At 43.8% G+C, this 57,671-nt stretch carries 42 protein-coding genes (1 of these 42 running past the window's edge); 26 read left to right on the forward strand and 16 right to left on the reverse strand.

Annotated elements, in window-relative coordinates; translation table 11 throughout:
- The 3 genes from JF50_RS20770 to JF50_RS20780 form a co-directional block, all read right to left on the reverse strand.
- Positions 1-820: IS110 family transposase (locus tag JF50_RS20770; protein WP_039611299.1), on the reverse strand; the 820-nt coding region annotated here is incomplete at its 3' end.
- Between the two features lie 1,150 nt (positions 821-1,970).
- Positions 1,971-3,500, reverse strand: coding sequence for a carotenoid oxygenase family protein (locus tag JF50_RS20775; RefSeq protein ID WP_039611300.1), 1,530 nt, complete (start codon positions 3,498-3,500; stop codon positions 1,971-1,973).
- A gap of 11 nt (positions 3,501-3,511) precedes the next feature.
- On the reverse strand, positions 3,512-3,922 hold the full coding sequence (locus JF50_RS20780) for a DUF2141 domain-containing protein (protein WP_039611301.1): 411 nt from the start codon (positions 3,920-3,922) through the stop codon (positions 3,512-3,514).
- 160 nt (positions 3,923-4,082) lie between these two features.
- Between JF50_RS20780 and JF50_RS26430 the strand changes: the two genes are divergently transcribed.
- The 6 genes from JF50_RS26430 to JF50_RS26435 all read left to right on the forward strand — a co-directional run bounded on the left by JF50_RS26430 (position 4,083) and on the right by JF50_RS26435 (position 11,474).
- A complete protein-coding gene (locus JF50_RS26430; protein ID WP_052262610.1) occupies positions 4,083-4,925 on the forward strand; it encodes a LytTR family DNA-binding domain-containing protein in 843 nt (280 codons plus the stop codon).
- An 87-nt stretch (positions 4,926-5,012) separates the two neighbouring features.
- Positions 5,013-5,390, forward strand: a complete 378-nt coding sequence (locus tag JF50_RS20790) for a BlaI/MecI/CopY family transcriptional regulator (protein ID WP_327077607.1) — start codon at positions 5,013-5,015, stop codon at positions 5,388-5,390.
- Positions 5,391-5,399: 9 nt separating this feature from the next.
- The gene (locus tag JF50_RS20795) at positions 5,400-6,743 is read left to right on the forward strand and encodes a M23/M56 family metallopeptidase (RefSeq protein WP_039611302.1); all 1,344 of its coding nucleotides are present in this window, start codon (positions 5,400-5,402) and stop codon (positions 6,741-6,743) included.
- 2 nt (positions 6,744-6,745) lie between these two features.
- Positions 6,746-8,068, forward strand: a complete 1,323-nt coding sequence (locus tag JF50_RS20800) for a M23 family metallopeptidase (protein WP_052262612.1) — start codon at positions 6,746-6,748, stop codon at positions 8,066-8,068.
- A gap of 5 nt (positions 8,069-8,073) precedes the next feature.
- Entirely contained in the window at positions 8,074-8,916 is an 843-nt protein-coding gene (locus JF50_RS20805) for an alpha/beta hydrolase (RefSeq protein WP_039611303.1), read from the forward strand.
- Positions 8,917-9,359: 443 nt separating this feature from the next.
- Positions 9,360-11,474 (forward strand): winged helix-turn-helix domain-containing protein, encoded by a 2,115-nt coding sequence (locus JF50_RS26435; RefSeq protein ID WP_052262615.1) that lies wholly within the window; start codon positions 9,360-9,362, stop codon positions 11,472-11,474.
- 1,318 nt (positions 11,475-12,792) lie between these two features.
- Here the strand turns inward: JF50_RS26435 and JF50_RS20815 are convergent.
- On the reverse strand, positions 12,793-14,196 hold the full coding sequence (locus tag JF50_RS20815; RefSeq protein WP_039611304.1) for a DEAD/DEAH box helicase: 1,404 nt from the start codon (positions 14,194-14,196) through the stop codon (positions 12,793-12,795).
- 224 nt (positions 14,197-14,420) lie between these two features.
- Here JF50_RS20815 and JF50_RS26440 point away from each other — a divergent pair, with 224 nt between their 5' ends.
- Entirely contained in the window at positions 14,421-16,034 is a 1,614-nt protein-coding gene (locus tag JF50_RS26440; RefSeq protein ID WP_052262616.1) for a CHASE domain-containing protein, read from the forward strand.
- Here the strand turns inward: JF50_RS26440 and JF50_RS20825 are convergent.
- The 3 genes from JF50_RS20825 to JF50_RS20835 form a co-directional block, all read right to left on the reverse strand.
- Entirely contained in the window at positions 15,997-16,863 is an 867-nt protein-coding gene (locus JF50_RS20825) for a DUF417 family protein (RefSeq protein WP_039611305.1), read from the reverse strand. The two genes, JF50_RS26440 and JF50_RS20825, sit on opposite strands and share 38 nt — an antisense overlap.
- Before the next feature lie 229 nt (positions 16,864-17,092).
- Positions 17,093-17,773, reverse strand: coding sequence for a substrate-binding periplasmic protein (locus JF50_RS20830; protein WP_160290505.1), 681 nt, complete (start codon positions 17,771-17,773; stop codon positions 17,093-17,095).
- 97 nt (positions 17,774-17,870) lie between these two features.
- Positions 17,871-19,406: a PAS domain-containing hybrid sensor histidine kinase/response regulator gene (locus JF50_RS20835; RefSeq protein WP_039611307.1), complete on the reverse strand. Its 1,536-nt coding sequence runs from the start codon at positions 19,404-19,406 to the stop codon at positions 17,871-17,873.
- A gap of 453 nt (positions 19,407-19,859) precedes the next feature.
- Between JF50_RS20835 and JF50_RS27280 the strand changes: the two genes are divergently transcribed.
- Positions 19,860-20,030 (forward strand): hypothetical protein, encoded by a 171-nt coding sequence (locus JF50_RS27280; protein ID WP_155401336.1) that lies wholly within the window; start codon positions 19,860-19,862, stop codon positions 20,028-20,030.
- Here JF50_RS27280 and JF50_RS26445 read toward each other — a convergent pair.
- Together JF50_RS26445 and JF50_RS20845 are read right to left on the reverse strand one after the other, a co-directional pair.
- The gene (locus JF50_RS26445) at positions 20,027-20,533 is read right to left on the reverse strand and encodes a TlpA family protein disulfide reductase (RefSeq protein WP_052262619.1); all 507 of its coding nucleotides are present in this window, start codon (positions 20,531-20,533) and stop codon (positions 20,027-20,029) included. The genes JF50_RS27280 and JF50_RS26445 overlap by 4 nt on opposite strands.
- The gene (locus tag JF50_RS20845) at positions 20,523-22,643 is read right to left on the reverse strand and encodes a TonB-dependent receptor plug domain-containing protein (RefSeq protein WP_235423490.1); all 2,121 of its coding nucleotides are present in this window, start codon (positions 22,641-22,643) and stop codon (positions 20,523-20,525) included. The genes JF50_RS26445 and JF50_RS20845 overlap by 11 nt, the downstream gene beginning before the upstream one ends.
- 220 nt (positions 22,644-22,863) lie before the next feature.
- Here JF50_RS20845 and JF50_RS20850 point away from each other — a divergent pair, with 220 nt between their 5' ends.
- The 5 genes from JF50_RS20850 to JF50_RS26450 all read left to right on the forward strand — a co-directional run bounded on the left by JF50_RS20850 (position 22,864) and on the right by JF50_RS26450 (position 27,833).
- A complete protein-coding gene (locus tag JF50_RS20850; protein WP_039611308.1) occupies positions 22,864-24,507 on the forward strand; it encodes a methyl-accepting chemotaxis protein in 1,644 nt (547 codons plus the stop codon).
- Positions 24,508-24,589: 82 nt separating this feature from the next.
- On the forward strand, positions 24,590-25,006 hold the full coding sequence (locus JF50_RS20855; protein WP_039611427.1) for a BLUF domain-containing protein: 417 nt from the start codon (positions 24,590-24,592) through the stop codon (positions 25,004-25,006).
- Between the two features lie 40 nt (positions 25,007-25,046).
- A complete protein-coding gene (locus JF50_RS20860) occupies positions 25,047-26,738 on the forward strand; it encodes a methyl-accepting chemotaxis protein (RefSeq protein WP_052262623.1) in 1,692 nt (563 codons plus the stop codon).
- Between the two features lie 84 nt (positions 26,739-26,822).
- Complete coding sequence (gene lspA, locus JF50_RS20865; RefSeq protein WP_039611309.1) at positions 26,823-27,314, forward strand: signal peptidase II; 492 nt, start codon at positions 26,823-26,825, stop codon at positions 27,312-27,314.
- 99 nt (positions 27,315-27,413) lie between these two features.
- Positions 27,414-27,833: a carboxymuconolactone decarboxylase family protein gene (locus tag JF50_RS26450; protein WP_052262625.1), complete on the forward strand. Its 420-nt coding sequence runs from the start codon at positions 27,414-27,416 to the stop codon at positions 27,831-27,833.
- Here JF50_RS26450 and JF50_RS20875 read toward each other — a convergent pair.
- From JF50_RS20875 to JF50_RS20885, 3 genes are all read right to left on the reverse strand, one after another.
- On the reverse strand, positions 27,823-28,284 hold the full coding sequence (locus tag JF50_RS20875) for a DUF1842 domain-containing protein (protein ID WP_039611310.1): 462 nt from the start codon (positions 28,282-28,284) through the stop codon (positions 27,823-27,825). The two genes, JF50_RS26450 and JF50_RS20875, sit on opposite strands and share 11 nt — an antisense overlap.
- Before the next feature lie 134 nt (positions 28,285-28,418).
- Positions 28,419-28,976 (reverse strand): PepSY-associated TM helix domain-containing protein, encoded by a 558-nt coding sequence (locus tag JF50_RS20880; protein WP_039611311.1) that lies wholly within the window; start codon positions 28,974-28,976, stop codon positions 28,419-28,421.
- Positions 28,977-28,984: 8 nt separating this feature from the next.
- A complete protein-coding gene (locus JF50_RS20885; protein WP_039611312.1) occupies positions 28,985-29,425 on the reverse strand; it encodes a DUF4920 domain-containing protein in 441 nt (146 codons plus the stop codon).
- 216 nt (positions 29,426-29,641) lie between these two features.
- Here JF50_RS20885 and JF50_RS20890 point away from each other — a divergent pair, with 216 nt between their 5' ends.
- Entirely contained in the window at positions 29,642-31,882 is a 2,241-nt protein-coding gene (locus JF50_RS20890) for a TonB-dependent receptor domain-containing protein (RefSeq protein ID WP_039611313.1), read from the forward strand.
- A gap of 46 nt (positions 31,883-31,928) precedes the next feature.
- Here the strand turns inward: JF50_RS20890 and JF50_RS20895 are convergent, their stop codons facing one another.
- From JF50_RS20895 to JF50_RS20905, 3 genes are all read right to left on the reverse strand, one after another.
- A complete protein-coding gene (locus JF50_RS20895) occupies positions 31,929-32,318 on the reverse strand; it encodes a YbaN family protein (protein ID WP_039611314.1) in 390 nt (129 codons plus the stop codon).
- Between the two features lie 210 nt (positions 32,319-32,528).
- On the reverse strand, positions 32,529-33,770 hold the full coding sequence (locus tag JF50_RS20900; RefSeq protein WP_039611315.1) for a hypothetical protein: 1,242 nt from the start codon (positions 33,768-33,770) through the stop codon (positions 32,529-32,531).
- Positions 33,771-34,119: 349 nt separating this feature from the next.
- Entirely contained in the window at positions 34,120-35,358 is a 1,239-nt protein-coding gene (locus JF50_RS20905; RefSeq protein ID WP_039611316.1) for a porin, read from the reverse strand.
- Positions 35,359-35,519: 161 nt separating this feature from the next.
- On the opposite strand from JF50_RS20905, the gene JF50_RS20910 reads away from it, so the two are divergent.
- The 6 genes from JF50_RS20910 to JF50_RS20935 all read left to right on the forward strand — a co-directional run bounded on the left by JF50_RS20910 (position 35,520) and on the right by JF50_RS20935 (position 44,412).
- The gene (locus JF50_RS20910) at positions 35,520-37,478 is read left to right on the forward strand and encodes a methyl-accepting chemotaxis protein (RefSeq protein ID WP_039611317.1); all 1,959 of its coding nucleotides are present in this window, start codon (positions 35,520-35,522) and stop codon (positions 37,476-37,478) included.
- A gap of 132 nt (positions 37,479-37,610) precedes the next feature.
- Positions 37,611-38,462 (forward strand): D-hexose-6-phosphate mutarotase, encoded by an 852-nt coding sequence (locus JF50_RS20915; RefSeq protein ID WP_039611318.1) that lies wholly within the window; start codon positions 37,611-37,613, stop codon positions 38,460-38,462.
- A gap of 59 nt (positions 38,463-38,521) precedes the next feature.
- Entirely contained in the window at positions 38,522-39,904 is a 1,383-nt protein-coding gene (locus tag JF50_RS20920) for a sigma-54-dependent transcriptional regulator (RefSeq protein ID WP_039611319.1), read from the forward strand.
- Positions 39,894-41,177 carry a sensor histidine kinase gene (locus tag JF50_RS20925; protein WP_052262627.1) on the forward strand — a complete coding sequence of 428 codons (1,284 nt, stop codon included), beginning with the start codon at positions 39,894-39,896 and terminating at the stop codon, positions 41,175-41,177. The genes JF50_RS20920 and JF50_RS20925 overlap by 11 nt, the downstream gene beginning before the upstream one ends.
- 94 nt (positions 41,178-41,271) lie before the next feature.
- Positions 41,272-41,514 carry a hypothetical protein gene (locus tag JF50_RS20930; protein ID WP_039611320.1) on the forward strand — a complete coding sequence of 81 codons (243 nt, stop codon included), beginning with the start codon at positions 41,272-41,274 and terminating at the stop codon, positions 41,512-41,514.
- Positions 41,515-41,580: 66 nt separating this feature from the next.
- Positions 41,581-44,412, forward strand: a complete 2,832-nt coding sequence (locus JF50_RS20935) for a TolB family protein (protein ID WP_052262629.1) — start codon at positions 41,581-41,583, stop codon at positions 44,410-44,412.
- A 70-nt stretch (positions 44,413-44,482) separates the two neighbouring features.
- Here the strand turns inward: JF50_RS20935 and JF50_RS20940 are convergent, their stop codons facing one another.
- The gene (locus JF50_RS20940; RefSeq protein ID WP_039611321.1) at positions 44,483-46,294 is read right to left on the reverse strand and encodes a PKD domain-containing protein; all 1,812 of its coding nucleotides are present in this window, start codon (positions 46,292-46,294) and stop codon (positions 44,483-44,485) included.
- 636 nt (positions 46,295-46,930) lie between these two features.
- Here JF50_RS20940 and JF50_RS20945 point away from each other — a divergent pair.
- The 6 genes from JF50_RS20945 to JF50_RS20970 form a co-directional block, all read left to right on the forward strand.
- Positions 46,931-48,184 (forward strand): efflux RND transporter periplasmic adaptor subunit, encoded by a 1,254-nt coding sequence (locus JF50_RS20945; RefSeq protein ID WP_039611322.1) that lies wholly within the window; start codon positions 46,931-46,933, stop codon positions 48,182-48,184.
- 8 nt (positions 48,185-48,192) lie between these two features.
- A complete protein-coding gene (locus JF50_RS20950) occupies positions 48,193-48,918 on the forward strand; it encodes an ABC transporter ATP-binding protein (protein WP_200890433.1) in 726 nt (241 codons plus the stop codon).
- Between the two features lie 40 nt (positions 48,919-48,958).
- Positions 48,959-51,358 (forward strand): ABC transporter permease, encoded by a 2,400-nt coding sequence (locus JF50_RS20955; protein ID WP_080760318.1) that lies wholly within the window; start codon positions 48,959-48,961, stop codon positions 51,356-51,358.
- Between the two features lie 89 nt (positions 51,359-51,447).
- A complete protein-coding gene (locus tag JF50_RS20960) occupies positions 51,448-52,614 on the forward strand; it encodes an efflux RND transporter periplasmic adaptor subunit (RefSeq protein ID WP_039611324.1) in 1,167 nt (388 codons plus the stop codon).
- A 16-nt stretch (positions 52,615-52,630) separates the two neighbouring features.
- On the forward strand, positions 52,631-55,783 hold the full coding sequence (locus tag JF50_RS20965; RefSeq protein WP_039611325.1) for an efflux RND transporter permease subunit: 3,153 nt from the start codon (positions 52,631-52,633) through the stop codon (positions 55,781-55,783).
- A gap of 266 nt (positions 55,784-56,049) precedes the next feature.
- On the forward strand, positions 56,050-57,671 hold the 5' portion of the coding sequence (locus JF50_RS20970; RefSeq protein WP_039611326.1) for a S9 family peptidase. It continues 445 nt past the right edge of the window; only the first 1,622 of its 2,067 coding nucleotides appear in the window; the start codon lies at positions 56,050-56,052; its stop codon lies off the right edge, out of view.

Here is a 57,671-nt window from a genome sequence, read left to right on the forward strand (position 1 = left end):
AGGACTTTAGCTGTTTATCTCCAGCACATTTATCAATTCCCAGCATCACGGTTTTTCCGCCACTGCTAAATTGTTTTGGGGTAACGCCTAAATATACTGAAGCACATCGCCCATTTTTAAAATGCTCCGTTTGACTCAAGCTGGCAATTAGCCCCGCTGCGCCTAAAACTCCCACACCTTCAAGCGCAATAACACGTTGGCATTGTTCATTTTGAGAAACAAGCAGTTCTAGGTTTTTAGTGACTTTATTCAGAGATTGCTCTATTTGATGGTATTGAGCTTTTAAGACACTGAGTAATGGCAATAATACCTCTGGTAAACTATTGCACTCTGTTAAAACCTCTTTCAATGCTTTCTTGGAGCGAGGAATAGTGATGCCATATTCATAAAATAAGGCCCTAATATGATTACTGAGTTGTGTAAGTTGTTTATCCAGAAACTTACGACTCACAGTGAGCGTTTGGAGAATTTGCTGTTCTATGTTTTTTACTGGAGAAAAGGGCATATTTGGTTGAATAGCAGCAATCGCAATCCCGATAGCATCATTGGCATCTGTTTTTTGTTTGCTTATATAAGGCTTAACATGTTTCGGAGACATCCCTCTCACTTCATGACCATAGGATTGAGCAACCCGCCCCCAATAATGAAAACTGCCACATCCCTCCATTGCCACAATGCTAGGAGGAGAGTTAGCGAGTATCTGGCGAACTTTAGATGGAGACTGTGCTTTATTAAAAATAATTTCGCCATGTTTAGAGACTTTTGCGACTTGGATAATATTTTTTGCAAGATCGAGCGCAATCACGTTACGATTATTCATATATGGACTCCTTTGTTTTGGTCGACACCACATTACACTGTATGTGAAGTGTGGTGGAGTCCATATATCGCTTCAGGATCCATTTCTTTTTTGCATAATATTTGGTTTCCGGAGCAAGTCCGGAATGACATAGAGAGAACATGATAGAGATTGATGGCAGTGTATTGACTTTGTTTAGTTAAAATGGCTTGTTTCACCTTGCGCAAATTGAACGTACTCGCTTCGCTCGTTATCGTTACATTTTGCACGTTAATCACCTTGCGCAAAAAGAGCGTACTCACTGCGTTCGTTGTCGCTAGCCTTTGGTACGATAGCGCCGATGATAGTGTGTGGGGCGGCCAGCGGTGGCTTTCCCGACATTACCAAGTGCCAAATAAAACAAAGCCCGATTCGAAAGAGTCGGGCTTTTTTGCGTTTAAGTCCCTCGGCAACGGTTAAACTAGCTTATTTCACCTTGCGCAAAAAGAGCGTACTCACTGCGCTCGCTGTCGCTAGCCTTTTGCACGATAAGCGCAAGGTGAAGGGAGCAACCTTCACCGCTTTAACCCTTTACTCCTTTTGAATACAGTCCCTTAGCAACGGTTAAAATGGCCTATTTCACCGTTGTATGTTTTATTGCATTACGTTATTTCTTTGTAGATAGTGCTGCGTTGTCTATTCATCCCTGAAGCTGGGTCCCATCGCGCATCCATGCGCTCATCTCAATGAACTGCGAAGCTTCGCTTCGGTCTCATTTCGCCCATGTGAAAGTAGGACATTGCCAAGCGCCAAATAAAAGAGAGCCCGATTCGAAAGAGTCGGGCTTTTTTGCGTTTAAGCCCCCTCAGCAACAGCTAAACTAGCTTATTTCACCTTGCGCAAATTGAACGTACTCGCTTCGCTCGTTATCGTTACACTTTGCACGATACTCACCTTGCGCAAATTGAACGTACTCACTTCGCTCGTTATCGTTACATTTTGCACGTTAATCACTTTGCGCGAAAAGAATGGCAGCGCTCCGCGCTGTGTCATAAACCTTTCGCACAATACTCACCTTGCGCAAATTGAACGTACTCGCTTCGCTCGCTATCGTTACATTTTGCACGTTAATCACCTTGCGTAAAAAGAGCGGACTCACTGCGTTCGCTGTCGCTAGCCTTTTGCACATTAATCAACTTGCTAAGAAGTTACCATGAAACCCTAAAGGAATAGCATAGGGCAACCAGGCTCTACAAATTGGTCCTGCTGATATGTTGTGTGCATTAAATATATTGAGGCAAGTACGCTTTGTTGGAATGTGTAACGCAGTACCAATTAAGTAATCATTTCTAGCGTTTTCGTTAGAGGCTGTTAATACATGCTCTTCAACTAAATAGTCCTTACCATAAGTGAAAGTATCCACGCTATCATTGTCTAAGTTAATACGTCTAACGCTATCGCTCCAAACATCGCTTTCTATAGATGACAGAGTGAATAAATCACGATTCTTCTTACCAGTTAATGCACTATATATACGCGGAAATTCGCTGATTCCATCGATAGTGTATGATCTCACTTTACCATTTCGCAATAAGCTAAATACGACAGTTTTCGCGGGTGATACAGGTATATCGCTTTTTCCTTGCATCATCGCAGTCATTTGGTTTAGTACATTCCCGTTTGGGTATAAACTCGCATCAAAAGATATGTTGTCATTTTTATCCTCCCAAGCATTGCCAAAATGAAAAACAAAACCAGGATCTAAACTATATTTTCTTACGACCTTGAGCGTACCTTTACTGATAATGAGTACTTCCATGGCCTGCTCTGGCGCAAATTGAATAGATGAAAATTGCCCTTCTATGGTTCTATCCCGTTTCAACGAAGGTAATAAAAGAAGAATATGTTTTTCGGTGATTAAGAAGTCATGCACCATTCCCCCTGTAAACCCGCTATTAACCATACCTACATTTTGTAATTTACCATGGCTATTTAACTGGTATAAAACTATATGGCCACTAAGCGCGTAGCCAAAATTCCATATCGTCCCATCCGCTTCTACTTTCGGGTGTGCAGAGAAGGGTAAGCCTTTTAAACTATTTTTATGCTGCGTACCTTCACCGAGATTAATCAGCGATTTAGTTTTGAGTGTACCTCCATCAATTGCGGTTGCAGAGCCAGCTTCCCACAGTGCCCATAACTCCCCGTTAACTGGCAATACATTCGTATTGGCTGTATTAATTGAATCAGGGTTGTTGATTGCAAGGCTGTTTGGCAGTTTACTATCTGGGCCAGAAAACAAAAATCTGCCAGCTTTTTCTTCAGCGATAAATTTACTTGTTTGTGTAAATTTACCTTGGTGATGTACAGCTCCTTCTGCAAACTGAAACTGATGGATCATGCCATCCCCTTCAAATAAGTGCGTATACCTCTGCTCAGCTCTTTGGTGCCGAGCTGGACCGTTGCGATAAAAGAAACCTTGCAGATCTTTTGGCAATTGGCCTTCTACTTTCAATTGACGAGGTGAAAAGTCAGAGTCAGTGCCAAGCACACCTATCAAGTCTGGGTTTGTGTCCAATGCAGCTAAAAAGCGTTGTTGATTGACCTTTAACGGATCAACGTGAGGTAAGCTGCCTTGCATAGCGGCGAGACAAGGCGCTGAGATAGTTGCATGTGTAATGGGCGCTGCTAGCATGCCTTTAAGTAATTGCCGACGGTCCATAATGAGATCCTTTAGTAGCTTATATTGGTACTTTCTGTGTTGTTACCATTCTTGATGGTGATCGCCATATCTTGATATTTCGGCGGTCCAAATTGCATGGTCGCATTATTTGAAAAGCCAACTCCCTCTACTGGGATACCGAATAAGTTTGTATCTAGTTGTGCATTATTATTAACATCATGAAAGAAGCGAATGACATACTCTCCGCTTTCTATGTCTGAGAAGTTTGCCTGTACTGTGCCTTTTTTTGCAGGGATGATACTTTGGATATAGCTTTTACCTGCTTTAAAGTCCTGCGCTCCTTTAAATAATTCGATATACACTTTTCCCTGTTCGTTACTGACGTTAGTGATTTGTAATTCAAGGTGATTGGCCATGACTGGTGCGCAGCATAGAGCCAGTGTTGAAATTAAAGCCTTCATATATTCTTCCTTACTTATCTGTTTTTTTTGGTGCTTATTTGCGGTGATTGATAAAAAAGATAAAATGGATTTTATCCATGAACAATATGAGTTTCGTGAGTTAGGCAGGTACTTCGTGGGTTAGGCTAATTTAGCAGATGTCTTTTTGGCGAATCGTGAAATGAAAAAAAATAACTATAAAAATCATAATGAAAGCTCAAGATGGACAATTCGTAATCTTGCTTCTGATGGCACTATTGTTTTGTTATGTGCATGCTTTTTGGCCTTTTTAAAACCTTTTGGTATGGACAGCGTTAGTTTTGTGTACGCATTGAGCTTCTGGGTAACCATTTGTCTGTGTGGTTACTTGGTTTATGCACCCGCGTTGACTTTGGGTAGAACGGCGCTTTCAAGTTTAGCGCCTAATTTGAAGACAAAAAATGTCCTGTCTTTGGTGGTCTCTATTTTATGTGCCAGCATCATTATGGGGCTCATCACGCCATTTATCATTACCCGTTTTTTTTCTTTGTCATCAAGTTATTGGGAGAGCGTGCCTTTCGCTATCATGGCTTGCTTATTTATTGGGGGAGTTATCACCTTAATCAGTGTAACAAAGACTTTTGTGCAGCAACAACATGCGATGATCACCTATCAGCAACAGCGCTTAGAGTTAGAGCAACCAGAAGAGACGATATTGCAGCAGAAAATGTTGATGGACTTTATGCGTAAATTGCCTATCGAAAAACGTGGAGAGCTCATTTGTTTGCAAATGGATGATCATTATCTGCAAGTACACACAGACAAAGGAAGCCATATGCTTTTAATGCGCTTTAAAGATGCACTAAAGCAATTGGATGGTTATCCTGGTTTTCAGACTCACCGCTCTTGGTGGGTATCCACCAACGCAGTGACTGCAACAAAGCGTGAAGGGCGTCGGCTTATTTTACGACTGAATAACAATATGGAAGTGCCTGTCTCTCAAACATTTCTCAGCCAAACAAAACACACGCTCAATATGCCATAGCAGGCTGAGATAGTTATATGCAATCAAGTGCGACTTGTGTCGCACCTGATTGCATGTTAAGGTGCGACATATGTCACAGGAGGGTATATGTTGAAACCAAATAATACGGAACTAGTCATATTAAAATTGCTTTGGCAAAAAGAACCAAGAACGGCTAGAGAAATTCATGATGCAATTGAAGCTGACTTTGCATGGAGCTACTCATCAACTCGCAAAACACTTGAGCGTATGGCTGACAAAGGCTTGTTAAATGTAGGGGAGCTAGGTAATAAAAAAATATTCACCGCAGAAGTCGACAAAGTGCCTACTTTAGCAGCGTGTGCGCAAGAGTTTGCGAAATCCGTTTTTGAATTAGATGGGCCGTTACCGGTTGCTATGTTTGCTGATAGCCGCTTAATTCAAGAAGAAGAGTTAGATGAACTTGAGTCATTACTTGAAGAATTGAATGAAAAGGGCAAAGAGTAAGGTATATACATGGATGGGTCATTAATTAGTCCGCTGCTGATCTTAACCTTATGGCTCTTAACGAGCTTTGTATTATTTAACATTGGTAAATATATAACCAAAAAATACCCAGCAACACCGGCGATATGGTGGGCGACTCTCATTTTATCGGCTTTGCCCATTTTACCGATTGGGGCGAATACTGAAGTAGGCGCCATTCCAAAAGTCCTACTTGAGTTTGGTGGATATGTTGAGCAAAAGCAGCAGCAAGCAGCGCAAATATCAGCTCAAAATATGCAATTTTCCTTTGATGTGTTGTTCTATATTGCGGTTGTTCTTTACTTTGTTGTAGTAATACACAAGCTCAGTCGTTTTTATAGTAGCTGGCGTAATATGCACAGGTTACTCATGACCTCTAAGCCTTTTGAGCAATCAACAACACCGACGCTTTGCGTTGCAGTTCCAATTACCTGCTCACCTTTTGTATTCGGGTTATTGGACAGTAAAATTATATTACCCAATTACTTTTCGCAGTTGAGTCCTGAGCAGCAGCATACTCTGCTATGCCATGAAGCCACCCACATACACCATAAAGACCATATTGCATTGCTTATTTGGAGCATATTGAGGTGTCTTTTTTGGTTCAACCCGTTTATAAAAAAAATGGAAAAGGGATTTATTCATGCGATGGAACTGAGGTGTGACTTAAAAACAGTGAGAGACTGTGACATCAATAAAAAGGATTACGCGATAACATTAATGGCAGTGTTGAAGCGCTCAGTTGCGACCCGCTCTATGCCAAATACAGCGAATTTCTCTTCAGATGCATTGAGTTTAGAAGATTACAAGTTGAGATTTCAGCAGATCATCCAACCACAGTCTAGTAAACCTGTCTATCTATTCGCATTGTTGTTATTGATAACCTGCTCTCTCGGGGTTGCTAATATTAAAGCAAGACCTGTCTTATACGCAGATTTAGATAGGTGGCACAACCCTCTTAGCGATTTTGTGATCAGCTCATACTATGGCCATATTTCAGAGTTTCGGCATCTTAAGCCACATGGCGGTATTGACTTAGTTGCACCTGTTGGAACACCTGTGATGGCAGTACTGGGTGGGGTCGTTATTGTGGCAGATGCCAGCACGCTGTCGCCTAACCTCGGTAATGTGGTACTTCTGCAACATGAAAATGGGTATCAAAGTTTATATGCTCACTTAGATACAATTAACGTGACACAGGGGATGCGGATCAAAGGCGGTAATGAGATTGGTACGTTAGGTGCGAGTGGTCGAGTAACAGGCGCACATCTTCACTTTGAGCTGTTATATCAAGAACAGCGAGTCAATCCATTGGGTATTCTAGAACTAAAATAACGATGATTAAAAATAGAATTTTGCTTACTGCAGCTCTAGTTGTAGGGATCGCTTGCACCTCGGAAAAAGTTGATCAGACGCTGGTAGAGCAAACCACATCTTTGCAGTCTGACGTGATTCGTGAAATGCCAATTGAGTTGAATACTGTCCACTCTCAAGAAGAGAGTATGCGTACTACAGTAGAGACGATCACGCTTGCGGCTGGGGAAAATTTACTTAGTGTGCTACGCCGCTATGGGATAAGTACGCAACAAGTCATCGCGTTAATTGGTGAGCTGAAACCTTGGTTAGATTTGAATAAGCTACCTACAGGCAAGGTTATACAGGTGACACTTGATGAACAAGGTTCACTACTGACTCTCGCAATAGGGGTGCGCTTTGCAACCATAGTGACTGCGACATTAGCAGAGGGAGGTTGGCAAGTCACAGAGTCCACTTTAGAAACTGAATTGGTCTATAAGCACAGCAAAGTTATGGTTGATGTTAGCCTATATAACAGTGCAATTTATGGAGGAGTGGCAGTCGAAGTTATTCAAAAGGCCATTGCTGTGCTTTCTCACCGAGTGGACTTTCAAAGAACACTTCGAGATACAGATGTATTTGAGGTCTTATATCAAGCCACTCAATTGCTGAACCCTCATCCATTGTCTAAGCGAACCGGTCATCATAAAGTGACGTTCATTAAACTGACTGTGTCGGGCATCGAACATGTTTTGTATCACCATGAAGTAGGTCAAGAATCACAGGGCCAATTTTATTATGCAGATGGGCGGCCAGTGCAGAGCTTTTTGTTAAAAACACCACTTAATGGCGCCCGCCTTTCATCAACATTTGGCCATCGGAAGCATCCAATCTTAGGGTATACAAGACTACACAAAGGGTTGGACTTTGGTGCTGCTGTTGGTACGCCTATTTTTGCCGCCGGTGATGGCCGAGTGCTTAAAGCGAGCTGGGGAGGTAGCTTTGGCAATCGAGTTTTGATTCAACATGCAAATGGTTATCGCTCCCTATATGCCCACTTACAAGGGTTTGCCAAAGGCATAAAATCAGGGGCCCATGTCAGGCAGGGTGAGATCATTGGTTATCTAGGAAATACGGGATTATCGCAAGCGCCCCACTTGCATTTTGAGTTACATAAAAATGGTCAAGCCATTAACCCATTAATGCTCAACACATCTCAGTATGCGACCAGTAAGCTTTCAGGTGCCAAGTTAACCGCGTTTTTTCATACTGTTACACGTATAAATTCGCAGTTAAAAAGCAATGACGTTAAACAAACGGATAATTCAAAGCTAGTTTTAAATCATGAAGTTAAGGAGTATTAGTCAGAATGTATAAGCGGTTATTTTTGATTTTAGTGTCGACCATATTGGTGTTTGCTGTACAGGTATATGCAGGTGATCAGTTCACAATTCAGAATACGCAAATATTAAAGATCAAATCGGACTTTAATCAACAGAATTACGAACTGTATGTCCGACTCCCCAAAGGCTATCACAAGTCAAATCGTCATTATCCGTTAGTATTAATTAATGATACGAGTTACGCCATCGCTACAGCGAGTGGGATTTTACATTTAATAGAAGGCCGCGATATTGAAGAAGTGATTGTAGTGGGTATTTCCTATTCACAAGGGACAGACCCGTTGTTGAGTCGAACCCGGGATTATACCCCGACATTCGCACCTCATGAAACGGGAGGGCACTCCAAAGCAGCGCAGCAAGTATCTGGGCAAGCTGGCAGCTATGTGAAGTTTATAGACAATCAGGTAATTCCTTTGATGATTCGCTCGTTTCGAGTGGATAAATCTAGAAAAACATTTGTTGGTCATTCATATGGTGGGTTACTAGGCACGTATATTTTACTGCATCAGCCGACGCTATTTGAATCCTATATTTTGGGTAGCCCGTCTCTTTGGTATGACAATAAGGTCATATTTGAGATGGAACGAAGCTATGCAAAGCGCAATCATATTTTGCCTGCAACAGTACGCTATTATATTGGGGGTAATGAAGGGTTCATGGTTACAGACCTTAAAGCGTTTATTAGCATTCTAGATAAGCGACAATATGAAGGCTTTAATTATCAATATAAAGTCATTCCGAGTACATCACATTTTAGTGTTTTTGCGCTGCTGCTCACAGAAGGTTTAATTGATTTATACGGTAAGTAGTCGCTATGTCAAACTGAGAGCGTTAATGCTTGTTAGCGCTATATTTCTATCAAATAGGAGCACTTTATTGCTCCTATTTTTGCATGTAATTAAATTTTAGTCGTAGTGTGCTGTAATTTAATTGAGGCTGGATTGTGAAAAAGTGTCAATAAGAATTCACCTTTCAATTTTAATGCGTATCGCTCACTAAAAAATATCTTAAGTGAATGTTTATTAAGTACTAATTTATATGCTACGGGTAATGTAGTGGACCTCATTATGAATATAACTATATATTTATAAAGAGATTTTCATCATTAGGAAAGGCTCTTAAGGTTGAATTATCACGGATTTCCTTGGTACACTTGATAGGCCATAGTATTTATGAATATTTACATATTTAGCATTATTGGTGTCGGTTTTTAGTCCACCTTGTACGTCAAACTTTAGTTGGGAATAGTTGGTTGCAAAAGGATAGTATTAAAGCTTCACTTGGTGATTTTATTATTGATTTAGAGCAAGGTTTGCTCTTTCTAAATGGTGAAGAAACTTCAGTCGAACCTAAAGTAATGGAGTTATTATTATATCTCTATGACTGTCGTGGTCGTTACGTTACCGTTGACGAGTTGCACAAGCATGTTTGGGCTGATCGTGTAGTTACCGACACCGCTGTCAGAGGCACGGTTAAAAAGCTGCGTGTCATCTTAAGAGATGATGACTTAACGAATCCAAAGTATATCAAGTCGGTTGCAAAGCGGGGATATAAGCTCGTTTGTGATACCAATATTCTAGATAGCTCAACAGTGAGCCCAGTTGAAGCCGCGCCTATTGAAGCCACGCCAGTTCAAGACAGTGTCTCGACAGAAGTTGTGCAACCCACCTTTGAGCCCCAGCATAAAAAACAGCGTAATGTGACTACGTGGGCGGTTGCAGTCTTTATGCTGTTCATTATTTGCTCACTCAGCCTTTATATTAACTTGGACGATGGGCCCCAGTTTGCAGGTGAAGCGTCGCTCACTGAGTTTAATGGTGATAAAAGAGGGATTGCGGTGTCATCCGATGGTCGCTTTGTCGCTTTTACTGGTCGACACTCTGAGAATGAATCACAACAAGTTTATCTGCTCGATAAGCAAGATGGCACCACGCGTAAACTGACAACCAAAGCCACCAATGCACGTTTTCTAAACTTTGCGCAGAATGATAAGGTACTGGTATTTAGTGACACAGTCACCGGCGCTTCATCACTAAAGCTATTACCATTAACAGTATCTGAGCCTGAAAGTGCAATGGTGACATTGATTGAGGATAAATACTGGGTCAGTGATGTCATCGCTGGAAGAACAGAATCTGAAATGATAGTAAAAATTGGGCATAATGCTGGTTCTGTACTAATGCTTTACTCTTTAGATCTTGAGTCTCTTAAGCTGACCCGACTTTTGACACCCACACACAGCGATGAGTTCATTATCGCCAGCAGTGTTTCTCCGGATAAAAAGCGGTTAGTAAACGTTATTTTACAATCTGGGAAGTCATCTCTTGTAATACATAATTTTGAAACTCAGTTAGATAAGGTATTGATTACTAGAAATGAGTTGGCTGCGCGCGCTGTGTGGCTTACCAACAATGACATACTGCTGTTAGATGGTGCTGGATTACACATCATCAATGTCAATACAGGCGAAAGTAAACAGGTTCGTGATAATCCAGGTGCATTAATATGGGACATAGCTGCTTCTCAAGCTGGTCATGTTGTTGCGATACGCAAATCTCAAGAACGTGCTAATCGGTTGTACATTGAACGTGCACTGACGAGTACGAGTGAGGTCAGTAGGTTGATCAATACTTCACCTGAAGTGACATCCATGATATTTGACCCCGTTGATGAGAACATGCGCTGGGTCAGAGTCAAAAGAAATGATGTGAATTATCTGGGTCATTTAAATATTAAAAATGATCAACTCACCACGTATTTTGAGACGAAAGATAAATTAGAGTTACTGGCAGTTGCGACAACGAATCAGCACTTATTAGTAAAAGAAAAACACCGTCTTGCGATTTTCTCTATGAAAAGTAGACAGCTAGAGTATTTCACGGCTGATTCGAGCTCATCGAGTGACGGTGTGTTCTATCAAAATGATAAAGCTGTGTTGTTTGGTGTACAGGTTGGTGGTGAATGGGAAATTCAAAAATATGATATTGAAAGCGCCACCACAGAAGTATTTGTGCGCCATTTTAAGTCTATCCGGCCTACCAAAAATGGTTTTGTTGCAGCAAACTATGTTGGAGACTTATTCCTTTTATCCCCTGAATTAGAGGTCATTGAACCACTTGAACATCGCATTAATTTTGAAGCCATTGCTCGGTGGCATGTAAAGCAAAATGGTGTTGTCTGGTCTGACTTCGACTACTTAAAGAGCTATGTAAATCACTTTGATTTGGAATCACGGGAACATACCATGATTGAGGATATGTTTTATAGTTTGTATCCAAGGATCTCCGTGAATGAACAAGCCAGCCACATTGTGTATTTATCAGTTCAAATAAATGACTCTGCCATACAGCAGTTGTATTTTAAGTAACGCTTTTTACTTCTACCCATAAACATATAAAAATATGAGAATAATAATGAATACCAATAAACTACTCTGCGTAGCAGTACTTTTCTCGCTGATATCTGGGCCTGTTTATGCCACAAGTCCAGCGGAACCTGAATTTTGTAATTTAGTTGGAGAGTGTTATGACCCTACAGATCCCGAGAAGGAAAGCAGATAGACACATTTTATAAGCTTTACTTGGGCTCAGTTATGTTTATTTTAGCTTTATGCTTGCACTGAGCCCGATATATATCACCACTCACCTGTGCAACAACTCATCATTTTATATAACCAATATTTTTATAAAACTTTCCACTAAAATTTATTTTTATTTGTGTTTGTTAAGCAATTGATTTTATTACTTACTTTTTAGGTTACAAAAAAGTAATCGTTTAGTTGTTGGTGTTAGAAACGCATTTTTATAACTTGAGAGCCGCGGCAAGGAATGGGCGTTGGGTGGTGTGATTCACCTCCAGTTTTTTGTACGGATGCAAAAGTAGATTGGAGGTTGGATCGCCTAACTGAAATGAATGCAATGAAATAGTGTTTGAATCAGTAACCAGCTAGGATGCAGTGAGTCAGCCAGGATGCAGTGAAATCAGCCAGGATGCAGTGAAGTCAGCTAGGATGCAGTGAGTCAGCCAGGATGCAGTGAAGTCAGCCAGGATGCAGTGAAGTCAGCCAGGATGCAGTGAAGTCAGCCAGGATGCAGTGAAGTCAGCCAGGATGCAGTGAAGTCAGCCAGGATGCAGTGAAGTCAGCCAGGATGCAGTGAAGTCAGCTAGGATGCAGTGAGTCAGCTAGGATGCACGAATTCCTCGTGAGTGAATATAAATAAAAGAATAAGCCAGCTATAAATACGAGATGAGTATATTTCCCTCCCTCTTAAAGGGAAAGGAAGTAGGATCAAGTTTACATTGGTGTTACTGAGAGTCGAATCTGGGGATGTTTGCTAATTTCAAGGAAGGTCGCCACATATGCGAAATGGACTGTAATAGGCCGTTGTCATATGACCGCAAGGAGAGCGGTACTGGCTTTTATTCTTTTGCCTTGCCGCAATTTCTACTAATTTCTACTTTGATGATGAAGGGGCACTAAACTCTTTTTAGTTGCCGCTTGCGATCATATGCTTATTAAGCGTCATTTATATCATGTCAGGACACAGTAAGTTGAACTTAGATTGAGATCCAATACTATGTAACTGTGATATACCAAGGCAGGCAGCTGATCGAGTTGCATGATACAGCCTTATAAAAACGCTGAGTGTTCACTCAGCGTATATCGACCAACATGGCTAATTCAACTAATTGGGTTTATTTCTTGAGCGGCTTTTTTGTGGTGCGCTGCGCTTACTCTCTTTCGAGGTCGGGTTGTGCTTTTGCCCCTGCTTCTGTCCCGCCGGCTTTTTACTCTGTTGTGGCTTTCTATTTCGTGCTTGGCTCTTATTTACTGTTGGCTGTTTAGCAGTCTTAGCCGTTTTGTCCGACCCCTCTGGTGATGGCTTCTTCTTTTTTGGTTTTTTGGGCTTTTTAGGTTTCAAAGGTCGAGTGTCTAACTCCTTCTCTGGTACTGGGTTTTGAGGGACAAAACCAGGCTCTTCGGCACGTGGGATCAACGCACCGATAAAACGTTCGATACCATAGAGATCATCGGCGTCAGCTGCGGTTACAAATGACACTGCTATGCCCTCGCTTCCTGCTCGGCCAGTACGGCCAATACGGTGCACATAATCTTCATAGGTATTCGGCAAGTCATAATTGATAACATAGGGCAGTTCATTAATGTCTAAACCACGCGCCACGATATCAGTCGCAACAAGTACATTTATATCGCCACTTTTGAAGCCTGTCAGCGCTTTAACTCTTGCACCTTGGGATTTGTTGCCATGTATGGCCGCAGCACTGATATGGTTTTTTTCTAAATAGGTAACCAGTCGATTTGCCCCATGTTTGGTTCGACAAAATACCAGTACTTGCTGCCATTTTTTATTTAAAATGAAATGACTGAGCAATTTGTTTTTTTGTGACTTATCCAACGCATAGGCACTTTGTATTACCGTTTTTGCTGCGGTATTTTCAGTGGCGACAGAAATCTCGACAGGTGCAGAAAATAGCGTTTTAGCCAGTGTTCGAATCGGGTCTGAGAAAGTCGCTGAAAAAAGTAAATTTTGACGCTTTTTTGGCAACAGACTAATGATCTTCTTTAGGTCGTGAATAAAGCCCATATCCAGCATGCGGTCGGCTTCATCTAAAACTAAAGCACTGAGTTCATTGAATTTAACAGCATTTTGCTGATATAAATCGAGTAAGCGACCTGGTGTGGCGATTAATATGTCCACCCCTTTTCTCAGACGCATCATTTGCGGGTTAATTTTTACTCCACCATATACAACTGTGCTGCGAATACGGGTACCTTGGCTGTAAGTTTCTACGTTTTCAGATATTTGTATGGCCAACTCCCGTGTTGGCGCTAAGACTAAAACTCGTGCTTGATTGGCATGTGGTTGCTGTGTGTTTAGCAACTGCTCGATGAGTGGCAAGGTAAACGCCGCGGTTTTACCTGTACCTGTTTGCGCCGCTGCCATTACATCCTCGCCAGCCAGCACTGCAGGGATTGCTTGCTGTTGTATTGGTGTAGGTGATTGATAGCCTTTGGATTGGAGTGTATCTAGCAGTACTTGAGATAGCCCAAGTTGGGAAAAATTCATGCAAGTTCTCTTCTGTTTGGCCAAAATACAACTCGGCCTTTGCTTTAATCTTATGGTGAGCGATAGTGGTACCGCAAGTTAGCGATAATAGCAGAGATGTGGGTATCTGCCGAATGAATTATGTTTACTCCTCATAGCCGGTTAGGAGAAATCCCCATTTAAAATGCAGCGATTTTAACTGGCTTATCTATACTTTGCTGAATCAGGGATGCGCGGAGGTTGATATGGATTTAACACATCGTCATTATGCTAAGTGGCTACAAGGGCTGGTGGTCATATTTGGGCTCGGTTTTACTATGATTATGGCCTATATGCTGCACCTCGATCAGCAACGTTTAATATCGCAAGAGTTTAGAAGTGAATATGTTTTGCGTGTTGATTCATTCAAACAAAGTGTATTGAGCCGATTAACAACACTGCATAGCTTAGCCATTTTATTTGAAACACAGCCCTCCGCAAATAAGCTGCTTTTTAGAAAAGTATCTGCAAAGCTACTTACCACACACCCTGGGATCCAAGCTTTGGAGTGGGCGCCAAGGGTACCGCATCAGGATAGAGAGGAATTTGAGCGGCAGGGCCTCAGGAATTACACACATTTTTCCATTACAGAGCGCCAACCTAAAGGGGTGATACAAAGAGCCGATGAGCGTAAAGAGTACTACCCAGTCCAGTTTGTAGAACCAATATACGGCAATGAAATTGCACTTGGCTTTGATCTTTTATCTGATACTCGTCGGCAATCAACCATTCAGGCATCAAGAGACTTAGCTCTACCACTAGCGACTTCGAGCATTAAACTTGTACAAGATCCGAAAGAGCAACATGCATTTTTAGCTTTGCGCCCTGTGTACCTAGAACAGCCGGTGACTGTGCTGGAAAAAAGAGCGCATATTCTTGGTTTTGTGGTCGGTGTATTTAAAGTGCAAACGCTTATCATGCAATCAAAACTGGGGAAAAATGAAGGGGATATTGAATTTCTAATTGAAGATATGACTGAGTCATCTGCGGCGCAGACATTGCACCGTCATGGCGATATGACGTCGTCATTTTTACCGCATAGGATTTGGATTGAAGTGTGGGGGCGGGATTGGCGGATCAGTGCGGTACCTACAGCGCAGTTTATTCAAAGTCGAACTTCCTCGATGCCCTATATTGTATTAGTTATTGGCGTTTTATCGACGATACTCACCTTGCTTTATGTTCGCTTACTTTATCGTAAGCAAGTTGCCATTGCGCAAGCTGTACGAGCAAAAACACATGAGCTGGATAAAGCCAACGAGCGTTTGTTGGTGTTAACACAAGTAGATGGATTAACGCAGGTCTCAAATCGTCGCTATTTTGATTTGCAGCTACAAAAGGAGTGGCGTCGAGCTGTGCGTATTTCTAGTCCAATCAGTTTGCTGGTGGTGGATATAGATTATTTCAAAGAGTATAACGATCGATATGGACATGTTATGGGAGATGATTGCCTTCATCGGGTCGCACAGGCATTAAATGAACTGGCAAAACGCTCGTGTGATGTATTTGCACGTATCGGGGGAGAGGAGTTCGTATTTATTTTGCCAGATACAGAGCGAATAGATCTGTTCTCTGAAAACTGCCTTGCAGCTGTTCGGGGACTGAGGATTCACCATGAAGGATCTGAGGTCTCTAAGTTTGTGTCAGTGAGTGTGGGGGGCGCTGTCATGCGCCCAGAGACACATGAGAGTGAAGAGATATTGTTGAACCATGCTGACAGAGCGATGTATACGGCCAAAGAAGCTGGCCGTAATTGTGCACATGTGGTGGATTTGGTAAAGCCTAAACAGCCACAGCTTCCGATGAGTGTGGCTGATTAGTTTGCTGCTGGCTATGCATAAGCCAGGTGATGATTAATAAGTTACAGATAAACCAAATATCTTTAATAATAAATTGCCCTGTTCCCGTTAATAGTGTGGTTGCACTGAGCGCGCCCGGTGTTGTAAATAAAAAAGTTTGCGTGACGATAAACACGGCACCACACCCGAATACGGCAGCTCTGAGTAACAGTAAACTTTGCTGGGCAATTGCGAAAGCCAAAAGTCCAGCAAAGAATAGGTCATATATGCCAATTAAGTTTGACGCCATTTGCAGCGAAAGTACGTCATACATCCATGACATCAGAGGTGAATGAGTTAACAGCGTTTCGATGCCTTTGGCTTCAAACTCGAAGAATTTCATGCTGCCTATCCATACCAGCACTAGCGCAACAGGGAAAAAATTGAGCCATTGGTGCTGATATGCTGTAAATTTATCACGTAAAAACAGGTAAACCACAACGGGCAACAGTGCAAAGTATTTAATGATACCTTGCCCTGAGCCGATCACTGGAAATCCACCTAACGCATTTATCCAACGAGCGTCCCCCAATAAGGTGATTAAAAAGAGTATTGACAGGGCCGTGACACCGAACAGTGCCACTTTTTTTGATGCCGGTTGCTGGTAAACCAATGATGCGCTAATAATAATGATCACCCCGCCTAGCAGCTGTGCTGCAAGCATTTGTGACATGGCGTTATCGAGGGCATAAAATTGCAATACGGTGTGTACGTATCGATCATTGCCACCCAGCATCATGGATAACCCGAAAACAAAAAGGCTAAATGCCAATAGTCCGGTCACCATATTTATCAGTATTTTATGTTGCATTTGAACTTCCAATTAAAATAATTATCTCTATAGACCGCAAAGCTCAACTATATATTTCAAATCACATGATGTTACGTCACAAGTTAGAGTGTTAATTAGGCCTCCTTGTCCCAAAAGATATTTTTTATCTGTGGGCTACTGTGTTCAGTACACATTGTTAGGCTGAGTTTTAGGTGTCTTTGGTTGTAGTCTAGCGAAGGGGAGTTGTGACTGCCGTCGTCTAAGTACGCTAACGATTTTGGCTTTTGGATAAGATGGCTTGGTATTCGCCACTATGCATGATTTTTTGCATGCCATCATTGAACACTTTGAGCAGCGCAACAGAATCCTCTTTGCTTTTTGGAAATAACAGATGTAGCGTGCCGGTCATTAAAGGTGTCGTATGATAGCTGAGTTGATGTTTTTCCTGCGGATACTTTTGGTCTAATAGATACCTAGCTGGGAGCAAACCCATCGGAAAGAGATCAATTCTTCCTTTAATGAGCATAGAGAGGTTTTGTTCATCTCGGGTCATGACGTTGATGTCTAGTGAGCCTGTTTTCGCCAATTGCCAAAACTCCTGAGTATAACTGTAACCTCGCGTCGCACCGATGCGGTATTTATCTAATTCTTGTAGGGTTCGCCAAGGTGGGACAGGGTTACTTTTATTGTAAAAAAATACCGCGGTTTCTTCATATAATGCGGTACTACAAAAATAGTCTTGTTGCCTTTTGGTTGTGCAAAACCAAAAAGCGGACGCATCATAATTTATTTTTTCAGATTCCTTGAAACTGCGTGCCCAGGGCATGAAGACAAATTTAACCTGAATATCTTTTTCGGCAAATGCTTTACGGATGATCTGCGGCACAAGCCCTTGCTCAATCAGGCTTTTACCTGAGTAAGGTGGGTATTCACCAATGGTAATTGTCAAGGTTTGCGCCCGAACCGAGTGACTGCCCATAAAATAGGTCAGGGTTGAGATCACAAGGGCAAACAGTAAATAGTTGAATGGCTGCATAGGCGAAAAGTTATGTCTCGGTGCTAGTGGATGAGAGTGCTTCTATTAGCTCATGTTGCGTAAATGGCTTGGTTAAATACCCATCAGCGCCCAGCTCAAGACATTTTTGTTGGGTCGCTTCATAAGCATCGGCCGAGAGCATAATAATGCGAGTCGACTCGGACATTGACATGGTAGTAAGTAAGGCCAGTACCTCGTAGCCATTCATTTTGGGCATGTTGATATCTAGCAAGATCAAGTCAAAAGGAGGCGAGCTATTGATTACTTGCAGTGCTTCATAACCGTCGGATGCTTGTTCTATTGTGTTGCAAAAAGTATTGAGCATCTTATGGGTGATCACCAAATTCAGGGCGTTATCGTCCACCACTAATACACGATCGATGGTGGGGGTGTTGAGTTTGGGTGTTGTGGGTTCAGGTTCCTCACTTTGTGGCTGTATTTTATTTGCAGGCATAGAAATAGATACCTGTGTACCAACCCCAAGCGCTGATTCGAATTTAAGTTGGTAGTCGAGTAATTCACACAGTTGTGAAACGACTTCTAGTCCTAATCCGCTGCCGCTGACCATGCCCTCGTAAGAATTATCTTCTTGCGCATAAGCTTGAAAAATCGCGTCGACATCTTTGATTCCGACTCCAGTATCGGTGACAAAGAGGGTGCATGTTTGGTTTTGCACCAATGCTTTGACGGTCACTGACCCTGATTTTGTATATTTGATGGCATTACTGACTAAGTTACTGAGCACTTGCGTCAGCCGTACTTTATCGGTTTTCACATAGACGTGTTTGATATTGTCCGTATCGACATTGAGGTCGAGTTCTTTTTCTGTGGCTGCAGCATCATACAGCTCATGGATATGGCTGAATACATTGTCTAAAGCAACTTTTTCGATGCTGGTGGAGAGCTTTTCAGCATCGAGCTTTGCTAGGGTGAGAATGTCGTTGAGCAATGATTGAAGCTGCTCACCGCAGCTCAGTATTGTACTGATATCTTGTGCTATTTTTTCATTGCCAATCGCATTTTTTAGGGTGCCAGCAATACCGAGAATCCCAAATAATGGGGTACGAATTTCATGAGACATCCGAGCAAAAAACTGTTCTCTGGCTTCGAGCGCTTCAATGGCGCGACGCTCACTCTCTTTAAATTCTGTGATATCGATATGTGAGCCAATCATTCTCGCTGGATGGCCATCATCATTTCTTAGGATCAGCCCTTTGCAACGTATCCAGATTGTTTTGCCAGTTGCATGGGTATATCGAACAACTTGGTCATAGGGGTGATTTGGATCAGCCTTGTGCTTTTCAAAGTTATCAAGGGCCAGTTTAAGGTCGTCTAGGTTGATGATCTTATGCCATTCACTGACTTCGTGTTTTTTATTCTTTGGGTCGTACCCTAGTGTTTGCCATAATTTGGGGCTCATCCATTCTTGTTCTGGGTTATCAAGGTCCCAGTACCATAGGCCATCTAAAGATGATTCGATCACAAATTCGAATATCTCGGGATGCTCTTTAAGCTTCGCGTACAGTTCCTGCTCCAGTCTGTGCACAAAGTGTCCTCCAAAATTAAGCTGATAGCATTCTTAGTATAGTCATTACAAATGTGAGTGCAGGTTTTATGTACAACTCAGAGACCAACTTAATTAAATATTGCATGGGCATCGCCTATTGCAAGGATAATTGCGTAAAAATGACACATAAACTTCATTTTTCTCTTGTACAGTTTAATCAATTAAAGTATGCTGACCAGCTTGCTTATAAAACTCACAAAAATAAGCAGTAATATGTCTTACCTTGATCCAGTCAGTCATAGTTTTAAAGTTAGCGCCTTAATGCGTCTGTCTTGAAATTATCAATTGTACGACCATGTCATTATCATGGTTATAAATGTTGCCACCGAGTGTGGGCATTATTCAGCAGACCTTAATAAGGCATCATGTAAATAAATCTCTTTGTGCATTGTGCACGTAGAGGTATTAATATTAAAAAATGAGCGTTTTATTATGTCTTACTTATACCAAGGACAGCAGGTAGCAATTACGTTACCGGTCCAATCAATTTCTATGCATAAATGCCGTATGGCAGTAAAGCATCAATCAGGCCTAAGTTACATCGACTTTGCCAACACTGCCGATGCAAAAGGCTTTCTAAACTGGCTGGGTAAAGCGAACTAACCCAGCCAAGTCTTACATTGTGTTTTTGCCATTAACCCATTCAATGCACTTCGTAAAGCATGTTCTGGCATAAAACCAATGTGATAGGTCACTAATGCTCCCTCGCTATCTAAAATAAACAATTGTGGTGCGCTTTTTACGGTCAATGACTGCGCCAACTTATTAGGTAAGGTAGTGATGGGAAAGTGACTTTGATAACGTTTCATTGCCCTTTTTAGGGTATGTCTGTCGCCCCCTGTTGCCATCATCATTACAGCCAGTTTATGGCAATTTTTTGGCTGTTGCTCAACGAGCTGAGAGAGCAATTTATATTGCTTTTTACACCAGGTGCAATCAGGTTGTACAAGCATGATTGCCAGCACATGACCTTGGTAGACTGATAAGTAGTTTGGTGCATTTTTGGTGATTGGGGTCAGATTTAACTGGTAGAAAGGGCTTATGGCTGCAGCGCCAAAAGGCGCTACAAGTAAAAGCCAAAGTATAGAGGCCGATCTAAAAGTCATAGTCAAAGCCAAGGTATGCTTGTCTGCCTCTAAGCGGTGCATAAATATAGGTGACGTCATACCCCCCTTCGTTGTCAAACAACAGTGGCGACTGTGCATCTGCTGCTTGATTGTAATCTAGCGCATTATTCATACCTGCATATAGCTTAATGTCATTTGTCAGTGCATAGGTGACTTTAAAATCTAGCAACCCATAACTAGAGATGTCCGTGGCTTTTGGTTGTTGTGCCTGGATATCATTGAAACCCTCATAGCCATAGTCACTCAAGTCTCTGCTGGGCACAAATAGGTAATTGGCAGTGGCTGTCCATTCGGCTTGCACAAACTCTAGATTGATACTGGCGCGTTTTTCGGTGGGGGCTATGCCAAAGGAGGACTTAAATTCATCATTGTATCTGTAAGCCTCAATACTGGCACCAAGCTGAAGCTGCTCTAGTAGTTGATAGCTCAATGCGAGATCCCAAGCCCACACATCAGCCTGTTTAGACAATTGGCCTAGTACAGGGGTACCAGTTTCGTTGTGAGACAGGGTGGCTAGGTTATCGACTTGTGTATAGGCCAGTGACAATGTTGCATTGATTATGTCCGCACTGTGGTTCAGTGAATAGTTGTATCCGACAGAGCGTTCGACATCATGCACATCGACTAAGTAACCTTTTTCAGCATCTAATATCCCGTGATCGCTTTCAAAAAAAGACAGTGGTGCGCGATAGCCTTGACCTACAGATAACCGTGATGTCCAGTTTTCGTGGTGAAACCAGCGCATGTCCAGCCGTGGAGACACCAAGGTTTCATCTATTTCGTTATCAGTTACTCGATTGGCGATAAAATCTGCGGTGATGCGGTCGAAGCGTACTGCTAAGGCCAGTTCAAAATCAATGGATGGGGTATAGGTTTCCTGAATATACAAACCTGATACGGTGTAATCAAAGCTGTCAGACATATAGAGTGGGTTGTCGGCTAGTGCTGCGCTGTGACTGCGCATTTGCTCATCACGGTGATCGACTCCCAGAGTGATAAGGTGTTGGTCAGACAGTGCATAATAGAGTTTGGCACTAACAAATTGCATGTCATCTTGTGCAAAGTAATCAATGCTTTCATAGAAAGAGTCTTGAATATGCTCAACATTGGCATAACTGATATCGACAGTGAGCTTGTCATTCACACTGTGTAGCAGGGACACTAGCCACTCTGCTCTTTGAGTGTCTACCCACTCTGCCGTTTCCCAAGGTTGACCGACATAACGACCATCGACTTGGTTATCAACGAACAAACGCTCAGCTTCTCCTTGATTGACACTGGCCAACGTCTCGGCGATTGAGCTGGTAGTATCGCCAAGGACTGGGCCGCCAAATACTTCAGAGTTACTGCGGCCATAGCGCGCTTTGATAGTTGTATCGAGTGATAAATCATGGGTGAGCGTGATGGCAATGGACTGGTTGTCTAAAAGTGGAGATTCACTGACGCCATTGTGGTCACCGTCAAATTGATCACGACTGTCTTGTTGCGCAATGGCACTGATGCTGCTGCGCTCATCTTCACTGACGCCCATAGCAACCATGGATACTTTTCTATACCCATGGTTGCCGACTGCCATGTCTAGCTCAGCGGCATTTTTGGTTGGCTTTTGGGACACTAAATTCACCGTCCCGCCAATGGCTTCGGGCGCGGTCAAGGATGCACCTGCACCGCGTGCAATTTCTATGGTGCCAATGCCTGATGTCGCGATGCTATCCATACCATAAAACCCAGATAACATGGTGTGCATGGGTACGCCGTCGATCAATACATTGGTGTGTTCCCCTTTCATGCCGTTGATCATGATGCGTTTTGCGCCACACATTGAGCATTCATTGGAGACGCGGATCCCCAATGCCTTATCTATCGCCTCCGTTAAATTAGCCGCCTGCATATTTTTTAATTGCTCGGCATCTATCAGCTCTGTTCTGGCAATGCTGTCTTTTAAAATGCCACGTGCCTGCAATCGAGATTGCACACCCTGAACTTCAATATGCTCAAGCGCTGTTTTATCTGAAGTTGAAGTATTTGCGAATACGCCCGCAGTGCTAAAAAACAGACTAGTTATTAATGAAGGAGTTAGGTAATTCACGATGTCTATTTATATGATAATGATTATCATTAATGTTAATCGTTTATGTACCTCATGTGCAAGTAATAATTTATTTTTTATCCTTGTAACCAGAAAGCGCTTGATAGGGTCTATTTGTCAGTAAAAACAAATAAAAGCTAACTTTTTACAGGGCTGAAATTGGCGCAGGTCTAAATTAGGCCCTAAATTTACTAAGCGGAAGTGACAAAAAGGTGAATAAATGAACTTTTTAGCGGGATTAACGATACGACAGCGACTTTCTGTCGGGTACGGCGCTATTTTGTGTTTGATGATCATATTAACAGGGATAGGGATTAAAGACGTTAACTTTATAGATGACACCTTGGCTCAAATGACGGATGTCAATTCGGTAAAACAGCGATATGCGATTAATTTTAGAGGCAGTGTGCATGACACCGCGATAGCTATTCGAGATGTGGCAATCGCCCGCTCTGACAATGAGTTGCGCCAGTTTGAACGTGAAATCGCTGAATTAGAGCGATTTTACATTGAAGCTGAAAACAGCATGGCGCAAATGAAATCCAAGGGCGTGCCGTTTAATGATAATGAAAGACGCATTTTAAAAAGTATTGAAGACATTAAAGTCACCACACGACCTTTGGTGGCAACGATTATTGAGAAAAAGCGGGCCGGTGAAAATGTCGATGAGGCGGTACTTGAGCAAGCTCGGCCTGCCTTTATGACTTGGCTGGCGCGGATCAATGAATTTATCGACTATCAAGAAGAAGCAAATCAAATTGCTACGCCTGAGGCGCGAGCGGTCGCTGGTGGGTTTGGTCAGTTTATGATCGGTGCAACCTTACTGGCCATTGCGGTGAGCGTATTTATTGGCTTGATGATTGCGAAGAGTATACGTGAGGCTCTAGGTGGAGAAGTACGCCAAGCCGAAAAAGCTCTGTCGGCGATTTCGCAAGGGGATCTCACCCAAAGCATGTCGACGGACTATCCCAATAGCATGTTGTCAAAGTTATTTGATATGAAATTACAACTCACTGAAATTGTCTCCAAGATAGTAGGAGGATCGGCTGATTTGGCTGAGCAAGCGAAGGTGGTGTCATCAGGCTCAGATGATATTTATGCAGCGGCACAGCAACAGGCCTCTTTAACGCAGCAAACGGTGGTGCGGCTAGATCACCTGCGTAGCAGTATTGATCATGTCAGTGAATTAACTGCGAAAACAGAAGAAAACTCAGAGTCCACGGTTGAGTTTGCAGATAAAGGCCGTGATGCCATTGCTGCCAGCGCTGCGGAAATTGTACGTATTGCTGAGACGGTTAATGGGACGGTTGCACAGATCAAGAAATTGGAAGCCAATACGGAGCAAATTGGCGGGATTGCCAACGTGATCAGCGGTATCTCAGAGCAAACTAACTTATTGGCATTGAATGCAGCGATTGAAGCGGCGCGTGCTGGTGAGTCGGGGCGTGGTTTTGCTGTTGTAGCTGATGAGGTGAGGCAGCTTGCGAAGCGCACTGGTGAAGCGACTGCGCAAATAGAAGCCATGATTGGTGAAATTCAAAAAGAAACTTCGGCTTCAGTTGAGGCGATGGAGCAAACTCAGCCTCAAGTTGAAAATGGCAAAGCACTTATTCAAGAAGCAACAGAGCTACTGCAAAGCATTGATGCCCAAGCCAGCGACTCGTTGCAGCGGGTGAGGGAAGTCGTACAAGCCAGTGCCGATCAAGTGGGGGCAATCTCTGAAGTGTCTGAGGCGATGAACTCGATTGCGTCGATGTCAGATAACGCAATTGAAGTCACAGAAACCAATCGAGATGCGACGCAAAAGTTAGATGCATTATCTGCCGGGATGCGCAGCGCTATTAGCTTTTTTAAAGTGCGTTAGCATCAACATGGTTCATCGATAGGGTAAGGGGTTGCTGTACTTATCTTTCATAATTGTATAGAGCGTGGAGAAGCAAACGACGATGTTTCAACTCGTATATATCAGTAAGGCAAAAAATCGACTAAGTGAGCCTGACTTGCTCAAAATGATGGCAAGCTTCAGAGCGCGAAATACCACGAATGGGATCACTGGGCTACTTTTATATGATGGCAAAGGGACGTTTATCCAACTGCTTGAAGGTGAGCTAAATGCGGTTCAGGATTTATATTCATGCATTTGCCAAGACCCCCGTCATGAAAGGATCAATAAGTTGCATGAGCAAACGGTTGAAAAACGACTGTTTGCACAGTGGCAAATGGGGTTTAAGCGATTAGACACATGCGACATTGTGGAGCATGAGGGATTATCTGAGTTTTTAAACCAAGAAAACGGTTTTGACTATTTAAATCAGAACCCTGAGTTTTCAATTCAGCTTTTACATTATTTTAGACAGTGCTGAGAAGCTTGAAACTGCATAACTAAACCAAAAGGTGTTGATTATGAATCAACTAAAAATTGCACACCGTATCTATTTAATGAGTGGTATTCAGCTCGCGATGCTGCTGTTGGTCAGTACCATCGCCTTGGTGCAAATGGCCAAAATAGGATACGAGCTAATTGATATTGCTGAAGAGGATATTCCACTCAATAACTTCCTTACCCAAATTACAGAGCATCAATTGGAGCAGGCCATTCTACTGGAACGTATGTTGTTGTATAAATCACTGGCTGACAGTGGCCACACCGAATATAACGATAAAGTACGTCAGCTTGAGCAACAGCTAGTGACGTCCGTGGATAAAGTGGGTAAAGAAATCAAAGATACTCGGGCCTTCGCGACAGAAGCTATTACTCTGGCGCATTCTCAAGAAGCGGCTAAAAAGTTTAAGCAAGTGCAGCAAGAGCTGGATGTGGTAAGCAAGCATTATGCAAAAGCCAGTCTTGATATCAATGCGCTTTTGGGGCAGTTATCACAAAAAACACTCATTGAGTTGATGCCGCAAGTGAGGCTCATTGAGCAGGAAGAAGATCAATTAAAAGACGAGTTAATTGCCCTCCTTGCTGATGTTCAAGCGTTTACCCAAAAAGCAACGCACCAAGCAGAGCATGATGAAATTTTAGCGATTAAGTTAATCTCTGTGGCTGCGATTGTGGCTGTGGTGATTGCACTTATCGTCGCGCTGTCTATTGGCCGTTCTATCACACAACCCATTGAGGCGTTGATTTTAAGGCTTAAGTCGATAGCCAGTGGTGATGGTGATTTGACCGTGATGCTGGATGAGTCCGCAAAAGACGAAACGGGCACTATGGCAAAAGAGTTCAATAAATTTGTTTCTGGGCTGCGTGCCACCATTCAAAGCACCAATGACGTGGTAAGAAGCCTAGGCAGCTCCTCAGAATTGGCCATGAATGTGATGCGTCAAACAGAGCAAAGTGTAACAGAGCAGAAGAATCAAACAGAGATGGTGGCCGCCGCTGTGTATGAAATGACCACGACGACTCAGGACATGTCAAAAAGTACAGCGCACGCGGCTGAAGCCACGGCAAAGGTGCGCGAAAAAGTGAATTCAGGAAAAAGCATCGCAACGCAAACTAATCAAATCATCGAAAACTTAGTCTCAGAGCTTAATCTTGCGTCAGATGAAATAGGCGAGTTGGTGGAAGAAACCAACAATATCAGCTCGGTGTTGGAAGCGATCCAAAGCATCTCTGAGCAAACGAATTTGTTGGCACTCAATGCCGCCATTGAAGCGGCAAGGGCCGGTGAGAGTGGGCGAGGGTTTGCAGTGGTTGCCGATGAAGTGCGCACGCTTGCCACGCGCACTCAGTCATCGACAGCAGATATTCAAGACTTGTTAGATCGCTTAAAAACGGAAGCCAATAAAGTGGTGAGTAGTATGGAAAAAGGCAAAACCAGTGCCCATAACTGCTATCAAAAAAGTGAGCAGACGCAGCAAATGCTGGATGAGGCCTCTGAATCGATTGAGCAAATTAATGACTTAAATGCACAAATCGCCACAGCAACAGAAGAGCAGTCTATGGTTGCGGTAGATATTGATAAAAACATAAATAATATTAATGATTTGGCAAAGGAAACGGCACAAGGGGCGAGTGAAACCGCCGATGCAAATCATAATATTGCCAAACGCATTATTGATTTACATACCAACTTTAATCGTTTTGTGACCTAATTGAGCAGGATATTTTATCGAGTTGTCATTTTATGTTCACTAATTGCTTTTTATAGTGAGAATTCGCAGCATGGGAGCAAAATAATGAATGACAACAAGACGGGGCATATTTTACTGGTGTGTCTCATTTGTTTGATACTCGATCAGGGCACAAAGTGGTGGGCAAGCGATAGTTTAGTGGCATGGCAAATGACCAGCTATTTAGGGGACATGGTCCGCATAGGCTATACCGAAAACCTAGGGGTATTTTTATCGTTGGGCGCGGAGTTATCAGCCACTCAACGATTGGTTTTATTTGTCGGGGTGATAGGTTTATTCCTATTGGCGTTGCTCGGCTATATGCTTAAAAGCCATGACTTATCAAAACGCCAACTGACAGCATTGACGCTGATATTTGCTGGTGGCTTGGGTAATTTACTCGATCGCATTTTCAATCAAGGTGCGGTGATTGATTTCATTAGCCTTGGGATAGGTTCACTGCGTACCGGCGTGTTTAATATTGCTGATATCGTTATTTTGCTGGGGGCCATGATGATTATGGTGTGTACCCCCTTTCAGTCTGTGCACAACAAATAGGGATAGTTGGGCAAGATGATGTCAGGGTGTCGTAAATATCCAATTTTGCTGTGATGAATCGGCGTAAGCTCCTAAATAGCTAATCAATAGGAGCAATCTATGATATCTCAAACTGACCTTTTCACACATTATACATTTATACCATCCGCATTGGCGACTCTGGGGGAATCAGCAGAGCAGATTATTCCTGATGCCACAGTGCACTTAATTCGCCTTTATGTATCGAAAATTAATGGCTGCCAGTATTGTCAAAGCATGCACGCAGAAGCTTTGAAAAACGGTGTTACAAGAGACGTGTTCGATCAAATGCATAGAGCGCTGACTGGATCAGAGCTGTCGTTACTTAGCCCTTTTGATCAGGCTGCTTTGCAACTTGCCGGCGCGGTGACTAAGTCCTTGCCATTTGAGATGGAGGCTAAGTCGCAGCGACCATTAACACAAGTACAGCAACTGGCTGTGATAGGGCTGGCGTTACAGATCAACAACTGGAACCGTATCGCAATCGGGTTTAATTTTTAACTTGTAAGGCAAGTTGCGAGAGCTCGGAAATGTGGTTGGTGTGTGTTTGTGTGACGTTTAATTGCTTTGTATATTGCCAAGCGCCATCACAAAGGTCTCGATAATATAGCTCAGCGTGCCCTGTACGCCAATGGGGATTTAGTAGGATATCCAGTTTCATATAGTGACAAGCGGCGTTTTGGTGATGTGAACCTGCGTGAGTATGCTGGCCCAAGAGATTGGCGGCAATCTGTTTGGTTCCAGATGTATATCGGTAATGAAATTCGCCATTGAGATGAAACATCAGTGCGGTTTCGCTGCACGGAGCAGGAAACATTTTTGCCCGCCCTGATAGCGTTTTGTCAGGTGTATAAACCAGCATTGATACTTGGCACTGGGGCGCATGTGGTTTGAGGCCAATTAAGTAGTTAATTAGAAATAATCCGTTGATACCACATTGTGTCATTTGCATACCTGTGTTCACCGTGCGAAAGATCAAGCACACTGCTGTGTATTTTGCAGTCGTGTGCTTTTAATCTAGAGTGCTTCGTGGCGTTATGCCATTACAGTACATTACAGAATTGAATTTTGTATGTAACCACTTACTTATGATGAATAGAACACGATGAAAGCTGCTGGTACCGCAACGCCAGCCAAGACTAACAGGCCTCTTGGACCTAAAACACCGCGCTTTCCTTTGACCATGAACAGTGCCGATAGGGCTAAATAAATCAGTAAGATGGCATAAAAATCAGAAAACCACATCCATGCAGCCCGTGCTTCATTGAGGTGGAGAAAATTCAGTTGTCGCAGCAAAAATCGTGGTTTTACTTGTTCAATTAACACTTCATTTTGTTGGGGGTACAAATAGAGTGTGGTGTCTTTTTCTAAAAATAGCTTGTAAGTTGTTTGGTCTTGCCAAAAACGTGCTTTTATTTTGTCTTCTAAGCGCAGTGCCGTTAGCAGTGTTGATTCAAATTCGTCGGTTTCTATGTCAACGCCAGAGAGTGGTATGGTATGGCTAGTACGGGTCACTTGATAGTTAGAGTTAAACTGATGTATATGATTCAACGCGATCCCCGAAATAGCAAACACCAAAGTCATACCAATACAAAAATACCCAATATCTCGATGCAGGCTACGGTTGAGTTTAAACCACGACATGGCGCCACCTAGTCTTCAATGGTCACAGCGACTGGCGCAAAAAGGTGTAATACTTGTGCGGTCTCAACGGGCGCTAAGTTTTGTGCTTTACGCCTTTGATTTGTTTGCTTAAGGGTAAGGGGGTGTATTTTTAAAGTACCCGTGGCGAACGCGGTTTTACCTTGTGCTGTCATCGGAAAGACCATATCGCCATCACGCACTTTGACGCGCAAAGTTTGAAATTTTTTATCACTGGCCAATTGCATCCAACAACCGCGCTTTTGGCATACTCGTGTCACTGTGCCCTTAATCGTCACGGGCTCTGTCGTGTATTTTTGTGCGTCATTTAAGAGTGTAGAAATAGGGATTAACTTGCTCATATCCGCGCCGCCATTGTATGTTTTAGCAAGCGCCGCTTGGCTCAACACCAGCGTACCGATCATCATTATTGGGGCCAGAACCGCTTTCATATCTTTTCCTTAATCTGAATGTATTCGCTAGAACAATACGTTACGACAAAATTGACGGCGTTGGAATATTGTTCACGCTATTTTTCTAGGTAAATAGTACCGATTTATTTATAACTTTTAGTTATTTGGTTATTGCTTTGAGCGCTTAGTTTAATTATTCTAGCCCTTCATTTCAAATGCGATTCATTATTATTATCATTTAAGGTTTATAAGGACATGAAATTTACACGCTCGGCGCTTTCTCTGGGTTTACTATATGCATTAGGCACAATGGAGGCGTTTGCCAACGCTGCAAAACCCAACAACATTGAAGATGTGATAGAAGTCCACGGACATAAGTTATCTGTGATTAATAAAGATGCAGCAGGGTCGGTGACGGTATTGGACAGTGAAGCTATGGCACGTCGTCAGCAGGCTGAATTGACACAAATATTGCGAGAGATCCCTGGAGTTGAATTAACCGGTAGTGCTGCGCCTTTGGCTGCACAACCCAGTATCCGTGGTCTGTACGGTGAACGGATCCATATCTCAGTTGACAATGTAAAACGTAAAATTGAGTCTGATGGCGGCAGTAACCTTGCGTCCATTAATAGTTTAGGTGTGGATCCAAGTCAGTTAAAGCAGGTGCAAGTTTTGCGTGGTGCGGACTCGCTGACGGTGGGGTCCGGTGCCATTGGAGGTAGTATTCGTTTAACCACTAAAGATGCCAGTGATTACTTAAATGGAGCATACGGGTTTGGTTCTCATGTGAGTGCGACGCATCAAACCAATGGTGATAGCAATCAACTTACAGGCACTTTGTTTGCTTTATCTGAGCATATGGATACGGTAGTGCACCTCAGTACGGTGCGCTATTCTGATGTCGATGTGGTCGGGAACACCGAGCAAGACAGTGAAGCGCAGGCAATAACAGAGGCTGCCAAATTAAACACCATTAAAAATGATTCAGAGCGACAAAATATCGCGCTCAAGAACATGTGGTTTATTGATAACGCGCACAGTGTACAGAGTAAGATTGATTGGTCTAAAACGCGCTCCAATGATCAGCCCTATAACTTAAGTGCGCGTTTGGGATTGATGTATCCGACACTGTCAAAAAATTTCAGTAATGATTACTTAGAGATTGCATCGACTTATGTCTATCAGCCTGACAACCCTTATATTGATTTTGACGCACAATTTGTCTACTCAGATAAATCCTATGACGACCATACCTTAGGCTATATTATCCGACGTGGTCAGCAGGTAGACTTCTCTGGGAGTAAATATGGAAACTCTAAACGTTACGGTGCCCGACTCGCAAACCTATTTGACTTAAGTGCGTCTTTTGACCATCAAATCGCAGTTGAATTTAACTATGACTTTGAACAGTTTGAGCAGTCTGAGTTTGATGAAAATCAGATCAGAACATCTGAATACGGTGAAAGTGATGCGCACAATATTTCGTTATCAGTGATCGATCAAGTGTCGCTTGTGGACGATGATATCTTGATAACAGCAGGCCTGCGTTATGATGGCTACAAGCGCAGTAGTGACGTGTATACCCAATATGACGACCATGATGATGACGCGCTATCCAGTGAATTGGGTGTGACATTAAAAGTCACCGACTACTTTAATTTTTACATCAAATATGCGGAGGCATTTCGTGCCCCGAGTGTACAAGAGTTGTATAAGAAACGAGAGTGGCGCTGCCATATCGGTGGCAAATTTTGCTACAACGAGCCGCAACCTGATCTCAAACCTGAGGAATCTGAAAACCTAGAAGGTGGATTTGGTCTCTTTTTAGATGAGATGAGTTGGGGAGGTAAGTTCGAGCTAAAAGCCCTTTATTTTGACAATAGCATTAAAAACTTTATCGATAATGTGCCGTTTATGTACTATCTCGATGCTCAGGGAGTAAAGCAACCCGGTGCGCCCGGACCAAAGCCTGCTAATGGCGTGCCTGTTGCAACGCATAGAGACTACAGTGCCAAAAACATTGGTAAATTAGTGAGCCGAGGGTGGGAAGTTGAAATGCATTATGAGTTAGGGAAATTGAGCGGGTACCTCGGTTATTCAGCCATTGATATGGATGCCTATGGCGTGCCTAACTTTTTTCTAGGAACAATTGAAACAGACAAGCAAGCATATTCTGAAGCGCCGGCAGATAAACTCAATGTACATTTGCAGTATGCCCTATTTGAAAACTTTGATGTGGGTGCACAAATGCTGGCTTACCGCACGCAAACACGACTAACAGAGGATTATTTAGAGCGTGGCTACGGTACCGAATCGTACCAGGTTTACAACTTGACTGCTAAATACCAAGGTACAGGCAGTTTTTCAGATTTAGTGGTGCGCATGGGGGTCGATAATGTCACTGATGAGCGTTACGTGCGAGCACCTGCCGGAGAAGCAAGCGATCCGAGTGAGCTGGGCCGAAACTATAAATTAACGCTCAGTTATACTTTCTAAATCAGCAATTGGCTTATCTGCATTCAGGGATAAGCCTGTTATACATTTAGTTGGTGCTGATAGGTGGGTAAGAAGGGCGCGTGAGTACATAAGTCAGCACGGCAATCTCTATCACCGCGACCAATACCAGCACATACCAAGGGGCTGCTGTGAAACACAAGATAATATACCCAATCAACATGCCCAGCCCTGCACCCCATTTCCCTTTTGGTGGCACGACTTGATATTTTCGCCAAGCAACGAGTGAAGGACCAAATTTGGGGTGAGTAAGCAGCCAGTGTTCAAACTTGGGTGAAGAGCGAGAGAAACAGGCCAGTGCTAAGATGAAAAAAATAGTGGTGGGCATAACAGGCAGCGCCATGCCTATAAATCCGAGGCCAACAAAAATAATGCCTGCTGCATGTAACCAGAAACAGCGGTTAAAAAGCTTTTTCATAATGAGCTGTTTCTCCTTTTTACAAGTATCGCCTAATCAATTGTGAAGCAGGTTAAGTTGGTCAAGATAAGTGTGTACACATGCGGTATTTTAACAGCAGTTGCTTTTCCATTATAGACGAAAAATGCAGTAAATTATGCAATAGAGGGGAGATTATTGTATGGAGAGACCATGAAAATAGTGTGTATTTTCATGGTCTTTGAGATGAGTTTAGAAGTAGTAACCGATGTTAATATTAAAGCGTCGCTCTACGTCATCACTTTGTCCTGATAGCGTGCCACCAACAAAAGGTTGGTTCTTTGCATGCACTAAATCAATGTATGAAAAGATAGGGCCTGCTGTGACGGCTACGCCAGTGACATTCATCCATGAATTAGCGGAATCATCCGATTTGTTATAAATGGTGCCAAAATCATTGTACAGTTGCAGGTGCGTGATTGGGCCGTAGTTTACTGACAAGTTGTAAGCAATGTTTGCGCTTGTTGATGTCGCTTCGGTTGGCATCGTGTCATAAGTGGCATTGGCTGCGATAGCAATGCGTTGACTCGCGTCGATTTGATAGTCGTATTGACTGTGTTGGAATTGCAGATTCCAGTTGCCAATATTACTGTTAATATGGAACGCCCAAGCATGGTAATCACCGGCACTGTATTGACCATCGTGAAGACCACCTGATAGTGCTGATACACCAATCGCAGTTGACCCAGCTGTGTGATCTACATGATATGCGTAACGTGCAACAAAGGTGTTGTGCTCGCCAAGCTTAGCTGCCGGTTCATCATAAATGCCTTCGTCATTGGCGCGAACACCTACGATGTCGATGGAATATCTGTCTTTACGGTCTTCCACATAACCGTCGACACCACCGAGCTCATCATTTTTGAAAAAGCCCAGATCTAGCTGCCAGTTGTCAGCTACGTGTCTGCGCATCACCAAACCCATGTCATAATCGTCTTCCAGTCCAAGGTAATAATTTGGACTCATGAAAAAGCTATGTGAGTTATATGGGTCATTCCCAAAAGGCACTTGGGTTAAGCCTAGTTGTGCTTGCCATTGTGGTGTAACGTCGTAATCAAGGTAGGCGTATTTAACCGCAGTCATATAGTCAAAAAAGCGGATCTCAGCATTTAGGCCAATATCAGCAATTTCACCAGAGAAGTTAAAACGGAATACGTCAAAGTCTAAGTCACCACCTCGGTTTTTAGTATCTTCATCGTATGAATTTGTTGAGTAATTTACACGTATCGCTCCACCCACTTTAATGCCTGACTCAGGGCTGTCTGCCTCAACAGTGTCAGCGGATTGTTTAGCTTCTAATTGTTGAATTTTTCGCTCTAATTTTTCGAGCTGTTGTTTCAACTCGCTAAGCTCATTATCGGCTGAAAATGCGTGTGGCGTAGTCGCTAAAAGTGCGCCACTTAAGGCTAATGCCTGTCGAGTACTTCTTGACATTGATTAGAATATCCAAGGGGTGAAAATTAACAAAGGCGCAAGACTAACGCACAATATTTATGTGTGCAAATTGGGGAAAATTGCAATTTTTTATGGTTTGTAATTGGTTTGTATCGCTGTGGTGAAAAGGAATGAGGTTTGTCAGAAGAGTGCTTAAATTTTGTTATTCAAAAGTCAGTGCTAGATTGGGGGTGATTACATAATTGTACTTTATAATCAGTGGTTTATTGTTTTGCCTGTAAATGGATGGTCAACAGTGACTGAGACATACTTTTTTCTATAAAAAAATTCTACTTTTATTACTTTTTTCGGCCAAATGCCCTGATTTGGCCATTTTCAAAGACGTAGGTTAGAAGTAGTAGCCAAAATTAAGATTAAAGCGCCTCTGCGTATCATCGCTGTCGCCAGCGATTGAGCCGCCAACAAAGGGCTGGTTCTTCGCATTAACAAAGTCCAAGTACGAGAAAAACGCCCCTGCTGACATGGAGACGCCTGTCACGTTCATCCACGTGTCGTTACTGTTATCTGATTTATCGTAAATGATGCCAAAATCATTATAAAATTGCAGCGCATTGATGGGCCCTAATTTGACCTTCATGTTGTAGGCTACGTTAAAGTTAGACATGGTCGCTTCCGCCGCGATTGAGTCATAAAAAGCATACGCGCCGACGGCGATTCTATCTATGCCCGCGATATCATAGTCATATTCACCATGCTGTAGTTGTACATTCCATTTGCCAATATTGGCATTCAAATGCACAGCCCATGCTTGGTACTCGCCTGCTTTTTCAATGCCATTGTGTAGATCTCCTATTAATCCGGAGACGCCTAGCTCGGTTGTACCGCCCTTATGCTTGAAGTGATAGCCGTAGCGGCCAGAAAAAGTATTGTATTCACCCAGCGGTTGAGTTGGGTCATCATAAATGCCTTCTGCTTGGGGACGCGCACCAACGATATCATATGAGTAGCGATCGCTTCGTGATTCAACATACCCATCTACGCCACCTAACTCATCATTTTTGAAAAAACCCAAATCGAGCTGCCAATTGTCTGCCAGTTTGCGTTTAAACAGGATGCCCATGTCGTGGTCGTCTTCTAACCCGACATAATAGGTGGTACCAAAAAACCAGCTGTGAGAATTATAAGGCCAATTACCAAACGGCACTTTGGTCATGCCGACTTGCGCTTGCCAGTCTTTGGCAAAATCGTAATATAAATACGCATATTTTACCGCAGTCATATAATCAAAGTAACGCCACTCGGCATTTAAACCAAAGCCGCCTATGTTGCCTGAAAAATTCAGCCTGAAAACATCGAGCTCAAAATCTCCACCGCGGTTTTTATTATCATCATCATAGGATGTGTGACTGAACGTCGTTCTGACTGCCCCGCCAACTTTTATACTGGAGGTTGGCTTGCTGATTTTGGGTTTGCGTTTTTGCTCAGCTTCTAGCTTTTCTATCTTCTTTTGTAATTTTAGGAGCTGTTGTTTTAACTCTGTAAGCTCAGAGTCACTTGCAACAGCGGGTACAGACAAGGTTAAAAACAAGAGCATGGTACTCAGGTATTTACATTCGGTGAGCGACATAGGGGTATATCCTTAAAAGCAGGCATATCTGTTATATAGCGTAGCTGAGTATTTGTGCCTGTCCATCAACTCAATAGGATTGATGCCAGAATTTTTTAATCTTTTTGTATAGTTGAAGATCTAGAACTATATTTTTTTGAATGCCCACAGGAAGTTTCGCTATGACAATATCACAAAAACTACGCCTTGCATTCATCGCCGCCATTGTGGTGCCACTATTGATCATCGCGGTCATTATCATTACTCAAACAAGGCAGCTTGCGGTAGACAAATTTGTTGAAATGAGCAGTCGAGAAGCGCAACAAATTGATAATGGTATCAGTATGTTCTTTGAAGAGGTGGCAAAGAACGTGACCTATTTGGCGAATCATCCAGATGTGCGCCAAGGGCGTAGCCAGGTATCAATTTACAAAGGCAACAGCACTGCCGAGCAAATGACGCCTGACGCTGGTACTGAGGTGGAGCAGCGCATGTTTGAGCTATACCAGCAATTTGGCACATCCCACCCAGGCATTTCTTACATTTATTTTGGTAACCCTGAAGGGGGGTATATTCAGTGGCCGAAAGGTCAGGTTAGCGCAAGGTATGATCCACGCGGACGGCCTTGGTATACAACCGGTAAAGAAAAAAACGGCCAGACTGGCCTGACTGATGCATATTACTGGGAGCCAGATGATACGGCGATCATCTCTACGGTCAAAGCCGTGCAGTCAGGCGGTCAATTCATGGGTGTACAAGGCATGGATGTGTCGCTTAAAGGACTGACTGATATCATCAAGAGCATTCGCTTAGGCGAAACGGGTTATTTAATGCTTGAAGAAGACAGTGGCACCATACTCGTCAACGCCAAGCACCCTGAATACACATTTAAGCACATTGATGAAGTTGAAAATGGGCTGTATACGGAGCTAAATCGTAGCCCAGATGGGCTGTTTGAGATCACCATCGATGGCGTGGACTTCTTTTCAAATATATACACCTCAAAGACGTTGGGCTGGAAATTTATCGCCTTTGTGGAGCAGCAAGAGGTGATGAGTAAAGCCAATCAAATGAAGCTCACCGTGTTAGTGATCAGCAGTGTTTTGGTGGCTATTTTTATTGTTATGGCAACTTACATCGCGAATTTATTGTCTGGACCGATTGTCAATGTCAGTGACGGTCTGACCGCCATTTCTCAAGGTGGTGGTGATTTGACTCAACGTCTGGCGGTTACCACTAAGGATGAAACCGGTAAGCTCGCGGAAAGTTTTAATCAGTTCTTAAATTTAATCGCGCAGTTGGTACAACAAATAAATCACTGTGCGCAGCAGGTGAATCAGACTGCGTTGACCACTGCGAGTCAGGCTGACGAATTAACCGGTTCTACCAGTGCACAGCAGCAGTCATTAGAGATGGCAGCAACGGCCATCAATGAAATGGCGGCCACTGCCAATGAAGTTGCATCTAGTTGTGCCAATGCGGCAGAGCTTGCAACACAAACTCAGCATGCATCAGAGCTCGGTCAGACGGTGATCACCGAGACGGTAGACAGTGTGGCTGAGTTGTCTGGTGTCATCAACCGCGCGACGTCTGACATTACTAAGCTCGACAGTGAAAGTGAAAACATCATGTCAATTTTGAGTGTGATTCGCGGCATTGCTGAGCAAACCAATTTGCTGGCATTGAATGCTGCAATAGAGGCAGCTCGAGCTGGAGAACATGGCCGTGGTTTTGCAGTGGTGGCGGATGAAGTGCGTGCCTTATCGCAACGTACGTCAGAGTCCACAGAAGAAATTGCATCTCAGCTAGATAAGCTGCGTAAGATGACAGAGGGAGTATCCACAGATATGACCAACAGCCTAGAAAGAACAGAGAAAACGGTAGAGCTTACGCATTCTGCGCAGAATCAGTTTATTGAAATTACCCAGTCGATTCAGAATATCAGTGATTTAAATACGCAAATTGCAACGGCCGCTGAGGAGCAGCAACATGTCGCTGAAGATATTAATCGCAATGTGGTTGAAATTAAAAATGCTGCAGACAGTGTCTCTGTGATTGCAAGCGACACCTGTGACAATGGAGACAAAATGACGGGCTTGTCGAAACAGCTGACCGAGTTAGTTGGCAAGTTTAAAGTTTAGCCAGAGAATACGCTAATATGCGGTTATTTTGTACTAAATTGTTGAAGATCATTCATAGTGTGTAAATCAGGTTTACTCTGTGCAGACGGCTCGGTAATGTAAGGACAGTTGAATCAAAATTAAAGGTGGAGCATGGAATTTTCCGACTCAGTAAAATTAGCAAGAACAGACACTGGACTTGAGTATTTTGATGTGAAGAGTCCTCTGTGTCAGGCAAAGATTTTTCTGCAAGGTGCGCAAATTACAGAGTTTATCCCAACGGGGAAAAGTGACCTTATGTGGGTGTCTGCGGACGAAGACTATCAGGAAGGTAAATCGGTACGTGGTGGGATCCCGATATGTTGGCCGTGGTTTGGCGTGCATGAGAATGCTGATTGGCCCGCGCATGGCTTTGCACGAAAAATGGTTTGGCGTGCAGAGCAGGTGACCGAAACACCAGATGAAGTGCGTATTTTACTGTCACTGCCTATGATGCAAGTTGATACGCAGTTTTGGCCACATGACTCTAAACTGGAAGTTGAGTTCATTTTGACTGAGCAGCTAGAAGTGAGATTGACGAATACTAATGTGGGTGACGTACCTTTCTCATTGACACAAGCGCTTCATACCTACCTTCCTACTTCAGATATTAAAAATACCACGGTTGATGGGTTGCAAGGTGCCAAGTACATCGAATTTGGTGAGGGACCATTTGATCAATCAGACAAAGTGAGTTTTGCGCGTGAAACAGATATGGTGTACACGCAGGCAGCACCAGTCCAATGCATTCATACACCGGAAGGCATCATTGAGGTTGGCCGAGAAAACTCAACATCGTGTGTGCTTTGGAATCCGTGGATTGAAAAATCAAAACGTTTGAGTAACTTCCAAAATGAAGAGTACTTGGGCATGTTGTGTTTAGAAGCGGCCAATGTGCTTGAAGATAGCGCGACTGTCGCGCCTGGCCAAAGCCATACATTGGCGACCACCATCCGCTGGCGTTAAGCTTTTCCTCCTACCTTGATTATCGTATCCTAGCGTAAAAATAACGTTAGGATACATCCATGCCTGTGCCATGCATTTTGATTGTTGACGATAATGTCGAAGTACGATTGAGCGCTGCTTATTTTTTAGAAGACCAAGGCTTTGAGGTGATCGAAGCGGACTCGCCACATTCAGCAAAGCAACTGCTGAGTGTCAAATCTATCGATCTCATTTTACTCGATATGAACTTTGCAAGAGACACCACCTCTGGACAGGAAGGTTTAGAGTTTTTAACTTGGTTACAAGGTCAGCACGGGGCGCCTGCTGTGTTGTGTATAACAGGCTGGGGTAGTGTCAAATTGGCTGTTCAAGCACTGCAATTGGGTGCCAGTGATTTTATCGAAAAGCCCTGGCAAAATGCCGCATTACTCAAGGCAATTCAGCAGCAACTTACCTTACAGCAGAAACAACACAGCCAATTAAGCCACACCCGATGTCCGACAATCGAGCCTGCGGGTGAGTTTCGCTGGCAATCTGCTTCGATGCTGGCATTAGAGCGCCAGTTGTTGCGGCTCGCAAACTCTGATGCCACCATTTTGTTGTGCGGTGAAAGTGGAGTAGGTAAAAGCCACTTAGTCGCCTGGTTACATCAACACTCTGCACGAGCAACTGGCCCTTTGGTAAATGTAAATATGGGGGCACTGTCTGAGTCATTATTTGAAAGTGAGCTCTTTGGTCATGTTAAAGGGGCATTCACGGATGCTAAGCAAAACCGAGTAGGACGCTTTACCATGGCTTCAGGCGGTACGCTTTTTATGGATGAAATAGCCACGCTCGCGATGCCGCTACAAGCAAAGTTGCTACGCGTCTTAGAAACAGGAGAATATGAAGTATTGGGCAGTAGTCAAACCATACGCAGTGATGTACGGCTAATTTGTGCGACCAATGCTGATCTGCCAGTGTGTGTTACACAGGGCACTTTTAGACAAGATTTATTTTATCGTATAAATACCTTTGTGTTTGAACTGCCGCCTTTGCGTGAGCGCCAAGCTGACATTATTCCTCTGGCATCCTACTTATTGACTAAGCATGCAACGCGTTATGGCATGGTGACCAAACCGATGGATGAAAAGGTTGTCCATGCGTTACAAACATACCCTTGGCCGGGCAATATTCGTGAGCTTAGTCATGTGATGGAGCGTGCATTACTGATGAGTGAAGGCAGTCAAATTGAGCTGCAAGATTGTCAGTTGCGACTGGCGAGATCATCCATATCTGACGAAGCGATACCACAGGCGTTACCGGCAGCGGCGGGGACGCTTGCTGAGATGGAAAAACGTATGATTATGGAGGTAATGACGCAAGAGGGGGGCGTGATAAGCCAAGCTGCACAAAAGTTGGGTCTCACAAAATCTTCTTTATATCGCCGATTAGATAAATATGGGTTAAAGCATGGCGCGTAACTTTGAGCGCACGCTCAAACTATACTTGTGGTCACTCAACGGTGTGATCAGTGTGCTATGTGTCGTTATAGGTTTAGAACACGCATTGTCCATCTGGTTGCCTGTGCTGATTGCTATCGTATTATTTGTCGGGTTGCAATGGGCTACGCATCAGATGTTGTCTCGCCTAGTTGGTATTTTCAAACGTGCCAGCATTCAACTCGAAGCCATGCAGCAGGCAGACTTCACATTTCAAATAACGCCCCATTCTCAAGTTGGTCAAATTGCGCGTTTTGAGCATGAGCTGGTAGCGCTGAGTGAGCGCATGCATCAACAAAAATCACGGTATAGCAGTCATATGTTGATTATTTATCAATTAATCGACAAGTTACCTAGTCCCATTTTGGTGTTTGACGAGGACAGTCAACTTAATTATGCCAATCCAGCCTTTAGCTTAATTTATCAAAGGCCATGGCAAGGGGATCGGGGCCGCGAGGCTGAAACATTAGGCTTGATTGAGGCTGGCAGCCAGTGGCAATTCTCCAATCATACATTAAATACACAATGGTCATTGGCGAGCAGTGAGTTTTACGAGCAAAGCAAACGGTATAGCTTGATCATTGCCACAGACATTCGTCGTGTACTTCGCCATCAAGAGTTGGCTGCGTGGCAGCAGTTAATTCGTGTTATCAGTCATGAGATCCATAATACGTTGACGCCAGTGAGCTCATTGGCACAGACATTACAAAGTAAAGTGAGTGTGCCAAGAGATGCGCATGCACTGCGTGTTATTGAGCAAAGATGTCAGCATTTACAGCAGTTTGTTTCCCGATTTAGTGAGCTGTCCAAACCTTTGGAGCTCTATTGTCAAAAGGTGGAAATGCTTGACTTATTGATGTCTGTCAAAGCATTGATGGCACAAATATATGATGATCAGACTATACAGCTAGCGTGTCGGGTAAGTGAATGCCGATGTGATCCCCAGCTGTTGGAACAAGTGTTGATCAACTTATTAAAAAATGCCGCTGAAGCAAACTTGAGCCATACACCACAAGGGCAAATAATTCACCTGAGCGCGCATTATCAAGCGGGACATGTGGTGATAAGCATTGAAGATCAAGGCGGTGGATTTGCTAATTTAGATAATGTGATGACGCCGTTTTATTCGACTAAACAGGCAGGGCAAGGGATCGGTTTGACACTCAGTCGACGTATTATTGAGCAGCACGACGGCAGTTTGCTAGTAAGCAATGGTTTACAGGGGGCAGAAGTAAAAATCACCCTCCCTAGTTGATAATAATTATCATTACCATATAATGAACACCGATTAAGAGTCAGTAATAGCCTAACGGGACGTTGCTGAATTTGACTTGACTGAGGAGTGTATTGTGTTGGTGTTATATCCGTTTATCGCTTTTCTTGTTATGACGTTTGCCTTAAAGCATGTGCAATTACCGATTCATACCAAACGTTGGCTGAGCCGTGTGAGTGTTTGGGCCGTGGCAGCCGCGATGGCGACCGCAAAATTTACGCTTGGACTCAGCGCTTTATTTTCTATGGTGGCGTTTCTTGTCGTTGGCGCGATTTTAACCTTATTTACTTCACTGGGTGCAATGGCACGCAACGATTAATCCTTCCTTGATGTCAAAAATTGGCTTAAGGTCTACTAAAGAGTAGGGTTTTACCAAGGATTTTTGATGCGCAGTAGGATATTCATTGCTTTAATGCTGTTTTTGTGTGGTGTGCCTGTCCTGGCACAGGCGCAAAACTGGCAATCTATTAAAAGCCCACATTTTCGGGTGCATTATCAGCCACCCTATCACGCATGGGCGAGCGCCGCTGCCATTGAACTTGAAGTCGTCAGGCAGCGTGTACTGGAACAACAAAATCGTGCATTGGATGTAGTTGTCGATGCGATTGTCATAGATCCTTTTAATTTACCAAATGGCTTTGCGCTTCCCAGCTCAGATAGTCCTTTTATGGCCTTGTATGTGACGCCACCGCAATCAGATACAGAAATAGCCCACAGTCCGAGTTGGTTGAAGTTATTGGTCCTGCATGAATACATCCACCTTGTACATTTATCACAACCGAGTCGCCAAGCTTTAAAGCAGCGGCTTCGAGATCTCAGTGACAGCTACGACTTGGCCAGTGCTGTGTTGCCGAGGTGGGTAGCAGAAGGGTATGCCACACTGCAAGAATCTAAACTGACAGGCAAGGGGCGCTTGCATGATAACTATAGTGAAGCGTTACTGCGTGCATATGCGCGCCAAGGCGCTTTATTGCCTTATCATGCGCTCAATGATGGTGATGGCAGTTATCGAGCCAGTGCTATGGCATATTTACTTGGCGCGCGCTTTCTTGCATGGTTAGAACACGAGTATGGCGACGCGACGCTTGATGCGGTGTGGACGCGTGTTAACGCAATAGAGGGGCGTAATTTCGAGAGGGCATTTCGTGGTGCATTTGGTAAGCCGGCGATGCAGTTATATCGGCGATTCATTGCCCAGTATACCTATCAAGCTATGGCCGTGGCGTCTCAAAGTACACAGGCTGTGAGTCAAGAGATCATGCAATTTGATTTTGCTGCGCGCGATATACAGTTTTCTCCTGAGCAGCGAAAATTTCTTGTGGTTGAGTCAAATCAAGCTGGGGACGTTGCCTTAAGTGTGTATAACAGCGCGCCAAATCATCAGGCCATAGCGCAATTTGAGCAGCGTCAAGCCGCAACGTTAGAGGCAGATCCGAATGACATCACTGATAAACGACCAGACTCCTTTGCGCATGAAAAGCTTGCGTCTTTGGCACCGGTGAATTTTTCAGGCATTTACCATCCACAGTGGCTGGATGAAGACACCATTTATTTTGTAGGACGACAAAAAGTACCACATGGTTGGGAGAATGCGCTGTTTCAGTGGCAGATTGAAGCGGATGAAGTGACGCCAGTGACGACTAGTTTTGGTATACGCCGTTTCACCTTCGTGGACAAGTCAACCGTGATTGCTGAACGTGTTGAGAATGGTTTTTCGCAGCTTGTACGGCTTTCGCTGCATGACCAACACATCACGCCTCTGTCATCGCGCACGCTCAATACCGTTTATGATTATCCAGTTGTTAGCCCTGATAGATCGCACTTGGCTTATTTGAAAACTAACCAAGCTGGCTTGTGGCGATTATATGTTGCTGAATTAGCAGTATTGAACGCCAATCATGTGGCCATACCTTTACCGGATAAGGCGCAATATGTGACGTCGCCACGTTGGAATAAGGCTGGAACTGGATTGTATTTTGTCGCCGGACTCCAAGGTGCTTTAGGTATTTATCACTATGACTTAAAGCGCGAAGAATTGGCGCAACTGAGTTTACGTGAGTACGTTGTCGAGGAGATCGCAGGTGAGTTTAACGCGCAGTTGTGGTTTGTAGAAAGCACACCTTATGGTGCAAAATTACGTGCCTTACCAGATAGTGATGTGTTTAAAGCACAGCAGTCGATTTTGAAAAAGCCTCACTCCGTAGTTGCAACGCCGTTTAATAAAACAGAGCAACAGCCAACCTTGCCATCATCTTGGTTGACACAAAAATATGTGCCGACACCCCAAGATTGGTCATTGGCATTGTCGGTACAAGGGACCTCAGCGAGCACGCAAGTGGTGAGTTTTGCTGTTGCAGGCGCTGACATACTCAAACAAACAAGTTGGCAATTGGGTGTCAGTACATCGCTCTTTGATGATGCGCTACAAGGTGGTTATTTTGACTTTGCATATCGACGTGGCGACATGACATTGCGCAATCAGTTTAAGATGCATACGCTTGATACCACTGTGCAGAGTGCTGTGGCAGAGGTACAGGGTGAGTACGATTCGTGGTCAAATACGGTGGATTTGTCTTTGGCATTTCAATGGCAAAAGTGGCGCTGGCAGCCCTATGTCGGTCATCATATAGAAAAGCGTTCATATCAAGATACAGCACATAGTTATTGGTTAGGAAACACGGTATCTTTTCATCATAACCAGCAGCAATTTGGCCTTAACATGGCCCTAGATGGTGCCAAAATATGGGGTGATAATGTCGGTCATGAGATGATGCTGAGTGCGGCGGCGACACTTTGGGAGTGGCCGTTTTACCTCAATGTGACAAACCGTTATCGCCCGCAGCAGTCTCTCAGTATTGGCGGGTTTGAGACCAATAGTGTGTATACTGGCGTAGGTGCTAGCCAGCAGCACATTGCTGACTTACCGTTTTGGTTTGATTCTGGCAATCATTATTTAGGGTATGAATTTGCGACCAGCTGGCGTAAAGGGCGGCCGCGTTTGTATTTTGCGCAGCACAATCTAGATAGCGCGCGCGCAGTCAAAAGTTGGGGTGTAAAATGGCAAGTTGCACTCAGTGAACGTATCTTAGGTAGCGCGGCAAACTATGCGCCGGCTGGGATCTCAAATATGCGTTTTGATATTGGTATTGCGCGTTCATCTGTGGAGCAACAACACATCGAGTGGCGCACTTGGTTGGGGTTATGGCACCCTTGGTAGGGGGTGCTTGAAAAGAAAAAGGCGAGTCAATACTCGCCTTGATTAATTGGTTGGTTTGATATGTTGTTTGTTATTCGGTATAAGTTGCCACAAGCGTTACATTTGCATACGCGCTGTATCCTCGCAGCATAACCCAGTACTTGCCTGCACCGGCTGTGATATTACACGTCTCGTTGTTACCCCAATTATATGGGCGGCAGTCATAGGTAGATGTGGTTGGTTTACTGTCTTTTCTAACATACAAGTCCGCGTCCCCTGAGCCACCTGAAATGCGCACTTGTACATTTGAGGCACCTGCCGGTAAATCTAAATAATAAAATGCGGTTGCGAGTCTATCTCCACTTAACCCTTCTTTTGCAACGCCGTTAATCAATTTGGCAGGATCTGTATTTGGGTCGGTTAGCTGTACTTGCTTTGTTGTCGTAGCAGACGCGCCAGCGGAGTCAGTGACCGTTAGTGACACCGTGTATTCACCATACGCTGTGTAATCGTGTGTGACAGTAGCGCCAAAGCCATTGCTCGATGCGTCACCGTAGCTCCATTCATATTGGCTAATTGTGCCATTAGGTGAACTTGATGCGCTGCCATCAAAAGTACAACTTAAGGCTGTGCAGTCCGCGGTGAATTGAGCGACTGGCACTGGATCGCTGTTGTTATCGCCATCAGGGATCTGGTTGTTGAAGTGACTAGCGACTTTTGGCCAGATCAGGCTGACTTTAGCCCCTTTATTGTGACAGCCACCAAGGTGGTGTAACGCAATTACTTTGTTGGTTGCCGCGGCAAGTACTGGAGAGCCTGATGAGCCACCAATGGTGTCACAATAGTAACCTAAGTCAGTGCCAGTACCACGTCCATTGGCGTTTGCGTTGTTGACTGAACACAGTCCATCCGTATCGCGATCCGACTCAATGGACAATTCTTTTGGATTGCCTGAACCGTGTTGTGGAATATAGATACGCTCCCCTTGTGTGGCATCTCGGACATCTAGACCAAAATAACCAAACGGCTGTGCTTTAGCAAAGTCGTTGATGGTGAACAAGGTATAATCTAGCGTATAGTCTGTGGAGAGGAAGTCTTTACCGGTTACTTTAACCACAGTCTCCATGGTCGTGCCATTACATGACGTATGCTGGTAGTTAAACCACACTTCGGTATTACTCAGTTCAGACGCACTTTCAACACAGTGGTTATTGGTAAACATACGGTTTTCTGGACCAACACGCCAACCGGTACACAGTCCGCGACCATTCATAAGCAGGCGCGCAACTGGGCGGCTGCGTTCAAATTCTGTTGGGTAGCTGTTAGCCCAGCACTGCACATCTTTTCTTTCCATTGCACCGCAGGTAGAGCTGATCCCGACATCGGTAGCAGGTGCAAGTTGTGGTTCATTTTCTGTGCCATGATCATAGTAGTCTATGATGGCATTTTGCATGGTTGTGACTTGACTGCCAGGTGTGTACTCTACCACTGCCGTTTCGGCAGAAATAGACATGGCAGAGAAGCTGGTGACACCATCGTCAGTGTGACTTAGGGTCGCTGCGCGCATGTTGTTTTCAGTGTATTCATAGCGTTCACTGCCATCTTCGGAGCGCACCACCAATTTGCCACCGCCTACTAAGTTAATATTTTTAAAGTGCAGTTTTATGTAGCTTGCGTTCGGGTGAGTGACTGTTTGGCTGATGGTTTGAGTGGCATTGTCCGCTGTCATGGTGGCCATTGCTTGAGGCTGGATCACCAAATTTAATTCAGCGCGTTTACCAATCGTGGCCATACTGGCTTTGCTAGTGTATTGCATCATTTGTGCTTCAGTGAGTGCGGTTGTTTGCGCAAAACAGCTCGCAGAAGCCAGTCCTAGTGCAGATAATAGATAACGAGTTTTCATTTATGTTCCTTGTTAGTTTGCGTTGAGTAATATTTAAACAACATCAAACAAGGTAATCTTATAATTCGCAATTGTAAAGGAAATGATAATAAAATATTTTTATTGTGTTTAATTTTTGCCCTTTTAGATTTTAGTTTACTTTAATTTCATATAAATAGGCATAACAGATCAGTCGCTATACAGTGATGGCCCACCTGCTATTTTTGATTCTCAAGCGCTGTCTTATCAAGCTTTGCTATGTACCTATGCAGCGTAAACCGGGCGTTGCTATGTTATTTATAATTATGATTTATATAACTTTTTTATTTAAATTGACGTATATTTAGTGGCCCTTGGTTTTGAGCACGTAAATGACAATTGATCAGCTTAGAGCAACAGATCAGGGCACTGACCAGTGTGTAATCATTGTGACTTTTACCCTTGAGTAAGTCTGATAGTCAGCATTTCACACCTGTTTGAATGAACTGAGGCCGATTCCGGAATCGAGACAGGGTGTGTGCGTTTTTGGTCAATATGATTGGAACGTAAATTATTAAGTGATTGATAAATATTGTTTTTTATTCTGGTATGTTTTTCGCAATACGTTTGACGCAGTGAGTATCTCAGTAGATACAGTTTAACGATAAGAAGACATACATGGATATAAGCGTACCGCATAACACTTCGAGTTCAGGACTGAAACGCCATAAATGGTTATGGATATTACTATTTTTTGCAGGCATGGCGTTGATATATTGGTATTTTTTTACTGAAAAGCCGGTGTATTTAGAAAGGCATACTGTGATGATCGAACATGTCAAAAAAGGGCATTTAACGATTCAAATTGATGCTTTTGGCACCTTAGCCAGTGCTCAACAACAGATCATCACCTCCGCCAGCGCAGGGGTTGTGAAAGACATTAATTACAAGCTTGGCAGTACCATTGAGCCTGGGGCGACAATAGTACGTCTAGAAAATGTTGACTTGGCGTTGGAATATAAGCGCATTAAGCAACGTTTGACAGAGGCGCAAGCCGAATTACTTCAACTAAATTTGAGACAGCAGCGTGAAGTATTGGTTGAACGCTCGATGATCAGTGATCTTGAAGGTCAATTAGCGACGTTGTCTTTTCGTCATCAAGCACAAAAAAAGTTAGCTAAACAGGGAATTATTTCCGAGTTATCCTTTTTTGAGACACAGGCTCAGGTGGAGAGCTTGAGCGGCCAGATAAGTCATGCCAAAACACGCATAACGCAGTTACAGCAATTGCACCAAAGTGCCCTGACTGTGATGAAAAAGCGTGTGACGTTAACGGAGCAAGAGTTGGTTGCGGTACAGACTAAAATTGACCAACTTGACGTGAGTGCATCTGAACATGGTGTGCTTGAGTCACTTCCGCTTGAACTTGGCGAACGAATTGTAGCTGGGGCACATGTCGCAACGATAGGTGATAGACGCGCTTTGGTGGCACAGTTGCAGGTCAGCCAGTCGCAAGTTGGACCGGTGAAAGTTGGGCAGACTGTGAAAGTATTTGTGGGTCAAGAGGTATTGCCGGGTGAAGTGATACGTATTGACCCTGTTGTCATTAACCACAGTGTTAACGTAGAAGTAAGTTTACCGGAGGTTGGTGACTTGGATCTTCGACCAAAACAGAGTGTTACTGCATCAATTATCACTGACACTATAGAAAATACGCATTATATGCGCACGCCGCCCGCTGGCGCAGACGTACAGGACCTCTTCTTATATCGGGTTGACAACACTGGCCAGACTGAGCTGTTGCCCGTGCAATTAGGTCGTCAAAGTGGACAATACAGCGAAATAAAAAGTGGCTTAAAAGCAGGTGATGCGGTCGTTATTTCTGACCTCAGAGAGTATGCAAAAAGTAAACAAGTTGTGGTTATTCATTAGGAGCAAACATGCAGACCATTATTGAAATGCAAGAGATTGGAAAGGTGTTCACTACGGCTGATTTTCAAACGCATGCATTGAGAAATATTTCAATGACAATAGAGCAAGGGGAATTTGTTTCTATATCAGGTCCTTCTGGGTGCGGAAAATCTACATTGTTATCTCTGATGGGCTTGTTAGAGCCTGCCACATCAGGGCGTTATTTATTAGCAGGCCAGCCAGTAGACAACTTGACATTTGACCAAGCCGCTAGGCTGAGAAATGTGCATATCGGTTTTATCTTTCAATCTTTTAACTTAGTTGAGGCACTGTCAGTTTATGACAATGTTGCCCTGCCACTGCGATATCGCATACCTAAGATTTCAGCCAAAGAAGCTCAGCATCGGGTGCAGTTATGCTTAGAGCAAGTGGGCTTGTCCCATCGCAGTGAGCATCGCCCTAGTCAGCTCTCGGGTGGGCAACAGCAACGCGTGGCCATTGCCAGAGCGCTGGTTACTCAGCCAAGTATTTTGCTTGTGGATGAAGCCACTGGCAATTTGGACTCGAAAAGCGGCGATGCGGTGATGAGGCTGATCAACGACCTACATCAGCAAGGCACGACCATATGCATGGTAACCCATGACCCACGTTATGCAGATATGGCGTCGCGTCGCGTACAGTTATTCGATGGTGAATTACTCACAACGATGGGTCGGTCGTCATCTGTGCCAACCTCTCTTTATGAGCCTTTATAGCTGTGGCTCTGGTTTTAACCGTGGATCTTATTAGGTGATTATGATGATGTGGAAGGAAAACATCAGTGCTGTTGTAGAGTTATTGAGCAAAGTAAGATTTACCATCTTGTTTGTAGGCTTGTTGGCCTGTGCTTTGGCGGGTGGGGCAATGGTCAGTGTGGTTGCATGGCATGCTTATGCGCCTTTGCCCTATGCCAATGATGATCAACTCGTATGGTTACGTGGCAGCATGGTTGATCAGACGGGGAATCGTGTGATGGACAATGCGTTATCAAATGTTGCAGCCCAGTATATTGCGGATAATGACTCAGCGTTATCACTGGCTGCCCCCGTTTATTATGGTGACGCGCTGCACCTAGATCATGCGAAACAACCTAAGCTTAATGTGACGTATACGACGCCTGAGTTTTTTACGTTATTTGGGCAATCTCTGATACAAGGTCGCTACTTTGAGGGGCCGAAGCCAGATGGTACAGTGCGTCACGAGGCGGTCATCAGTGAGTGTTTTGCTGAGCGTTATATGCCACAAATACTCCAAGATAGTGACAAGTCAGTGCATAGCTTGCAATTGGACCAGCAAACTTTTCATGTGGTTGGGGTTGTTGCATGCTCGAAAACAGAGCCGCAGTTATATCTACCAAACCGTGTGAGTGATGTTTATGTGGCTTTTAAGCATGTCATTGATGGTCAAGCAATGGCACAGGAACACATTTCGGTGCGCTACAATACCTTTGTTGTAGGCCGTACTGTCGAGCAATTAAACCGTCCTGTTGTGACGGCTGATATCACGGGGCATTTGAATGCGGAGTTTCGTGCAGGGTTAGTGGCACACGGCAGTACCGTAAACAACCAATTGCACTTTAACTACATTCCCTTGCATCAAAAACTCAAAGGGAGTTTGCAAGAGTCGAGCACTTGGCTGTTGCTCTGTGCAGTGGCATTCCTCCTTATCACCGTGATTAATTTGCTGATGTTTTATTTGCTCGATATTAAAACGCAGCACGCACAGTTGGTCCTTAAAGCCACATTAGGGGCACCGCTGGCGACATTGCGTACAGCGCATTATTGGCAGTTGGGCGTGATGTTTTCGCTGGCCGCAATATGCGCCATCCTCCTTGCCGAGTTGGGTATGTTTGCGATAGCGCAGTTTGGTCAAAAAAACATTGCTCACATCGATTGGTTACAGTTGAACACTGTTCATTATCTGTTGGTGATGGGGTTTTCATGGATACTGGCATGGTGTTTTGCTGTATTTGGCTTTAGGCAATTATCTTTTGATAGTTTATATCAAAGCTTACAGGCCGCAGGTAAAGGTCAGGCTAAGCAACTCCCGCACTGGCTAAGTGTTGGGGTGTTGGTCGCGCAGCTGTGTATTGGGCTAATCGTGCTGTGTATTGGTATTTGGTCGGCCAATTACTTTGGCTCGAAGATGCGCATGTCTTCAGGCATCGAGCCACAAGATACTATTTTTGTTGTGCGCCATCAGATGTCCTGGGATAGGGACGAAGCGGCTATGGCAGCACGTAAGCAGATGTATTTATCAAATGTACAAGCCTTATCAGCGCATCCGAAGGTGTCAGCTGTCGCGCTAACCAGCCTCAATCCATTAGATACAAGCTATTTGGCACAAATGAGTAAGTCCCCCGATAACGATAAACAGGTGACAATGCATTCACAATTGGTCGGAGAGGGATATTTTTCACTACTTGGGTTACAGTTTTTGGCAGGCCAAACCTTTACTCAGGCAGAGACAGATACACGTCAATCGGTCATCATTAATCAGGCGGCCGCCAAGCTATTGGGCGTGAATGCGAATGAGGTTGGGAAGCTCTTATATGGTCGTGGTGAGCAGCCAGTGAAGTTGCTGGGTATTGTAGAAGATATCTACAGCTATGCAGAGGGCGCACCTGCAACTGTGTATTATCCCCATGATTTTTTTGAGGGGAATATGGTGGTGAAGTTCATGCCCAATCAATCTATGTCGAAGTATGAATTGACTCAGGTACTGCAACAACACGTGAATACGCAAAGTATCAGAGAGGTCCATGATTTGGCGCTCCACTTGTCCAACCTTAACCAATCAGCGGTACTGAGCTTTTACAGTGGAATTGGACTAAGCTTCTTAATGATTATGCAAGTGCTGGTAGGACTCTATGGTTTATTAGCCAATTTGGCATTTATTCAGCAACCGGTATTGTTGATAAAACAGCAAGTCGGGGCAACACGTTGGCAGTTGATATTAGAGCAAATGCGTGCACGTTTGGTACATTTTCTCTGTGCGTTATTGATTGCAACATGTGTAACGCTTGGATTGGCGAGCCTATTGCCTATGGTGACTTTGGCTTTGTTTTACAGTTATGTTTTTTCAGCTTTTATCGTATTTATTACCTTGTTTACTATAGATTTTTATCACCTTAAAGGGCAGTTGAAAAAATATTGAATGGTTGTAACAGATTCTTACAAATGTCACACCCTTGGGGGGGTAAATCTTGTTACTATAGCGCTAGGAAATTATCAATAGGTACAGTCATGCAAGCAAGAATACTGAAATGGTTATTGCCCTTCGTCGCGTTGGGCATAGGTATCATTGGGTTTATGGGCATAAATGCCGTAGCCAAAAACGATGATGATTCTGACGTCGTAGACACTCGCCCCATTGTAGAAGTTGAAGCGCTTGAGGCGCAAGATCATCAAGTGGTGATCAACAGCTATGGTGAGGTGAGACCGCTGGATCAAACGATGTTATCAGTGCAAGTTTCTGGTGAAATTGAATACTGGCATCCACAGTTTGTTACCGGTGGGGTAGTGAGTAAAGGTGATGTGCTGCTGCGCATTGAAAAAGACAACTACGAAGCGGCGGTACTGCAGGCTGAAGCGTCACTTTCAAGTGCGCAAGCTAAGTTAATTGAAGAGCAAGCGTTGGCAGATGTCGCTGCGGATGAAGCAAAGCGCTTTCCTAACAAAAAACACACTGATTTATTTTTGCGAAAACCTCAGCTGATGAGTGCGCATGCAGCGGTTAAATCGGCAAAAGCAGCGCTTAAAAGAGCGCAGCGTGATTTAGAAAACTGTGATGTTGTCGCCCCATTCAATGCGTTAATCGTATCGAGAGAAGTGGGTCTGGGTCAATTTGTGAGCACAGGCAGTCCTGTGGCTCAATTAAACAACATTGAGTACGCTGAAGTGGTGATCCCGATTGCTGGCTTTGATTCGATCTTTCTACCTGAGCAAGTGTCCGGTGTGAAAGCGACCTTGACGCAAAAAGGTGCCAATGGCTTTACCCGTGAAGCGTATATCCACCGTGATCTTGGTGTGGTTGATCAGCAAACACGTATGAGCAGTTTAGTGGTACGTATTGAAGATCCGTACGGACTGACCAGCAGTCAGCCTAAAGTGAAATTTGGTACTTACGTACAGGTTCAGTTTAAGGGTAAGACACTACGCCAAATCTATCGCCTGCCACAAGAACTAGTGAATAATCAAACCGTGTGGTTACTGAATGCAGAAGCGCAATTAGAGCCTCGTCCAGTGCAAGTGATCCGAGAAGAAGGGATGTATTATCTTGTCGGCGAAGGGCTGTCTAACAATGACAAAGTTGTTGTGACACTCCCAGAATATCCTCAGCGTGGTATGGCGGTTAAAGTTGCAGGCTCTAAAGAAACGGATACTGAGTCTGACAACGTGGAAAAGCTGTAACAGCAGGGAATGAACTATGAGTGAGCAAATAAGAACTTCCCAAAAAGGGTTAATCGCATACTTTGCGCATAATCCTGTCGCCGCAAACTTGATGATGATATTTATCTTAATCATGGGTGTTGTGAGTTATATGACCATTCAGCGCCAGATGTTTCCTAGTCAGGAAATTAATAAAATATCGATCAGTGCTGTATACCCTGGTGCCTCTCCCCAAGAAATTGAGGAGAGCATTTTAATTAAGATTGAAGAAGCGATTAAAGACGTTACTGAAATTGACAAAGGCATATATCGCGCGACGCGCGGCAGTGGCAGTGTCGTATTAGATATCGACGTTGACGCTGACTTAAATGAAGTGACTGAAAAAGTCAGAACAAGGGTTAACGGTATTGCCACCTTTCCTGGCGATATGGAGCCGGTTCGAGTCCAACTGAGAGAGTTTCGTCAAGATGTCATTCAGATGGCGTTGGCTGCGGATATTCCTCTTGCGGAACTGAAGCCTTTAGCCAAAGAAATTGAGGATGAACTGCTTCAGCTATCTAATGTGTCTTTGGTTGAGCGCAATACTCCGGAATATGAAATTGCCATTGAAATAGATCCGGATACGCTTAGACGCTATGACTTAACTATCAATGATATCAGTAATTCGATTCAGCGTTATTCTGCCAATATGTCAGCAGGTCAGATCCGAACTGATGCAGGCATCATTTCTGTTCGTGTCGAAAACCAAAAGTATAATGGTGATGAGTTTAAACGCATTCCTGTCAAAGTTGGCGATAATGGCGCAAAAGTCTACCTCCAAGACGTTGCGGTGATCAAAGATGAATTTGTGGAAGGTGAATTCTACTTTAAGCAAAATGGCGTTAATGCCGCTTTTCTATCTGTGAAAGCGACCAAAGACCAAAACATGATCCCAATCGCAGAAACGGTGCATGCCTACATTGAAGCGAAAAATAGCACTTTGCCCGCAGGTGTCACATTAACGCCCATTGTTGATATGACTTACTACCTAGATGCGCGATTAGAAATGATGAAGAAAAATATGCTGCAAGGGGCCATTCTTGTTGCCATCATGCTGTCTATTTTCCTACGTTTTAAGTTAGCACTGTGGGTAATGATAGGTTTACCGGTGTGTTTCCTTGGCGCGATCATGTTAATGCCGATATTTGGTATTAGCATTAATATTGTCTCCTTATTCGCCTTTATTATGGTATTAGGGATAGTCGTCGATGACGCCATTGTCATTGGAGAGTCCGCCTACACAGAAGTGGAACGCAGCGGTCCCAGTGTAGATAGCGTTGTAAGAGGGGCAAAGCGTGTTGCTACCCCTGCAACGTTTGGTGTTTTGACCACGATGGCGGTATTTGCGCCTATGGTCATGTCTTCTGGTCCGCAGGGGGCTTTCTTTAAATCCATTTCTATTGTGGTGATTTTGTGCTTGGTATTTAGCTTAATCGAATCAAAGTGGATCTTGCCTGCCCACCTTGCACATACTAAGTTTAAGCCAATGCGTGAAAACAGTTGGCGAGCGAAATTTAACAAACGCTTTTTTGCATTTGTGAATGGCCCGTATCGTAAGACTGTAGAAACATGCGTGGAGTGGCGTTGGGCTGTGTTCTCTGGCTTTATCGCGGTGTTCCTAATCAGTATGTCCTTGATTACATCTGGCCAAGTGCGATTCATTCCAATGCCCAAAGTACCTCATGACTTTCCCATGGTTAAAATTTTGCTCAATGACAATGTGTCCGATGAGCAAACGTTATCTGCTGTGACGAAAGTTGAGCAAATGATGTTAGAAGTAGACCGAGAGATTGAACAAGAATATGGGCAAAAAATGCTAAAAGATATTCTTGTTTGGAATGAAGGCCGCAGCGAAGGGTCGGTACTCGCAGTATTGGTTGATGAAGAGCTTCGTCCGTTTGATGCGTTTGAACTTTCTCGTCGATGGCGTGAAAACATGCCAACCATTGCCGGTGTGAAGTCTTTATTAGTGGTCGACGATGTGAATGACTTTGGCGGTGGTGACGGTGAGTTTGGTTATTTATTGTATGGTCCTGATGTTGATACATTGAATGCAGCAGGAAGGCAGTTTATTGCGATGTTGCAACAAGAGAAAGGCCTGTTTGATATCAGCTCGACGATCGATCCACCGAGTAAAGAAGTTCAGTTAACGCTGAAACCTGTGGCTTATGATTTGGGACTAAACCTGGCGGATGTTGCCAATCAAATCGGTAATAGTTTTTATGGTGGCGAGGCCCAGCGTGTACTTCGAGATGGCGAAGAAATCCGTGTTATGGTGCGTTACCCAGAACTTGACCGAGAAGCGATTGCCTCTCTTAAATATGCGCTCGTTAAGACGCCGCAAGGCAAAGAAGTCGTGCTTGGGGATGTGGTTGAGTTTACTGAAAAACCTGGCGTCAGCTATATTCGACGTGAAGGAGGCTATCGTACCGTGTACGTTTACGGCAGTATTGATGAGCAAGTCATTGAACCCTCTGCTGTCGTAAAAAATATCCGCGAGGATTTACTACCCGCGTTACAAAGCCAATTTCCAGGTATTAAAACTGAGCTAGGCGGTTCAGTTGAGGAAACGCAGGCCCAAGCGGATGAGCAAAAGCTGTTCTTTATTGCTGGTATGATGATTGTGTACATCTTGCTGGCAGTGCCACTGAAAAGTTATTCACAGCCGCTGATCATCATGTCCGTTATCCCATTTAGCTTGATAGGTGCCATTTGGGGGCACTGGTTAAATGATTTAGACATGAGCATGATGTCGACCTTTGGTTTAATTGCCGCTGCCGGTGTAGTTATCAATGATTCCTTGGTCATGACCGATTATGTGAACCAAGTACGCAAAGAAGGGGTCAGGCTCAAAGATGCCGTTATTGAGGCCGGTTGTGCGCGTTTCAGAGCCATTACATTGACGTCTATTACGACTTTTGCGGGTGTTACCCCAATTATCTTTGAAACCAGTTTGCAAGCTAAATTTGTTATCCCAATGGCGATTTCACTTGGCTTTGCGGTATTGTTTGCAACATTAATAACCCTGATATTAGTACCTTGTTTGTACATTATTTTGGTGGATATTAAGCAAGCATTCTCAAAACTAGTTCAGAAACTGCTTAAAAGGATAAAAAGTGTCAAGAAGGACGCTCGTCAGTCGGCTGTCTAACCTTGTTTATGAATTAAAAGCCCAGCCTAGAGCTGGGCTTTTTTGTGTTTATAGTACAAGCTTATCGCCTATTCCGTTTTGACCCTTAAAGTTATAAAGTAACACTTTGCAAGTTCGTCTTATTCTGTATCAATCTTAAAAATTCATCGAAATAACGTCTGTGTGCGATGCCATTGTTATCTACCTGCGTAAGTCATGGCACAAAGCTGTACCTCACCTAGAGCTATGTTAGACTGGATGAACAATAACAAATCAGGAACAACTATATGACCAAAGCGCTTACACCGCCAGTGGCAAAAAAAGTACCTCATGTCATGGACATGCATGGACATCAAAGGACAGATAACTATTACTGGATGCGTGATGATAAGCGTCAAAATGACGAAGTATTAGCCCATTTAAAAGCAGAAAATGAGTACTGTGAAGCAGTGATGCAGCCGCATGCAGTGCTACAGGAAACGCTGTTTGAGGAGATGAAAGGGCGTATCGTCAAAGATGATTCTTCAGTGCCAGTCAAAGATGGTCGCTATTGGTATACCAATGAGGTCAGTGGTGAAGAGGAATATGGCCGTCATTATCGTGCATTGAATGAAGCAATGGATGATAAACAGTTGCTGCTGGATGTAAATGCGTTAGCCAAATCGTTTGAATTTTATGAACTCGCCGATATGGCTGTGAGTCCAGATGATGATCTGCTGGCCTACAGTGAAGATACGGACGGCCGCCGTATTTACACAATCAAGTTTAAAGATCTGAATACTGGCCAAATGCTGGAAGATTGCTTGGTTGAAACGGAAGGCGAAGTGGTTTGGGCGAACGATAATCGCACGGTCTTTTATGTCAAAAAAGATCTGCAAACCTTGCTGGGATTCCAAGTTTACCGCCATGTACTTGGTACATCGCAAAGTGACGATGTTTTGGTGTATGAGGAGCAAGACCGCCAATACTACATGGGTCTTGGTAAAAGCCGTGATGAGAGCCAAATTTATATTTACTTGTCTGCGACAGAGACGAGCGATGTGCTTTATCTCGATGCTGATCAACCGATGGGCGAGTTTAAACGCTTGTTGGCACGACAAGAAGGGCATGAATATGGTCTTGATAAGTTTGGTGATCACTATTATTTGTTGACCAACAGTGATGCAAAAAACTTTCGCATGGTGCGAGCTGGTTTAGAGGTGGTGAACGATCCTAGTCAGTGGGAAGAGCTCATTGCGCACCGTGAACATGTTTTGCTAGAAGGGCTGGAGTTATTTGAGTCACACTTTGTGATCACTGAACGAGAAATGGGTCAAATCCGTTTTGTCATTCACAATTATGCCGGTGAAAGCTACCAGCTAGGCTTTGCTGATGCGTGTTATTATGCGGGGGTGGGCTATAACCCCGAGCCAAAATCAACCTCTATACGCATCACTTACTCTAGTTTGACGACACCAAGCAGTGTCTATGAATGCGATTTGGCAACAGGTCAAAAAACCTTGAAAAAGCAGGTGAAAGTACTGGGGGATTTCAAGCCTCAAGACTATGCATCTGAACGCTTACACATTACTGCTCGTGATGGTGAGAAAGTGCCTGTTTCTATTGTTTATCGAAAGTCGATGTTTAATAAAGATGGCACAAATCCATTGCTACAATATGGCTATGGTGCTTATGGTTATACGGTGGACCCAACTTTCTCAAGTACGACGTTGAGCTTGCTGGATAGGGGGTTTGTCTATGTTATTGCTCATATCAGGGGATCAGAAATGCTGGGCCGTCAGTGGTATGAAAACGGCAAAAAAGCCCACAAAGAGAATAGCTTTAACGACTTTGTGGATGTCACTCGTGCATTAGTTGAGCAGCAATACGGTGCGGCAGATAAAATATTTGCATCCGGTGGCAGTGCAGG

This window comes from Pseudoalteromonas luteoviolacea, assembly GCF_000814765.1.
Taxonomy (GTDB): domain Bacteria; phylum Pseudomonadota; class Gammaproteobacteria; order Enterobacterales; family Alteromonadaceae; genus Pseudoalteromonas; species Pseudoalteromonas luteoviolacea_H.

Excerpts from the sequence above, each read along its gene's own strand:
- JF50_RS20860 (WP_052262623.1), top strand. The coding sequence starts at position 25,047 with ATGAATCAACTAAAAATTGCACACCGTATCTATTTAATGAGTGGTATT.
- JF50_RS20965 (WP_039611325.1), top strand. The coding sequence starts at position 52,631 with ATGAGTGAGCAAATAAGAACTTCCCAAAAAGGGTTAATCGCATACTTT.
- JF50_RS20920 (WP_039611319.1), top strand. The coding sequence starts at position 38,522 with ATGCCTGTGCCATGCATTTTGATTGTTGACGATAATGTCGAAGTACGA.
- JF50_RS20945 (WP_039611322.1), top strand. The coding sequence starts at position 46,931 with ATGGATATAAGCGTACCGCATAACACTTCGAGTTCAGGACTGAAACGC.
- JF50_RS20815 (WP_039611304.1), bottom strand. The coding sequence starts at position 14,196 with ATGAATTTTTCCCAACTTGGGCTATCTCAAGTACTGCTAGATACACTC.
- JF50_RS20935 (WP_052262629.1), top strand. The coding sequence starts at position 41,581 with ATGCGCAGTAGGATATTCATTGCTTTAATGCTGTTTTTGTGTGGTGTG.
- JF50_RS20855 (WP_039611427.1), top strand. The coding sequence starts at position 24,590 with ATGTTTCAACTCGTATATATCAGTAAGGCAAAAAATCGACTAAGTGAG.
- lspA (WP_039611309.1), top strand. The coding sequence starts at position 26,823 with ATGAATGACAACAAGACGGGGCATATTTTACTGGTGTGTCTCATTTGT.
- JF50_RS20800 (WP_052262612.1), top strand. The coding sequence starts at position 6,746 with ATGATTAAAAATAGAATTTTGCTTACTGCAGCTCTAGTTGTAGGGATC.
- JF50_RS20895 (WP_039611314.1), bottom strand. The coding sequence starts at position 32,318 with ATGAAAAAGCTTTTTAACCGCTGTTTCTGGTTACATGCAGCAGGCATT.
- JF50_RS20790 (WP_327077607.1), top strand. The coding sequence starts at position 5,013 with ATGTTGAAACCAAATAATACGGAACTAGTCATATTAAAATTGCTTTGG.
- JF50_RS20905 (WP_039611316.1), bottom strand. The coding sequence starts at position 35,358 with ATGTCGCTCACCGAATGTAAATACCTGAGTACCATGCTCTTGTTTTTA.
- JF50_RS20940 (WP_039611321.1), bottom strand. The coding sequence starts at position 46,294 with ATGAAAACTCGTTATCTATTATCTGCACTAGGACTGGCTTCTGCGAGC.
- JF50_RS20960 (WP_039611324.1), top strand. The coding sequence starts at position 51,448 with ATGCAAGCAAGAATACTGAAATGGTTATTGCCCTTCGTCGCGTTGGGC.
- JF50_RS20910 (WP_039611317.1), top strand. The coding sequence starts at position 35,520 with ATGACAATATCACAAAAACTACGCCTTGCATTCATCGCCGCCATTGTG.
- JF50_RS20780 (WP_039611301.1), bottom strand. The coding sequence starts at position 3,922 with ATGAAGGCTTTAATTTCAACACTGGCTCTATGCTGCGCACCAGTCATG.
- JF50_RS20890 (WP_039611313.1), top strand. The coding sequence starts at position 29,642 with ATGAAATTTACACGCTCGGCGCTTTCTCTGGGTTTACTATATGCATTA.
- JF50_RS20885 (WP_039611312.1), bottom strand. The coding sequence starts at position 29,425 with ATGAAAGCGGTTCTGGCCCCAATAATGATGATCGGTACGCTGGTGTTG.
- JF50_RS20955 (WP_080760318.1), top strand. The coding sequence starts at position 48,959 with ATGATGATGTGGAAGGAAAACATCAGTGCTGTTGTAGAGTTATTGAGC.
- JF50_RS20850 (WP_039611308.1), top strand. The coding sequence starts at position 22,864 with ATGAACTTTTTAGCGGGATTAACGATACGACAGCGACTTTCTGTCGGG.
- JF50_RS20825 (WP_039611305.1), bottom strand. The coding sequence starts at position 16,863 with ATGCAACATAAAATACTGATAAATATGGTGACCGGACTATTGGCATTT.
- JF50_RS20925 (WP_052262627.1), top strand. The coding sequence starts at position 39,894 with ATGGCGCGTAACTTTGAGCGCACGCTCAAACTATACTTGTGGTCACTC.
- JF50_RS20950 (WP_200890433.1), top strand. The coding sequence starts at position 48,193 with ATGCAGACCATTATTGAAATGCAAGAGATTGGAAAGGTGTTCACTACG.
- JF50_RS26445 (WP_052262619.1), bottom strand. The coding sequence starts at position 20,533 with ATGACTTTTAGATCGGCCTCTATACTTTGGCTTTTACTTGTAGCGCCT.
- JF50_RS26450 (WP_052262625.1), top strand. The coding sequence starts at position 27,414 with ATGATATCTCAAACTGACCTTTTCACACATTATACATTTATACCATCC.
- JF50_RS20875 (WP_039611310.1), bottom strand. The coding sequence starts at position 28,284 with ATGCAAATGACACAATGTGGTATCAACGGATTATTTCTAATTAACTAC.
- JF50_RS26440 (WP_052262616.1), top strand. The coding sequence starts at position 14,421 with ATGGATTTAACACATCGTCATTATGCTAAGTGGCTACAAGGGCTGGTG.
- JF50_RS20775 (WP_039611300.1), bottom strand. The coding sequence starts at position 3,500 with ATGGACCGTCGGCAATTACTTAAAGGCATGCTAGCAGCGCCCATTACA.
- JF50_RS27280 (WP_155401336.1), top strand. The coding sequence starts at position 19,860 with ATGTCTTACTTATACCAAGGACAGCAGGTAGCAATTACGTTACCGGTC.
- JF50_RS20915 (WP_039611318.1), top strand. The coding sequence starts at position 37,611 with ATGGAATTTTCCGACTCAGTAAAATTAGCAAGAACAGACACTGGACTT.
- JF50_RS20900 (WP_039611315.1), bottom strand. The coding sequence starts at position 33,770 with ATGTCAAGAAGTACTCGACAGGCATTAGCCTTAAGTGGCGCACTTTTA.
- JF50_RS20880 (WP_039611311.1), bottom strand. The coding sequence starts at position 28,976 with ATGTCGTGGTTTAAACTCAACCGTAGCCTGCATCGAGATATTGGGTAT.
- JF50_RS20805 (WP_039611303.1), top strand. The coding sequence starts at position 8,074 with ATGTATAAGCGGTTATTTTTGATTTTAGTGTCGACCATATTGGTGTTT.
- JF50_RS26430 (WP_052262610.1), top strand. The coding sequence starts at position 4,083 with ATGAAAAAAAATAACTATAAAAATCATAATGAAAGCTCAAGATGGACA.
- JF50_RS20795 (WP_039611302.1), top strand. The coding sequence starts at position 5,400 with ATGGATGGGTCATTAATTAGTCCGCTGCTGATCTTAACCTTATGGCTC.